The sequence below is a fragment of the Sphingopyxis sp. LC81 genome (assembly GCF_000756375.1).
GTDB lineage: Bacteria > Pseudomonadota > Alphaproteobacteria > Sphingomonadales > Sphingomonadaceae > Sphingopyxis.
This window is the reverse complement of record NZ_JNFD01000001.1, coordinates 223555-279708: the sequence shown is the minus strand read 5'-3', so window position 1 is coordinate 279708 and position 56154 is coordinate 223555. Positions and strand designations below refer to the sequence as shown.

Sequence of the window (56154 nt, the reverse complement as noted above, 5' to 3'; positions counted from 1 at the left end):
GCCGATCGTCAGGATCAGTTCGGGCCAGATGAGCATCAGGTCGGCGGTCATTGGACGCCTCCTGCATGGCTCGATCCGTGGGCCGTTTCACCATGCGCTGCGGCAGGCTTTGGCTTGCCGGCGGCAAGATGCGCGTCACCCGCGGGCTTCGCCGGCGCGAGGCGCGCAACGACGGTGGTCACGTCGCCGCGCATCGGCGCGAGGAAGCTTTCGGGATAGACGCCCATCCACAGCGCCACGGCGGCCAGCGGCACCATGATCGTCCATTCGCGTGCGGTCAGGTCGGGCATCGCCTTCACATCGTCCTTGGTCAGTTCGCCGAACACGACGCGGCGGTAGAGATAGAGCATGTACGCGGCACCGAGGATGATCCCGGTGGTGCACACAAAGGCGACCCAGCTCGACGCTTCATAGATGCCGGCGAGGCTCAGAAATTCGCCAACGAAGCCGCTGGTGCCCGGAAGGCCGATCGACGCCATGGTGAACAGCATGAAGAACAGCGCATAGGCCGGCATGTTCACCGCGAGCCCGCCGTAACGGTCGATCTCGCGCGTGTGGAGCCGGTCGTAGATCACGCCGACGCAGAAAAAGAGCGCGGCCGAGACGACACCATGGCTGAGCATGATGATCAGTGCGCCCTCGATACCCTGCTGATTGAAGGCGAAGAGGCCAGCGGTAACGATCGCCATATGCGCGACGGACGAGTAAGCGATCAGCTTCTTCATGTCGCTCTGCGCCAGCGCGACGAGGCTGGTGTAGACCACCGCGATCATCGACAAGCCAAAGACGATCCACATCAGCTGTGCCGACGCGTCGGGGAACATCGGCATCATAAAGCGGATGAAGCCATAGGCGCCGAGCTTCAGCAGAACGCCCGCGAGGATCATCGAACCCGCGGTCGGCGCCTGCACGTGCGCGTCGGGAAGCCAGGTGTGGACGGGCCACATCGGCATCTTGACCGCAAGGCTGGCGAAGAAGGCGAGCCACAGCCACGTCTGCATCTGAACCGGGAAATCATAGTTCAGCAGCGTCGGGATGTCGGTCGTCCCTGCCTCGGCGATCATCGCGATCATCGCGATCAGCATCAGCACCGATCCGAGCAGCGTGTAGAGGAAGAATTTGAACGCCGCATATTTACGGTTCGCGCCGCCCCAGATGCCGATGATGAAATACATCGGGATCAGGCCGGCTTCGAAGAAGATGTAAAAGAGCAGCAGATCCTGCGCCATGAAGACGCCGATCATCACGACTTCCATGATTAGGAACATCGACATGTAGAGGCCGACGCGGCTCTTGATCGCGTCCCAGCTGGCAAGGATGCAGAGCGGCATCAGGAAGACGCTGAGCATGATCAGCATCAAGGCCATACCGTCGATGCCGAGCGCATATTGGAAACGCCCGAACAGGTCGGCGCGCTCGGTGAACTGCCACTGCGCGCCGCCGATGTCGAACTGCGCCCACAGGATACAGCCGAGGACGAAGGTCGCGAGCGTCGCGCCGAGCGCAACCCAGCGCGAGGTCTTGTCGCCGACGAACAGGCAAAGGATGGCGGCGACCGCGGGGACCGCCAGCATCAACGAAAGGATCGGAAAGCCGCTCACAGGAAATTCACCATGGCCCAGCTGGCGAGGCCGACAAGACCGAGCAGCATCACAAACGCATATCCATAAACATAACCCGATTGCAGCCGGACCGCGAGACGGGTCCCCCCAGCGACGAGCGCGGCGGCGCCATCGGGACCGAAGCGGTCGATGGTGCCTTCATCCCCGCGCTTCCAGAAGAAGCGGCCGATCGCGAAGGCGGGCTTCACGAAGAGGATGTTGTAGAGCTCGTCGAAATACCATTTGTTGTACAGGAACTGGTGGAGCAGCTTGAACTGCGCCACGAAGCGCGCCGGCAGACTGGTGTTGCGAATATAGCTGTTCCACGCGAGGAACAGGCCGATCGCCATCACCGTGAACGGCGTCCACTTCACCCACAAAGGCACTTCGTGCGCGGCGTGCATCAGATGCTCGTCGAACGCGAGGCTACCCTTCCAGAACGCCATACCCTCTTCGGGATAGATGAACTGATGGTGGAACGCGATGCCCGCGAACACCGCGCCGATCGAAAGCACGATCAGCGGGATGAGCATCGAGAGCGGGCTTTCGTGCGGGTGATAGCCCGCGGTGCCGTCGCCGTGCGAGTCATGGTGATGCGCGTGCGCATGATCGTCGCCTGAAGTTTCTTCAGAGGGATCCTCATGCTCGCCATGGACGGCGTGCTGGATATGCTCGCTCTGTTCCCAGCGCGGCTTGCCATAGAAGGTCAGGAAGACGAGGCGCCACGAATAGAAGCTGGTGAGGAAGGCCACGAAAATGCCGACCCAGAAAGCCACGACCCCGCCGCCGCCGCTCGCAAAAGCCGCCTCGAGGATGCCGTCCTTCGAATAGAAGCCGGCAAAGCCCGCGACACCCGCGATACCGACGCCGGTGATCGCCAGCGTACCGAGCATCATCGCCCAATAGGTGATCGGGATCTGTTTCCGGAGCGCGCCATAATAGCGCATGTCCTGTTCATGGTGCATCGCATGGATGACCGAACCGGCGCCAAGGAACAGCAGCGCCTTGAAGAAGGCGTGCGTGAACAGGTGGAACATCGCGGCGCCATAGGCACCGGCGCCCGCGGCGAAGAACATGTAGCCGAGCTGCGAACAGGTCGAATAGGCGATGACGCGCTTGATGTCCCACTGCGTCGTCGCAACGGTCGCGGCGAAGAAGCAGGTCGCGGCGCCGACGAACATCACGACGCCCTGCGCGACGTCCGAGGTTTCGAACATCGGCGACAGACGGCACACCATGAAGACGCCCGCGGTGACCATCGTCGCGGCGTGGATCAGCGCCGACACCGGGGTCGGGCCTTCCATCGCGTCGGGAAGCCAGGTGTGGAGGCCGAGCTGCGCCGACTTGCCCATCGCGCCGATGAACAGCAGCAGGCAGAGGATCGTCATCGTGTCGAGACGCATTCCCAGGAAGCTGATCGTCGAACCCGCCATGCCCGGTGCTGCGGCCAGAATCTCGGGAATCGAGACGGTGCCGAAGACGAGGAAGGTGCCGAAGATACCGAGCATGAAGCCAAGGTCGCCGACGCGGTTGACGACGAACGCCTTGATCGCCGCGGCATTGGCGCTCGGCTTCTTGTACCAGAAACCGATGAGCAGGTACGACGCGAGGCCGACGCCTTCCCAGCCGAAGAACATCTGGACGAGGTTGTTCGCGGTCACGAGCATCAGCATCGCGAAAGTGAACAGCGAGAGATAGGCGAAGAAGCGCGGCTGGTCCGGATCTTCCTCCATATAGCCCCAGCTATAGAGGTGGACGAGCGCCGACACCGTCGTGATCACGACGAGCATCACCGCAGTCAGCGCGTCGACGCGCAGTTCCCAGTTGAACTGGAGCGCACCCGACTGAACCCAGTGCAGGACCGGGGTCACCGTCGCCTCGCCGCTTCCCGTCACGAAAGACAGGAAGATCGGCCAGCTCAAGGCGCAGCTGATGAACAGCGCGCCTGTGGTCAGGATTTTAGACGGCACATTGCCAATCACGCGCTGGCCGAGGCCTGCGATAAGCGCCGCGAGTAGCGGCAGGAAAACGATCGCCTGGATCACCGGTTTACCCCTTCATCCGGTTGGCATCGTCGACGGCAATGGTGCCGCGGCCGCGGAAGTAAATAACAAGAATGGCAAGACCGATGGCGGCTTCGCCCGCAGCGACGGTCAGAACGAACATCGAGAAGACCTGCCCGACGAGATCGCCGAGCGCGGCGCTGAACGCGACAAGGTTGATGTTCACCGCCAGCAAGATCAGCTCGATCGCCATCAGGATGACGATGATATTCTTGCGGTTGATGAAGATGCCGAGCACGCCGAGCGTGAAGAGCACCGCCGAAACGGCGAGATAATGGCCGACCGAAATCACAGTTCCATCCCCTGCCCGACGCCCGGATCGACGAGGCGCGTTGCCTCTTCGGGACGGCGCCGGTTCTGCGCCGAAATATTCTGGGTGCGCACGCCGCCGCGCTTGCGATGCGTCAGCACGATCGCGCCGATCATCGCGACGAGGAGGACGATGCCCGCCGCCTCGAACAGGAAGATATAGCGCGTGTAGAGCAACTCGCCGATCTGCTGGATATTGCTCTTGTCGGCGACCACCGGCGCAGCGCGCGCCGCGAGATCGACCCCGCCCGCGCTCCATGCACCGACCGCGAACACCAGTTCAGCGGCCAGGATGATCGCAACGAGCGCGCCGAGCGGCAGGTAACGCACGAAACCGGCGCGCAATTCGGCGAAATCGATGTCGAGCATCATCACGACGAACAGGAACAGCACCGCGACCGCACCGACATAGACGATGACAAGCAGCATCGCGATGAATTCGGCGCCCGCAAGCAGCATCAGCCCCGCCGCGTTGAAGAAAGCGAGGATCAGCCACATGACGCTGTGGACCGGATTGCGTGCGAAAATGACCATCGCGGCCGACGCAATGACGATCGTCGCGAACAGGTAAAAGGCGAAGAGTTGGATCATGTGCGCGCGCCCTTATCGATAGGGCGCGTCGGCGGCAAGATTCGCCGCGATCGCGCGTTCCCATTTGTCGCCATTGGCGAGCAGCTTGGCCTTGTCATAGAGCAGCTCTTCGCGCGTTTCGGTCGCGAATTCGAAGTTCGGTCCCTCGACCACCGCATCGACCGGGCACGCTTCCTGACAGAAGCCGCAGTAAATGCACTTGGTCATGTCGATGTCGTAGCGCGTCGTGCGGCGCGAGCCGTCTTCGCGCGGCTCGGCCTCGATCGTGATCGCCTGCGCCGGACACACCGCTTCGCACAGCTTGCACGCGATGCAGCGTTCCTCGCCGTTCGGATAACGGCGCAGCGCATGCTCGCCGCGGAAACGCGGGCTCAGCGGGTTCTTCTCGAACGGATAGTTGATCGTCGCCTTCGGCTTGAAGAAATATTTCAGCGTGAGGGCGTGCGCCTTCACAAACTCCCACAGCGTGAAGCTTTTAATGAGGTGGGCAATGGTACTCATGAATACCTCGTCAGCATCAGATAGCCGGAGATCAGGAAGATCCAGAGAAGCGAGATCGGGAGGAAGACCTTCCAGCCGAGCCGCATCAGCTGGTCATAGCGGTAGCGCGGGACGGTCGCCTTGACCCAGCTGAAGACGAAGAAGAAGAACAGGATCTTCGCGAACAGCCAGATGATGCCGGGGACGGCATAGAGCGGCGCCCAATCGATCGGCGGCAGCCAGCCGCCCCAGAACAGCACGGCGTTGAGCGTGCACATCAACAGGACGTTGGCATATTCGCCGAGCCAGAAGAGCGCGAAGCTCATCGACGAATATTCGGTCTGGTAACCCGCGACGAGCTCGCTTTCCGCTTCGGTCAGGTCGAACGGCGCGCGCGCGGTTTCGGCGAGCGAAGAGATGAGGAACATCACCGCGAGCGGGAAGAGCAGCAGGTTGAAGCCGAAGGCGTTGACGATGCCGAGCCCATGGCCCTGCTGCGCTTTCACGATCTCGTTCATGTTGAAGCTGTCGGCGAAAAGCACGACGCCGATCAAGATGAACCCGATCGACACTTCATAGGAAATCATCTGCGCCGAAGCGCGCATCGCCGAGAAGAAGGGATATTTCGAGTTTGACGCCCAGCCCGACAGGATCACTCCGTACACGCCGAGCGACGAAATCGCGAGGATGTAGAGCAATCCGACGTTGATGTCGGCGAGCACCGCGCCCGAATTGAACGGGATCACCGCCCACGCGAGCAGCGCGACGGTGAAGGTGATGATCGGCGCGATCAGGAACAGCCCGCGGTTCGCGCCCGACGGGACGATCGTTTCCTGCAGGAACACTTTCAGGCCGTCGGCAAAGCTCTGCAGCAGCCCGAAGGGACCGACGACGTTCGGACCACGGCGCAGCGCGATCGCCGCCCAGATCTTGCGGTCGGCATAGATGATCATCGCGACCGCGAGCATCAGCGGCAGCGCGATGAGCAGGATGCCCGCGATCGTCGCGACGCCCCACGCCCAATTCGGGTCCATGCCCCAGGAGATGAAGGTCTCGGTCATTTCCGGGTCCCGTCCTGGTTGCGCCAGCCGTTATGCGGACCGGGCTTTTCCGATTTGCGCGGGTTGAACCCGCGCCAGACCGAATAGCCCATTCCGACCAGCAGGATGCTGGCAATCGCATGCACCGGGGTCATTCCGCGGCCTCCGCAAAGTCTGCGCCATGGATCAGCTCTTCCGAGCAGCGCTGCATCGTCGGTGACGCGCGGCAGATGGCGTTGGTGAGGTAGAAATCCTTGATCGGCGAAGGGATCGCGCGCGCCTCGGGCTTCGCGGGCAACTTCGGCACCGTCCAGCCATAGTCGGCGATCCCTTCGACGCCGAGCGCCGGCACCGCGGCGATCATCGCCGCGCGGCACTGCGCAAAGCTGTCGAAACCGAGCGATACGCCGAGCGCATCGGCGAGCGCGCGGAAAATGCTCCAGTCCTCACGCGCGTCGCCCGGCGCGAACACCGCCTTCTCGCTGCGCTGGACGCGGCCCTCGGTGTTGACCGTGGTGAAGTCCTTCTCGGTCCACGCTGCGGCGGGCAGGATAACGTCGGCGGCATGCGCGCCCTTGTCACCATGGTGGCCGACATAGACCTTGAACGTATCCGGCAGTGCCGCAAAATCGACCTCGTCGGCGCCGAGGAAAAAAGCGAGCTTCGGCTTCGCCGCGATCACATCCTTGATTCCGCCGGGCAGGCCGTAACCGAGCATGAGCGAACCCATGCGCGCGGCCGAGAAATGCACCACGTTGAAGCCGTTCCAGCCGTCCTTGACCGCGTTCACCGACTTGGCGAGCGCGAGGCCTGCGCCGTGGACGCCGGGGACCGACAAAGCACCGCCACCGAAGACCAGCATCGGCCGCTCGGCGCCCTTGAGCGCGTCGAGCACCGCCGCGGGCAGCTTCGAAACCAGCGAAGCATCGTCGCCGAGCCACTGCGCCCTGTACGTCAGGTCGGTTTCGGGGCCGATCGCGAAGACCTTCGCGCCCTTCTTCCACACCGCCTTGCGGATGCGCGTGTTGATCAGCGGCGCTTCCCAGCGAAGGTTCGTGCCGACGAGCAGGATCACGTCGGCATTTTCGGCCTCGGCGATACCGGTGTTGAAATTGACCGCCGACAGGCTGGTGACATCATAGTCGAGCCCGGTCTGGCGCCCTTCGAGCAGATTGCCGCCGAGCGCGTTCACGAGCGACTTCGCGGCGAACATCGTCTCGCAATCGGCAAGGTCGCCCGCAATCGCGGCAACCGACGAGCCGGCCTTGACCGCCGCGATGGCCGCAAAGGCTTCGGCCCAGCTCGCAGGCTGAAGCGCGCCGTTCACGCGAACATAGGGCTGATCAAGGCGGCGGCGGGTCAGGCCGTCGACATGGTGGCGCGTCTTGTCGCTCGCCCATTCCTCGTTCACGTCGTCGTTGACGCGCGGCAGCACGCGCAGGACCTGACGGCCGCGCGCGTCGATGCGCACATTGGTGCCGACCGCGTCCATCATGTCGATGCCGAGCGTCTTCGAAAGCTCCCACGGGCGCGCTTCGAACGCATAGGGCTTGCTGGTCAGCGCGCCGACGGGGCAGAGATCGACGATATTGCCCGACAATTCGCTGCCTACGGCGCGTTCGAGGTACGACGTGATCTGCATATTCTCGCCGCGATAGATCGCGCCGACATCTTCGACGCCCGCGACTTCCTCCGCAAAGCGGACGCAGCGCGTACACTGGATGCAGCGGGTCATCACCGTCTTGACGATGGGACCCATATATTTTTCGGTGACCGCGCGCTTGTTCTCGTCATAGCGCGTCGCGCCGCGGCCATAGGCGACCGACTGGTCCTGCAAATCGCATTCGCCGCCCTGATCGCAGATCGGACAGTCGAGCGGGTGGTTGATGAGCAGGAACTCCATCACCCCTTCGCGCGCCTTCTTCACCATCGGGCTATCGGTCTTGATCACCTGCCCCTCGGCGGTCGGCAGCGCGCACGACGCCTGCGGCTTCGGCGGGCCCGGTGACACTTCGACAAGGCACATGCGGCAATTGCCGGCGATCGACAGGCGTTCGTGGTAGCAGAAGCGCGGGATTTCCTTCCCCGCCAGCTCGCACGCCTGCAGAACGGTCGCGCCCTGCGGGACGTCGAGTTCTACGCCATCTACGGTGACCTTAGGCATCGACAGAACTTTCAGATGAATTGCTGGCTTCTTGCAGGCGATAGAGTCCCTCGGCCAGAGCGCCGCGGAGGATTCCCCGTCCGAATCCTACGCTCTGCCCCGGCGGCATACAGGCCTGCAAATTCGGCAGAACCGCCGTAAGCGCTGAATTTTCCTCGGCAGTATAGATGTCGGACATCACCAGATTATGGCTTTCGACGGGAGCGATGCGCGCGACGCAATCGCCAAATTGCCGCAACGACAGAATCGTGTTCGGGACGGTGCCGGAAGCGAATTCTTTCGCGTAATCGCGTACCGGCAAATCCTTGAGTGCCGGGCTCGGCGCATCGCGATAGGTTTGACGATAAAGGGCGCCAAGCAGCTCGTACCGAAAAAGAAACGGCGTAAACGCCAGCTTCGACGCATATTTCGTCTGTCCGACTTTCGGCAAGCAACCGGGTTCGGTGACCTTGTCGCCAAATTTTCCGGCTTCCTCAGATTGCGGATCCATCGCGATGAATTCCAGCGCCAAACGACGCGCACGCGCGCTGTCGACGACGCAATCGGCGAAGGATTTCATCACGATTTCGCGCTGTTTGGCCGCGTTATCGGCGACGAGCGGCACATTGGGCGCATCCGGCTGGTGCAGATGCGATCCCTGCTGGGCGCCGGCAGGCGCCGACAGCTGTAATGCAGCCATCGCGATGCAGGTAAAACCCGCCAATCGGGACGAGGCCATCTTCACTCAGCCGCCTCCAGCGCGCCGCCATTCTCGCGGATGCGGCGTTCGATTTCGGGGCGGAAATGCTTGATCAGGCCCTGGATCGGCCACGCGGCGGCATCGCCGAGCGCGCAGATCGTGTGGCCTTCGACCTGCTTGGTCACGTCGAACAAAGTGTCGATCTCGCTGATGTCGGCGTCGCCAGTGCGCAGCCGCTCCATCACGCGCCACATCCAGCCGGTGCCCTCGCGGCACGGCGTACACTGGCCGCAGCTTTCATGCTTGTAGAAATAGCTGATGCGGCTGATCGCCTGAACGACGTCGGTCGACTTGTCCATCACGATCGCGGCCGCGGTGCCGAGGCCCGATCCGACGGCCTTCAGCCCGTCGAAGTCCATCGGCGCGTCCATGATTTCGGCCGCGGGGACGAGCGGAACCGACGAACCGCCCGGGATCACCGCGAGCAGGTTATCCCAGCCGCCCCGGATGCCGCCGCAATGCTTGTCGATCAGTTCGCGGAAGGTGATGCCCATCTCTTCCTCGACGACGCACGGGCGCTCGACATGGCCCGAGATCTGGAAGAGCTTGGTGCCCTTGTTATTCTCGCGCCCGAAGGAGGCGAACCACGGCGCGCCGCGGCGCAGGATCGTCGGGACGACCGCGATACTCTCGACATTGTTCACCGTCGTCGGGCAGCCATAGAGGCCCGCACCCGCCGGAAACGGCGGTTTCAGGCGCGGCTGGCCCTTCTTGCCTTCGAGGCTTTCGATCATCGCGGTTTCTTCGCCGCAGATGTATGCGCCGGCGCCGCGGTGGACGAAGACGTCGAAATCATAACCCGACTTGGCGGCATTCTTGCCGAGCAGGCCGGCGTCATACGCCTCCTGCACCGCGGCGAAGAGCGTCTCGGCCTCGCGGATGAACTCGCCGCGGATATAGATGTACGCCGCACGCGCGCGCATCGCGAAGCCCGCGATCAGCGCGCCCTCGATCAGCTTGTGCGGATCGTGGCGGATGATCTCGCGGTCCTTGCACGAGCCCGGTTCGGATTCGTCGGCGTTGATGACGAGGAAGCTCGGGCGGTCGGCGCGCGGTTCCTTCGGCATGAACGACCATTTAAGCCCCGTCGGGAAGCCCGCGCCGCCGCGGCCGCGCAGGCCCGACGCCTTGATCTCTTCGATGATCGCGTCCTGGCCGCGCTTCATCAGATCCTTGGTATTGTCCCAATCGCCGCGCGCCTGCGCCGATTTGAGGTTCCACGGCTGGAAGCCGTAGAGATTGGTGAAAATGCGATCCTTATCGGCCAGCATGGCTTACCATTCCTTCCGATAGTCGTGGTTGGCCTTGACCATTTCCTTCAGCGTCGTCGGGCCGCCGTCGGGCTCGCTCGTGTGGCGGTTCGCAAGCTGCGTCCCCGCCTTCGGCTGCTCGCCCGCAGCGAGCGCATCGAGGATGCGGACGGTGCTGTCATAATCGAGGTCTTCGTAATTATCGTCGTTGATCTGGACCATCGGCGCGTTGGTGCAAGTGCCCATGCACTCGACCTCGGTCAGCGTGAACAGACCGTCGGGCGTCGTCTTGCCTTTGACCATGCCGCGATTCTTGCACGCGGCCATCACATCGTCCGACCCGCGCAGCAGGCACGGCGTCGTGCCGCAGACCTGCACATGATAGCGGCCGACCGGCACGAGATTATACATCGTGTAGAAGGTCGCGACCTCATAGGCGCGGATGAAGGGCATATCGAGCGCGGCGGCGACATATTCGATCACCGGCACGGGCAGCCAGCCCTGCGTCTGGGTCTCGGCGCCGACCTGTCGCTGCGCGAGGTCGAGCAAGGGCATCACCGCCGAGCGCTGGCGGCCTGCGGGGTAGCGCGCAATGACCGCCTTCGCCTTCGCGGCATTTTCCGCCGTCCACGCAAAGGCGCCCCAGCGCGCGCGGGTTTCGATTTCGTCAGGAATATTGGGTGCGTCGGCCATTAGCGGTCACACTCTCCGAAAACGACGTCAATGGCGCCGATAATTGCGGTGGTATCGGCGAGCATGTGGCCTTTCGACATCATGTCCATCGCCTGAAGATGGCTGAACGCCGTCGGGCGGATCTTGCAACGATACGGCTTGTTGGTGCCGTCGCTGACCAGATAGACGCCGAATTCGCCCTTGGGGCTTTCGGTCGCGACATAGACTTCGCCCGCGGGGACGTGGAAACCCTCGGTATAGAGCTTGAAGTGGTGGATCAGCGATTCCATCGACTGCTTCATCTCGCCGCGCTTCGGCGGAACGACCTTGCGATCGAGGCTGGCGATCGGGCCGGTGGGCATGTCGCGGAGACACTGAAGGATGATGCGCGCCGACTGATAGACTTCCTGCACGCGGACCATGAAGCGGTCGTAGCAGTCGCCGCGGGTGCCGACGGGAATGTCAAAGTCCATCGAAGCATAGGCGTCATAGGGCTGCGACTTGCGCAAATCCCACGCGATGCCGCTGCCGCGGATCATCGGGCCCGAGAAGCCCCACGCGAGCGCATCTTCCTTCGACACCGTCGCGATGTCGACGTTGCGCTGCTTGAAGATGCGGTTGTCGATGACGAGGCTCATCGCGTCGCCGAACAGTTTCGGCAGGCGTTTTTCGCACCATTCGCCGATGTCGTAGAGCAGCCGCTCGGGGACATCCTGATGGACACCGCCCGGACGGAAGTACGCCGAGTGCATGCGTGCGCCCGAGGCGCGCTCGAAGAAATTGAGGCAATCCTCGCGCAGTTCGAACACCCAGAGGTTCGGGGTCATCGCGCCGACGTCCATGACGTGCGAGCCGATGTTGAGCATGTGATTGCAGATGCGCGTCAGCTCGGCGAACAGGGTGCGGAGATATTGCGCGCGCGCCGGCACTTCGAGGTCGAGCAGCTTCTCGATCGCGAGGACATAGCTGTGCTCCATGCCGAGCGGCGAGCAATAGTCGAGCCGGTCGAAATAGGGCAAAGCCTGCAGATAGGTCTTATACTCGATCAGCTTTTCGGTGCCGCGGTGGAGCAGCCCTACGTGCGGATCGACGCGCTCGATGATCTCGCCGTCGAGTTCCATAACCATGCGCAGCACGCCGTGCGCCGCGGGATGCTGTGGACCGAAGTTGATCGTGTAGTTCGTCACGACCTGATCGCCAACGGTATCGGCCGTATCGACCGGATAGCCTTCGAACATGTCGCTGCCGTGATGCTTGACCTGAGGAGAGTCGGTCATGCGTCGCCTCCTTTAGGCTTGCGCGGCGCGCGCGGCTTGGCTGGCGCCTTTTCGGCCTTTTTGGTTGCGGGCGTCTTGCCCTTCACCGCAGTGGTCGCCTTGGCGCCATCGCGGCTCGTCTTTGCAGCCTTGATGTTGGCCTTCGCCCCTGCCCCGGTCTGCTCGGGCTTTTCGGTGGTTTTCGGGGTCGGCGGCGGCGGCGCCTTTGCCGTGTCGTCGGCCTTCTTGACTTCGGCCGCGGTCATCGGCGTCGGCGCCCCCTTGCCTGGCGCTTCGCCCGTTCCGCCGGCTTTTTCATCGCCGGGCAGCACATAGTCGGCGCCTTCCCAAGGGCTGAGGAAGTCGAAATTGCGGAAATCCTGCGCGAGCTTCACCGGCTCATACACGACGCGCTTATCCTCTTCGGAATAGCGCAACTCGGTATAGCCGGTCAGCGGGAAATCCTTGCGCTGCGGGTGTCCCTGGAAACCATAGTCGGTCAGGATGCGGCGAAGGTCCGGATTGCCCGCGAACAGCACGCCGTACATGTCGAACACTTCGCGCTCGAGCCAGCCGGCGACCGGCCAGACAGGTACGATGCTCGGCACCGGCGTCGCTTCGTCAGTGCAGACGCGGACGCGCAGGCGATGGTTCTTGGTCACGCTGAGCAGGTGATAGACGACCTCGAACCGCTCGGCGCGGTCGGGATAGTCGACCCCGGCGATTTCCATCAGCTGCTGATATTCCATCTTGTCGCGCAGCGCGATCATCACGCCCGCGATCGCTTCGCGATCGACGGTGATGCTGTCTTCATCGGCGGCATGGACATGCACGAGCAAGTCCTTGCCGAGCAGCGCCTTCAGCTCCGCGTCGATATGGGCGCGGCGGGCGACGAGGGGTGCGGCATGGGTCATCAGCGTTCGATCGTCCCGGTGCGGCGAATCTTCCGCTGGAGTTGCATCACGCCATAGAGCAACGCCTCGGCCGTCGGCGGGCAGCCGGGGACATATATGTCCACGGGCACGATGCGGTCGCAGCCGCGCACGACCGAATAGCTGTAATGATAATAGCCGCCACCATTGGCGCAGCTGCCCATCGAGATGACATATTTCGGGTTCGACATCTGATCGTACACGCGGCGGAGCGCCGGGGCCATCTTGTTGCAGAGCGTACCCGCAACGATCATCACGTCCGACTGGCGCGGCGATGCACGCGGCGCGGCGCCGAAACGCTCCATGTCATAGCGCGGCATGTTGACGTGGATCATCTCGACCGCGCAGCATGCGAGGCCAAAGGTCATCCACCAAAGCGAGCCGGTGCGCGCCCAATTGAACAGATCCTCGGTCGAGGTAACGAGAAAGCCCTTGTCGCCTACCTCGCTGTTGAGGTCGTCGAAAAAGCTCTGGTCCGGGTTCGTACCGGGAGCGACCGGCATCTGGCCGGGCATGATGATGCTGGAAGTGCTCATTCCCAATCCAACGCGCCTTTTTTCCACGCGTACACAAGGCCGAGCGTGAGTTCGGCGAGGAAAATCATCATCGTGGCCCAACCGGCCCAGCCGATTTCCTCAAGGCTCACTGCCCAGGGAAAGAGGAAGGCGGCTTCGAGGTCGAAGATGATGAAAAGAATGGCGACGAGGTAGAAACGCACGTCGAACTGGCTGCGCGCGTCTTCAAAAGCGGGGAAACCGCATTCATATTCGGTCAGCTTCGCCGGATCGGGCTTGTGCGCCCCAGTCAGCCGCGCGACGCCCATCGGCAGGAAGACGAAGGCGGAGGACAGGCCGACGGCGACGACCAGAAAGATCAGGATCGGCAAATATTGCGTCAGATCGACCATGGGAGCTCGCAGTTCTGTTGTTCATATTTTGGGGTGTCTGCCACCCGTTTATCGGGGGCGCTTTAGGCCACGAAGCCGCGTGTCGCAAGCACTGCGGGCAGGAATTTCGTATCGCGTGTGACCAAAAGCACAAAGGCCGCTGGTGACAGGCCCTATCGCTGTGATACCCAACGCGAAAAGGGTCGGAGTACCGCGCTTTCAGGGCGCAACTTGGATAAAGGGAGCTTCCATGGGACCAACTACCACGCGCGCCGCACTCGCCTTGAGCGTTGCCGCACTTTTTGCGGCGACTCCGGCCCAGGCCGAGCTGATCAACGCGTCGAATCCCGCAACGATCAAGGCGATCCTCGAGTCGCAGGGCTGGCCCGCGACGCTGATCAGCAAGCCCGGCGACGATCCCTATCTCGAAAGCAATCGCAACGGCCTGAAATTCCTCGTTCTCTTCATGAACTGCGAAGAGAGCAAGAAGTGCAAGACACTGCAATATTATATGGGGTTCAGCGACGCGAAGGGCGTCTCGCTCGACAAGCTCAACAAGTGGAACAAGGACAAGCGTTTCGCCCGCGCCTATAAGGATGACGAGGGCGATCCGGTGCTCGAAATGGACGTCGACCTCGATTTCGCGGGCATCCCGCGCGAGAATGTCGGCGAGACGTTCAACACCTGGGCGTCGCTGATGGACAGCTTTCGCGAGTATGTTTTCGAGAAGTGATGTTGCGGCCCTCCCCTTCGCGGGGAGGGCGCAAGATTATCAGGCGTTGCGAAGCGCGCCCGCGACGAGCTTCTGCAGCTTCGAATGCACCGCGGCGCTGCCGGCGATAAATTCGCTGCGCTCGATCGCGCGGTCGCCGCCGCGGAAATCGCTGACGAAGCCGCCGGCTTCGCGCACGAGCAGCATGCCCGCGGCAACGTCCCAGACCTTGAGGTCGCTTTCCCAGAAACCGTCGTAACGGCCCGCAGCGACCCATGCGAGGTCGAGGCTGGCGGCGCCAAAGCGGCGGATGCCGGCGACTTCGGGGGCGACCGCACCGAAAATGCGGCTCCACTGGGCCATATTGCCGTGGCCCATGTACGGGATGCCGGTCGAGATCAGGCACTCGTTGAGGTGGCGGCGCGATGCGACGCGCAGGCGGCGGTCGTGCAGCCACGCGCCGCGCCCGCGTTCGGCCCAATAGCTTTCGTCGGTGACGGGCTGGTAGACGAGCGCCGCGGTGACGTCGCCCCAGCCGCCGCCGGGCTTCGGTTCCTGTACCGCGATCGAGATCGCGAAATGCGGGATCGCGTGGAGGAAGTTCGAGGTGCCGTCGAGCGGATCGATGATGAAGCGCGGCTTGCCGGGCTCGCCTTCGATAATTCCGCCTTCTTCGAGCACAAAGCCCCAGCCCGGACGATCGCGGCCGAGTTCGTCATACAGCGTACGCTCGGCCGCCTGATCGGCTTTCGACACGAAGTCGGCGGGGCCCTTCTGCGAGACCTGCAGATGCTCGATCTCGCCAAAGTCGCGGCGCAGCTTCGTGCCGGCCTTGCGCGCGGCGCGTTCCATGACGGTGATGATGCCCGATACGGCCACTATACGGATCCCTTACGTTCTACGACCAAAATGCGGGCCTCGCCCACCGGATGCGCGACATGTTCGTCGCCGACATCGGCTACAAACATGTCGCCGGCGGCGAGGCGCACAACATGCTCCTCGCCCGCCTCTCGATAATGCATGTCGACCGTCCCGGCGATGACGCAAAACAGTTCGGCGCCGTCGTTGACATGCCATTTATAAGGCTGGTCCGTCCAATGCAGGCGGACACTGGCGCCTTCGACCTCGACGAGATCGCGCGCCCCCCACGCGCGGTCGGCCCGAAAGCTCCGCGCGTCGGTGACGATCTTAGCCATCAGTCGGCGCGGCGGACATATTCGCGATCGTACACATGCACGACGATCTTGGTGCCGCTGGTGATGTGCGGCGGCACCATCACGCGCACGCCATTGTCGAGGATCGCGGGCTTGTACGACGACGACGCCGTCTGGCCCTTCACCACCGCGTCGGCCTCGACGATCGTCGCTTCGATCGTTTCGGGGAGTTCGACCGAGATCGGGCGTTCTTCCCAAAGCTCGAGCACGACGTCCATGCCGTCCTGCAGGAATTCATGCGCGTCGCCGACGACATCCTTCGAGATATTGATCTGCTCGAAGCTGTCCTTGTCCATGAACACCAGGTCGTCGCCCTCGGCATAGAGGAACTGGAAATCCTTGGTGTCGAGGCGGACCTTTTCGACCGTATCGGCGCTGCGGAAGCGGTTGTTGAGCTTGCGGCCGTCGATCAGGTTCTTGGCTTCGACCTGCATATAGGCGCCGCCCTTGCCCGGCTGGGTGTGCTGGATCTTGGTGACCTTCCAGATCCCCTTTTCAAATTCGATAATATTGCCGGGACGGATTTCAACGCCGGTGATTTTCATCGCGCACACTCACTAGACAAGGATGGAAAGAGCAAAGCGGCGCCCGCCGGGCACAGCTATCAGGTGCGCGCCTTTAGCCGCGCGCGCGCCGAAGGGCAAGCCGCTGTGTCAGGGCGTCGCGACGACCATCGCGCGCGTGCGCCGATAGCTGAGCCAGACAAGCCCGACGAACAAGATCAGGCCAACCCATGGCGCGAAGGGCGCATAGCCCTCGCCGACGACCGCGAGGGGCGCATCGCTGCCGCTGCCCGCGACGATCCCCGCATAGAGCACGCCGAACAGGCTTTCGCCGACGATCATCCCCGTCGCGGTCAGCACCCCCATGCGGTGCGCAAAGCTCGCGTTCGGGCGTTTCGCCGCCCAGCGGTCGTAGAACCAGCCGCCGACCGCACCGATCACGACGGGCAAGATCACCGCCATCGGCAAGTAGATACCGATACCGATCGCGAGCGGGGGCAGGCGCAGCTTGCCCGCGCGGCCGAGCAGCGCATCGACGATGATGAAGCCGACACCCGCGAGCGCGCCATAGCCCAGCATCGTCCAGTTGAGATTGCCGCCGAGCACCCCCTGCGCCAGCGACGAGATCAGCCCCGCCTGCGGCGCCGCAAGCGCGTTCGGCCCTGCCCCCGGCGCGCCGACGAAACCGAGCGTTTCGTTGAGAACGTTGAGCACCGGCGGGACGACGAGCGAGCCGAAGATCACGCCGATGATCAGCGCGACCTGCTGTTTCCACGGCGTCGCACCGACGAGCTGGCCGGTCTTGAGATCCTGGAGATTGTCGTTCGAGATCGTCGCGATGCCAAAGACGAGCCCGGTGACGATCAATGCATAGGCGACCATCGCATTCACTTCGGCCTCACCCCCGCCGCGGCCGAGCAGGCCGAGAAGCAGCAACGACGAGGCGATGATCGCAAGGATGCCGATCCCCGAAACCGGCGAGTTCGACGCGCCGATCAGGCCGGCCATATAGCCGGTGACCGAGGCGATCATCAGCCCGACGATGATAATGAACAGGATCGCGCCCGCAATCAGCGCGAAGGAGGCGCCCGCAAGCGGCCCGCCGGCAAGCTCGGACCATAGCAGCCAGCCGATCGGCAACATCAATGCGAGCGAGCCGCCGAACACCCAGTTGATCGACATATCCTGTTCTTCGACCGCGAGCACCTGCCCGCCCTGCCGCGCGCGGCTCGCCGCCATCGCCGAGCGGATACCGCCGAGCACCGGCCCGGCAATCTTGACGAGTGTCCAGATCGCGGCAACCGCGATCACCCCGGCGCCGAAAAAGCGCACGTCGGCGCGGAAAACGGTGTTTGCCAGCGTCTCGGGATCGCCCGCGCCGCCTTGCGTCAGGATCGGCAGCAGCACCCACCAGCCGGTGACCAGCCCGACGAGTTGCGCCATGCCGACCGACAGGCCGACCAGATGGCCGACGCCGAACAGCGCAAAGGCAAGCCCACCCGCGACGCCGGTTGCGCCGCTGCCGACCGCAAACCAGCGCGCGACTTCGGCGCCCGCGAGCTTCATCTGGGTGAGCAGCGTGAATCCCGCGGCGACGATGCTGTTCCACATCAAGGCCGAAAGTCCGGCGCGATTCTCCTCGGCGCCCTCGGCGCTCGCGGCGCCGACCTGCAGCACTTCGGCGGCGGCGCGGCCTTCGGGATAGGGAAGATCCGAATCGACGACGAGCGCGCGGCGCAGCGGCACGGAAAAGAGCACGCCCAATATGCCGCCGAGCATCGTGATCGCGGTGGTTTCGAGCAGCGGGAAGCCCTGCCAATAACCGACCATGACCAGCCCCGGCAGCACGAAGATGATCGCCGCCAGCGTGCCCGCGGCGCTCGCGATCGTCTGGACGATATTATTCTCGAGGATCGTCGACCCGGCCATATAGCGCAGCAGCGCCATCGAAATCACCGCCGCGGGAATCGAGGTCGCAAAGGTCAGCCCGACCTTCAGCCCCAGATACACGTTCGCCGCCGTGAACGCCAAAGTCAGCAGGCCGCCGAGCAGGATCGCACGGATCGTGAGTTCGCGCCCGCGCGAGGTCGGCGTGGTCATTTCGGTCATCAAAAATCTCCCCGTCCGCTGTCTTGCGGGGCACCGCACGCAGCGCAAGCAAAAAGCCACGAACCGAAGTCAGTTGGACCGAAACGCCAAAAGCGACTGACCGATATTCTTTTGACGCATCGATCCAATATGCCGCGCCCCGCCCCTGCCATATCGGCGGCCATGATGAGTATCGATCTTTCGGGCCTTACCCCGCCGCCCCCACGCGGCATCGCAGCAACTTCGTCGCGCGGGGCTCCTTGCGCCGGCCTTTTTGGCTGGCGCAAGGACGCGGCGCCGTCGCCCGCGCCCAAGGACAGCCCGAAGACTCCGGGGCGCGATTACCCGGCGGGCTGATCTTCGAGGAGCGCGCCGAACGCACGCACCGCCGCTCCCGGGCCTTCGGGATACGCCCAGACACCACCCGATACTGCGAGGAAATCCGCGCCCGCGTCGATCAGCACCGGCGCATTGTCGACGGTGATCCCGCCGATCGCGACGCACGGCAGTTCGAACATGCCCTGCCACCATTCGAGAATCTCGGGCTCGGCATGATGCTCGACCGCCTTGGTCGTCGTCGGGAAAAACGCGCCGAAGGCGACATAATCGGCCCCCGCCTCGCCCGCTTCCATCGCCATATGGCGGCTCGCATGGCAGGTGACACCGATCTGCGCCTGCGGACCGAGGAACTGGCGCGCCTCGCGCGGGTCGCCGTCATCCTGCCCGAGATGCACGCCATCGGCGCCAAGGCGCTTCGCGAGCGCGACATCGTCATTGACGATAAACGCCACGTCGTGCGCCGCGCAGATCGCCTGCAACGGTTCGGCGAGCCGCGCCGCCTCGTGCTGGTCGATGTCCTTGACGCGAAACTGGAACGCGGCAACGGGTCCTGCGCCCAGCGCTTCGGTTAAACGGTCAGGAAAATCGCCGCCGACATCGAGCGGCGAAATGAGGTAAAGTTGGCAGGTTGGTGCTTTCATGGCGCGTTCATAGCGGCGAGGTAACAGACGGGCAAATGCAGAACTTACACCGCCTCGCGATCCTCGCCCTTCCCGCCGCGCTTGCCCTTTCGGCCTGCGCCACGACACGCGGCGCGCCGATGCCCGACGGCAGCGACGTGGCGCTCGGCCAGAAAGCCTATGTCGACGGCCCGATCGTCCAGCCCGTCGAGGTGCTGGAGGACAGCCGCTGCCCGATGAACGCACGCTGCGTCTGGGCCGGCCGCGTGCGGGTGAAGATGGTCTGGATCCGCGGCAACGGCGAAAAGCAGCCGTTCGTAGCCACGCTGGGCGAACCGACCCATATTGCCGACGGTCAGTTCACGCTCGAATCGGTCCGCCCCGAAAAGCGCACCGATGCGGCGATCAAACCCGCGGATTATCGCTTCTCGCTCCGCTTCGCGGGCGGCCTCTAAAGCACCCGCGCCAGCACGAACCCGTCCCATTTTTTCGCGCCGACGGTCTGGATCGCGGTCGCATCGAGGCGGGAGTCGGCGGCGAGCATATCAAACAGCGCGCGGGTGCCGATGATCCGCTCGTCGTCGCTGTCCGCCTCCAGCACCCCGCCTTCGCGGACGACATTATCGACGATGATCGTGGTGCCGGGGCGCCCGAGCCGGATCGCTTCGGCGACATAGAGCGCGTTGCTCTGCTTGTCGGCATCGATGAAGACAAAATCGAACGGTTCTTCGCCGGTCATCGCCGCAAGGCTTTCGATCGCCGGACCGATACGAATATCGACCCTGCCGGCCAATCCTGCACGTTCCAGATTCGCATGCGCCACGCGCGCATGATGCGCTTCGAGCTCGAGCGTTACGAGCGATCCGCCATCGGGCAGCGCGCGGGCGAGCCAGATCGTCGAGTAGCCGCCGAGCGTCCCGACTTCGAGGACGCGCTTCGCCCCCGCCATCTGCGCGAGCAGGAAGAGCATCTTGCCCTGCACCGCCGACACATCGATCGGCGGCAGGCCTTGTTCAGCATTGTTGGTGAGGGTGGTGGCAAGCGCGTCATCGGCGCCGAGCAATTTTTCGGCGATATAGTCGTCGACGGCTTGCCACCGCTCTCCCATCACCTAGGCCACGGAGGCCGCGTGAATTTCCTTGATCGCGCCGCCGAGCGACGCGTTGAACTCGTCGTCGCTCATCTGATAGCGCAGATCCTCGAGCAAAGCGCGGCTGAAGCTCGCGATGATGCCAGGATTTTTCGCCAGTTCGACGCACGCCTCGGGGCGCGCAAAGCCGCCCGACAGCGCGACGACGCGCAGCACCTTCGGATGATCGACGAGCGGCTGGAACAGGCCGGCCTCTGTCGGCAGCGACAGCTTCAGCATCACCGGGGCGCCGGTCCACGCTTCGAGCGCCGCGAGCGTTTCCTCGAGCAGCAGGCGGTCCGCCGCATCGCGCTCGGCGCTCTTGATGTTCACTTCGGGCTCGATGATCGGGACGAGGCCGTGCCCCGCGATGCGCGCGGCTTCGGCGAACTGCTGCTCGACGATCGCCTTGATGCCCGCCGGATTGGCGAGATTGACGACGCTGCGCATCTTGGTGCCGAACACGCCCTTCGTGACCGCACGCTCGCAAAGCGCATCGAGACCCGGGTTGGCCTTCATCAGCTGGACGCCATCGGCTTCGTCTTCGAGACCCTTGTCGACCTTCAGGAACGGCACCACGCCGCGCTCCCAAAGCAGTGCCGGAACCGGCTTGCCGCCCGCTTCGCCGTCCATCGTGCGCTCGAACAGGATCGCGCCGATCACCTTTTCGCCGTTGAAGCAGGGCGCGGTGACGATGCGGCTGCGCATGTCGTGGATCAGACCGAACATTTCCTCGTCGTTCGAGAAGGCGTCGGCTTCGATGCCATAGCCCTTCAACGCCTTGGGCGTCGAACCGCCGCTCTGGTCGAGTGCGGCGATGAAGCCCTGCCCCGATTTGATCTGGTCGAGCATGGCGGCATTGGCGGTGGTCATAGGATCTCCGGTTGTTTGCATACGTATGTGGCGCTGCGCATAGCGACCCCTTGGGCGCGATGCAATGCGACGGGGAAGTCTATGCCTTCAGCGCGTCGACGCCCGGCAACGGCTTGCCTTCCATCCATTCGAGGAAGGCGCCGCCGGCGGTCGAAACAAAGGTGAAATCCTTGGCCACGCCGGCGTGGTTGAGCGCGGCGACAGTATCGCCGCCGCCCGCGACCGAGATCAGCGAGCCTTCGCGGGTCAGCGCGGCAGCCGTCTTGGCGAGCGCGACGGTCGCGGTGTCGAACGGCGGCGTCTCGAACGCGCCGAGCGGGCCGTTCCAGACGAGCGTGCGGCAATTCTTGAGCACATCCGCGAGCGCTTCGACCGCGGCCGGGCCGACGTCGAGGATCATCTCGTCGGCGGCAACCTCGTGAACGTTGACCGTACGCGTCGGCGGGTTCGGGGCGAACTCCTTCGAGACCACAACGTCATAGGGCAGATGGATCGTGCAGCCCGCGGCATCGGCCGCGTCGAAGATCGCATTGGCGGTATCGACCAGGTCATGCTCGCACAGCGACTTGCCGACATCGACCCCGCGCGCGGCGAGGAAGGTGTTCGCCATGCCGCCGCCGATGATCAGATGATCGACCTTGCTGACGAGGTTGCGCAGGACGTCGATCTTGGACGATACTTTGGCGCCGCCGACAACCGCGGCGACCGGATGCTCTGGATTGCCGAGCGCGGCATCGAGCGCCTTGAGCTCGGCCTCCATCGCGCGGCCCGCGTAGGCCGGGAGGCGGCGCGCAATGCCCTCGGTCGAGCCATGCGCGCGGTGCGCCGCCGAAAAGGCGTCGTTGACGTAGATATCGCCGATCTCGGCGAGCGCATCGGCAAAGGCCGGATCGTTCTTTTCCTCGCCGGGGTAGAAGCGCGTGTTTTCGAGCACCGCGACATCGCCCGCCGCGAGCACCGCGATTCCGGCTTTCGCGCCCTCGCCCACGGCTTCGGGGATGAACATCACCGAATGACCAAGGACATCTTCGACGCCGCCCATCACGAGGCTGAGCGACTGGGTGGGGTTCTTCGCGCCCTTCGGTCGCCCGAAGTGCGCGAGAAGCAGGACGATCGCGCCCTTGTCCGACAATTCGCGGATCGTCGGCATCGCCGCCTGGATCCGGGTCGCGTCGCTGACCGCGCCTTCGAACAACGGGACGTTGAGGTCGACGCGCACGAGCACGCGCTTGCCGGTGACGTCACCGATGTCGTCGAGGGTCTTGAAAGCGGTCATCGACGTTTCCTTTTGGATCAGAGCAGCTTGGCGATCACGCCCGCGGTGTCGACCATGCGGTTCGAGAAGCCCCATTCATTGTCGTACCAGCTGACGACGCGAACGAGCTTGCCCTCGAGCACGGCGGTTTCGAGGCTGTCGACCGTCGAGCTCGCCGGGCAGTGGTTGTAATCGATCGAAACCAGCGGTTCGTCCGAAAACGCCAGCACACCCTTCATCGCGCCTTCCGAGGCGTCCTTCAGGATCTTGTTCACTTCCTCGACGCTCGTGTCGCGCTTCGGGGTGAAGGTCAGGTCGACCAGGCTGACGTTCGGCGTCGGAACGCGGATCGCCGAACCGTCGAGCTTGCCCTTGAGTTCGGGCAGCACTTCACCGACCGCGCGGGCGGCGCCCGTCGTCGTCGGGATGATCGACATACCGGCGGCGCGCGCACGGCGCATGTCGCTGTGGATCTGGTCGAGGATCTTCTGATCGTTGGTGTAGGCGTGAACGGTGGTCATCAGGCCGCGTTCGATGCCGATGCTGTCGTTGAGCACCTTGGCGACCGGCGCGAGGCAGTTGGTGGTGCAGCTTGCGTTCGACACGACGACATGCTCGCCGGTCAGCTTGTCATGGTTGACGCCGTAAACGACGGTCAGGTCGACGCCCTTCGCGGGGGCCGAGATCAGGACGCGCTTGGCGCCGGCGGTCAGATGCTTCGAGGCGCTGTCGCGGTCGGCGAAGAAGCCCGTGCATTCGAGCGCGATGTCGACGCCGAGTTCGGCGTGCGGCAGGTTCGCGGGATCGCGTTCGGCGGTGACGCGGATGCGCTTGCCGTTGACGACCATGGCGTCACCGTCGGCGGTCACGTCGCCCGGAAAGGCGCCATGGACGCTGTCGCGCTTGAACAGCAGCGCATTCGCCTTGGCGTCGGCAAGGTCGTTGATCGCAACGAGCTCGAGCCCGCAGTCGGGACGTTCGAGGATGGCGCGCGCCACGAGGCGACCAATGCGTCCGAAACCGTTGATTGCGACTTTCACTGCCATGTCGAAATAACCTTTCTGCGTGTGGGAGGACCGGGCTTTCTTAGTTGCCGAGCCGTGCCAGGATCTGGGGGGTGATAGCATCGGCGGTCAGGCCGAAATGCTTGAATAGGTCTTCAATCGGCGCCGAGGCGCCGAAGCTGTCGATGCCGAAGCGCAGGCCGTGGCGGCCGGTGTAGCGTTCCCAGCCGAAAGTCGTGCCCGCCTCGAGCGACACGATCAGCGCGTCGTCGGGCAGGATATCGGCCTGATAGGCGGTGGTCTGTTCGTCGAACAATTCGGTCGAGACCATCGAGACGACGTCGGCGCCGTGGCCGGCGGCCTCGAGCTTGTCGGCAACTTCGATTGCCAGCGATACTTCTGAGCCGGTTGCGACGAGCACGACCTTGCGCGCCGCAGCGGCACCCCGAAGGCGGTAACCGCCTTTCAGGCAAAGATTTTCGGTGACGTCGTGGCGGAGCGCCGGGAGATTCTGGCGGGTCAGTGCGAGCAGCGAAGGCCGGCTTTCCTGCGCCAGCGCCAGCGCCCAGCATTCGGCGGTCTCGACCGCATCGGCGGGGCGCAGCACGAGCAGGTTCGGCATCGCGCGAAGCGACTGGAGATGCTCGATCGGCTGGTGCGTCGGGCCGTCTTCGCCGAGCCCGATGCTGTCGTGCGTCATCACATAGACAACGCGCTGCTGCTGAAGCGCCGACAGGCGGATCGCAGCGCGGCAATAGTCGGCGAAGACAAGGAAGGTGCCGCCATAGGGCACGACACCGCCATGCAACGCCATGCCGTTCATCGCGGCGGCCATGCCGAATTCGCGGATGCCATAATAGATATAGCGGCCCGAATAATCTTCTTTAGTCAGCGGCTTGGTCGACGACGTTTTGGTGTTGTTCGAACCGGTGAGGTCGGCGCTGCCGCCGACAAGCGCCGCGATATCGGCGGTCAGCGCACCGAGCGTGTTCTCCGACGCTTTGCGCGTCGCGACCTTCGGCGGTTCGGCGACGAGACCGTCGAGATAGGCCTTGAAGGCATTGCCTGGGACGATCTTGCCGTTCAGACGATCGCCAAATTCCTTTTTCTTTTCGTTGCTTGCAAGACGATCATTCCATTCAGCATGAAGCACCTTGCCCTTCTCGCCAAACGCCGCCCACGCCGATGCGATATCGGCGGGAATGACGAACGGTTCGGCGGTCCAGCCCAGTTCCTTGCGCGCGCCGGCGATCTCGTCGGCGCCGAGCGGCGCGCCATGCGTCGCCGAGGTGCCCTGCTTGTTGGGGGCGCCGAAACCGATGATCGTGCGGCACGCGATCAGCGACGGGCGCGGATCGGCGAGCGCGGCGTCGATCGCGCGGCGGATGTCGGCGGGGTCATGGCCGTCGCAGCTTTCGACATGCCAGCCCGTCGCCGCATAGCGCGCCGGGATGTCCTCGCTGGTCGACAGGTCGGTCGACCCGTCGATAGTGATCTTGTTGTCATCCCACAATACGGTGAGGCGGCCGAGGCCGAGGTGTCCGGCGAGCCCGATCGCTTCGTGGTTGATGCCTTCCATCAGGCAGCCGTCGCCCGCGATCACCCAGGTGCGGTGGTCGACGAGGTCGTCGCCATAGAGCGCATTGAGATGGCGTTCGGCGATCGCCATGCCGACCGAGGTCGCGAGCCCCTGCCCCAGCGGGCCGGTCGTCGTTTCGACGCCGGCAAGCTCGAAATTCTCGGGATGTCCGGCGCACGGGCTGTGCAGCTGGCGGAAATTGCGGATATCGTCCAGCGTCGGGCGCGCATAGCCCGCGAGATGCAGCGTCGCATAAGCGAGCATCGACCCGTGCCCTGCCGATAGAACGAATCGGTCGCGGTCGGCCCATTTGGGATCGGTGGGATCGAACTTCAGATAGTCCGAATAAAGGACGGTGGCGACGTCGGCCATGCCCATCGGCATCCCCGGATGACCGCTATTTGCGGCCTGTACGGCATCCATCGCAAGCGCGCGGATTGCGTTGGCGAGCTGGCGTTCGGGCAGTGTCATTGGTCCCCCGGGGAATGGCTGGGTTGGCGCCGGACCCAAAAAGACTCTGGGGGCCGGACTGGATGCGGACAGCCCTTTGCGGCGGCGGGGGCAGGAGTCAACCGCCCGTAACGGAAAATCGGCGCATTTTCGACCGACAGGGCAATTGCACCCCCTCCCCGCCGCTGCTAACCCTTCGTCATGGAACTCGATCTCGACGAATCCAGCCTGGCCATCGGCCGTATCGAACGCGCGCTCAGTCGCATCGAAAAGTCGCTCGCCGACCGCGCGAACCGGCCCGAATCGGCCGCTGCCGCCGTACCCGCCGACCAATCGGCGCTGAAGGCCGAGGTTGCCGCGGTCATCGGCGAACTCGACCGGCTGATCGCGGAGGCCGACCGTGGCTGACGTCAAACTCACGATCGCGGGACGCCCCTACGACCTCCATTGTGAGGACGGGCAGGAATCGCAGCTGGTCGAGCTCGCCGCCGTCGTCGACGAAAAGGCGCGCGCGATGCCGGGCGGGACCGAGGTTCGCCAGCTCCTTTTCGCGGCGCTGATGCTGGCCGACGATGCACAGGATGCGAAGGGCAAGATCGAAAAGTCCGAACCGCAGTCCGATTCGCTTCGCGCCGCGGTGGCGCTCGCCGAAAGCCGCGAAGCGGCTGCGCGTGAGGAACTGCGCGCGGCGGTTGCGCGCGAGCAGGCGGCGTTCAAGGAGCTGGAAGCGGCGCGCCAGAATGCACCTGCAGCCTCACCCACGGCAAATCCGTCGAACAACCGCGCCTTGCTCCAAATCGCCGACCGGATCGAGGCGCTCGCTGCGAAAGTCGAGCAACTCCCCTAAGCGCGCGCGCCGCGCGCTCAAGCCAAACCTCTTGAGCAAGCGGGCCCGCGCCCCTACATAGAGGGCGGCGGGTACTGCCCGGCACGAGCTTTTGCGAAAATCCCTGAGGCGATACATCATCCTAGGGGGCTGTCCCTGCCCGGACCCTGGTCCGACGTACATGGTCCCCACCTGACGTTACTGGCGTCAGAGGACTTTCCAGCAAACGACCTCGGCGGTCCCGCCAACCATCCAGCAAGTCCCAGAGGAGGCGATGACCGACTTGTCCGCCAATCTGGTCCAGCAAAAACAGAAATTGCGCGAAAAGCTGCGCTTTCGTCGCAAGCATTTCGCGGCGAATCTCGACGGGATGGCGCAGCTTGCGGCCTTTCGCGCGCTGCCCGCGCCGCTGTCCGATCTTCTCGCCGATCATGCCGTCGTTGGCGCCTATGCCGCGTCGGGCGACGAGCCCGATATCATGCCGATGTTCGCCGGCCTTGCGGAAGCGGGTGCGCTCGCCCTGCCCCACCATGGCGGGCGGATCGCCGAAATGGACTTTCGCCATTGGCGACCCAATGAGCCGCTGGTGAAGGGCCCCTGGGGCACGCGCCAGCCCGCGGACAACGCACCTTTGGCAACCCCCAACCTCATCTTCTGCCCGCTCGTTGGATTCGATCGCCAGGGCGGCAGGATCGGTCAGGGTGGCGGGCATTATGATCGCTATTTCGCCGCGCACCCCGATGTGCTGCGGATCGGAATCGGCTGGTCCGTGCAAGAAATAGACGCCGCCCCCCGCGAATCGACCGACATCGCGCTCGACGCGATCCTGACCGAACAAGAATTCATCCTTTGTGGAGACCGTTTGTGAGCCAAATACCACCCGGGCCCCAGCCGAGCTGGCGCAAGCCTGCGGGCATGTTCCTGATCCTCGCACTGATCGCGGGGTGGACGGCGATCGTCGTCAGCCTGTCACCTTGGGTCGGTACATGGCCTGTGCTGGTACAGGCAGTTTTCTATCTCGCCGCGGGGATCATCTGGATCCTGCCGCTGAAGCCGCTGCTGCGCTGGATGGAATTGGGGAAATGGCGCGGCTGAAGCGCCGCGCCATTTTTCCCGATTTCCAGTGATGGAATGGTCCCAAGACGCGGTGGCCATTCCGTCCGAAAATGGAAGGAATGGCGCGAGTGACGGGGCTCGAACCCGCGACCTCCGGCGTGACAGGCCGGCACTCTAACCAACTGAGCTACACCCGCGTGTGCTTGGGAGCCGCGCCAATATGGCGCTCGCCCCGACCTGTCAACCGTCGCTTTCATCCTGTGTGCGATTTAATCGATCGCGCACGTCGTCGGTGGTCGTCAGCGTGCCATGTTCGAACAGGAAACCCGCCAGATCGGGGGTGCCGGTCGATGCGAGCACCGTCTGCAGGATGAGCAGCAGCGGCACGGCGAGCAACGCGCCCGGCGTGCCCCACACCCATCCCCAGAAGCTCAGGGACACGAGAATCAGCAGCGGGTTGATCGTCAGCCGCTTGCCGAGCACCAGCGGGGTGATCAGATTCGCCTCGACCAGATGAACGCCGATGAAGATCAGCGCGGGCAATAGCGCCAGCCCGACGGCGTCGAAGGTCATCAACCCGCCAAGCCCGAGCAGCACCGCGGCGACGATCGGCCCCAGATAAGGCACGAAATTGCAGATGCTGACGATCCCGCCCCACATGAAGGGCGACGGCATGCCGAGCGCCCAGAGCAGCAGCGAGACGGTCAGGCCGAGAATCGCGTTGATCATCGTGATCGTCGCCAGATAGTCGGCGGTCGCGTCCACGACATTCTGGATCACCCGCGCGGTCTGCATCGCGCCATCGAAGCTGCCGCGCCGGCGAATCGTGCCTTTGCGCAGCCGCGTCCAGCCCGACAGAAAGAAGAAGATCACGAGCACGGCAAAGAAGAGCTGGATCGCGGCCGAGGGCGCCGACGAGATGAAATAGTCGACGACCGACGTCGGCGCCGTCGCCGCCACCGCCTGCGCCGTCGCCTCGGTCCCACTGGCGACCGACATCAGCGTGCGATCGACGAAGCGTTGCAGCGTCGAATAGAAATCGATCAGCGGTGCCAGATTGCTCTGAATGCGCGGGATAGATTCAGGAATGCGCGCAAACCAGCTGGTGGCGGGTACGACGATGATCGCGAGCGCTGCGTTGATAATCGCCAAAAAGACAGCAAGCGCGAAGAAAGCCGCGAGCGCCGACGGCAGGCCGCGCCGTTCGAGCCATTCGAGCAGTGGGACAAGCGCGATCGCAATGACGATCGCGGCGGTCAGCGGCAGGAAGAATTCAGCGCCCGCCTGCAATGCGAAAGGCAGCCCGAGACAGAAGCTGGCGCCAAAAAGGAGCGCGAGCGCGGCGAGGAGCCGGTCGCGGCGGAAATCGTCGATCTCGATCTGGTGCAGCGGATTGATGCGCGGCGGACGCCCATCCTTGCTGCCCCGGTCCTCCGCCACCCCTGCTCTCCTCATTAATTGCCCCATCTTACGCGCGCTTGGCGCGTCGCGCCAGTCGCCCCATTTTGCGACGAACCAGCCCCCTTCCCTGTCCCCATTTGGAGCAAAACGCGTCTTTCTACCTGCTTTTTAACCAGAAATTACCCTTTATCGGCGACTGAGGGCTCCAAGGACCAACCTATTCGGAGTCAAAGTGATGATGATAGCGCCTGTGGGGGGCGCGAAGCATCGGCTTCTTCCCTCTTGTTCACTCATTGCCTTGCTGGCCGCGCTCGCGTTGCCGGTGCAGGCCGAGGCCGCCGGCACACGCGCCGGCTCCACCATCAGCAATACCGCGAGCGCGAGCTTCGATACGGGGGGCGGCACGACGACGATCGATTCGAACCGCGTCGATCTGCTCGTCGACGAACTGCTCGACGTCACGGTCGATTCGAGCAATCCCGCCGACGTTCCGACGACGCCGGGCGCGACGGGTCAGCTGCTGACCTTCTCGGTCACCAACAACGGCAACGGCCTCGAAGCGTTCGGATTGACAACGATCGCGAACGCCGGCGGCGACAATTACGACCCCGCGGTCACGCAAATCTATCTCGATAACGGCGACGGCCTTTTCGACGCCAGCACCGACACGCTCTATACGCCGGGCGCGAACGATCCGTCGCTGAACCCCGACCAGAGCATCACGGTCTTCGTTCTCGCAACGACGCCGGGAACGGTTGTCGATGGCAATCGCGGCATCGTCAGCCTCGTCGCGGCAGCGAAGACGGGCACCGGCGATCCCGGTGACAGCTTTGCTGGCCAGGGCGAAGGCGGCGGCGACGCTGTCGTCGGATCGACTGGCGCCGATGGCACGGATTCGGGCGCGTATGTCGTCTCAGCGGCCACCGTAACGCTCGTCAAATCGGCAGTCGTGACCAATTCGCTCGGCACGGCCGATCCGGTCCCCGGCGCGATCATCACCTATACGATCGTCGCGACCGTCGCGGGCAGCGGCTCGGTCAGCGGGCTTGCGATCACCGACAATATTCCCGCGGACACCAGCTATGTGCCCGGCTCGATCACGCTCGGCGGCAGCGGGCTGTCCGACGCGGCCGACGCCGATGCGGGCGATTACAACGGCACGCGGATCAACGTCGCGCTCGGCACCGTCGCCGGCGGCCAGACCCGCACCGTCACCTTCCGTACCACGATCGATTGATGGAGATGCGTATGCGCACCGTCCTTTTCCTTTTGCTCGCCGCACTGATGCCGGCCCAGGCGCTCGCCGCGAACCAGGTCGCGCTCGACAATGCCGTGTTCGTCGAACGCGTATCGACCGACGCCGAGGGCAAGCAGAAAATCCTGCTCGAAGAACCGAAGGTCGTCGTTCCGGGCGACCGGCTCGTCTTCGTGCTGAACTATCGCAACGCCGGCGCGCAGCCCGCCGACAAGTTCGTGATCACCAACCCGATGCCGTCGGCGGTCCGCTTTGCCGACTCCGGCGACACGCGGCCGTTCGTCTCGGTCGACGGCGGCAAGCAGTGGGGACTGCTTGCCGACCTTTCGGTTCCGATGACCGACGGCTCGCGCCGCGCGGCGCAGCCCGCCGATGTCACGCATGTCCGCTGGGCTTTCCAGAAGCCGATCCCGGTCGGTGGCACGGGCAAGCTCATGTTTCGGGGAGTTGTCAAATAGCGAAGGAATAAAACCGCTTAACGGTTGCCAGCGGTGGGGAAACGGCAACCAACATGAAGCCCAGGAGCTCAGCTATGACCAGCAAGCTGACTTATATGGGTGCCATCGGTCTGGCGGCGCTTTCGAGCGTCGCCGCCACGCCGGCCTTTGCCGCCGGAACGACCGCGGGCACCACGATCACCAATACCGCCACCGTCGATTTTCAGGTCGGGGGCGTCAGCCAGACTCAGCAGAGCGCGTCGAACAATTTCACTGTCGACCGCAAGATCAACCTGCTCGTCGAAGAAGTCGGCACGGTCACGACCAATGTCGTGCCGGGCCAAACGAATGCCGTCACGACGTTCCAGCTGACCAACAGCTCGAACGAGGTGCTCGACTTCGCGCTTGTCGCGTCGCAGATCGTCGGCGGCACCGCCTCGCACGGCGGCACCGACACGTTCAACGCCAATAACGTCCGGATTTACCGCGACAATACGTCGACGGGTACGATCGGCAGCTGGGATGTCGGCGATGCGCTCGTCACCGCTTATGTCGACGAGATCGTCACCGACACGGCGATTCGCCTGTTCGTCGTCTCCGACATTCCGGCGGGACTCACGAACAATGCGGTCGCCGGGGTGACGTTGCGAGCGACCGCACGCGAGGGTGGGCTTGCCGGCACGCAGGGTGCGGCGATCACCGAAACCACCGGCGCAAACACCGCGGGCAAGGATACGGTCTTTGCCGACATCGCCGGCGTGACGGGCGACGCGGCGCGCGACGCATCGCATAGCGACAACGACGACTATACCGTGGTCACCGCAACGCTGGGTGTCACCAAGACCAGCCGCGTCATTTCGGATCCGTTCAACAACACGACGAATCCGAAGCTGATCCCGGGTGCGGTCGTCGAATATTGCATCGCGGTCGCCAACACCGGCAGCGCCGACGCGACGTCGGTCCTCATCAACGATCCGGTCCCCGGCCAGTTGACGTTCAGCGCAGGCACAATCCTGCTGAACGGCACCGTCACCGCGGGAACCTGCAACGCCGACGGCGCTGCGGGCGGCAGCTATGCCGCGCCGAACGTTTCGGGGACCATCGCGACCGTCGCGGCGGGTGCCACACGCACGCTCGTCTTCCGCGCGACGGTCAACTGATCGGGTAACGGACGGGGCAGCGGAGGCACTGGCGAAGCCGGACTCCGCCGCCCCCTTCGGGGCTTATGGCACTCGGAACAAAATATTTCGGCCTTGTGACCGCGCTGGTCGCGGCAGCACTGCTGCCCGCGACCCCAGCAGCGCGTGCACAGGTCATTACCAACACCGCTTCGGCGCAGTGGACGCATGACGGGCAGCCCGGACAGGCGCTGTCAAACCGCGTCGACGTGACGGTCACGCCACGCCCTGCACCACCGCCGACGATTGCGACATATCGCCTGACGAGCGGTGGCGGCACCAAATCGGTGCCGCTGGCTCCGACCCAGTGCAGTCGTGCGAACGCGCGCAACGCGGCGGCGCGCGGCGCCAGCAGCACCATCCCGCTTGGCGGCGTCTACGAAGGCATATCGACCGCACCCGCGGCGCTGCAAAGCACCGATAATTTCCGCGCCGGCGAAGTGCTGGTCGTCGGTGTCACGCTCGCGTCGGCCAATGCCGATCCGCAGCAGCGCGACACCCTGCCAGTCACCCTCGAGCTCGAGAATGGCGACAGCGAGCAGATCGTCCTGACCGAGACCGCCAACAACAGCGGCGAATTCGTCGGTTTCATCAACACGGTCGGCGCTCCGCCCGCGGTGGTTCAGGGCGATTGCCGCCTGTCGGTCAACCCGGGCGCGCCGCTCGCGCTCCGCGTTACCGACCAGGCGAATGCCAATCTCATCGCGCTGGCGACGATCAACTTCCTCGTCGATCCCTTCGGCATCGTTTTCGACAGCGGCGACGGCGCCCCCGTCGCGGGAAGCCGTGTGACGCTCGTCGACGCCGTGACCGGCCAGCCCGCGCAAGTGTTCGGCGACGATGGCGTCTCGGCCTATCCGTCGAGCGTGGTCACCGGTCAGAGCGTCACCGACGCGGGCGGCACGACGTATAATTTCCCGCCGGGCGACTATCGCTTTCCCTTTGTCGCGCCGGGCACCTACCGCCTGATCGTCGCGCCGCCGGCGCCCTACACCGCTCCATCGCGGTCGAGCGCCGCCGACCTCGCCGGTCTGCGGCGTCCCGACGACGGCCAGCCGTTCACGATCACCGGTGCGAGCTATGGCAATGTCTTCACGCTGAACAGTCCGGCGCCGGTGCGCGTCGACATTCCGGTCGACCAGCCCGGGCTGCCGCTGATCCTGCGCAAGACGACCTCGACCCAGGTCGCGGTGCCCGGCGACGTGATCCAGTATCGCATCGAGGTTGCGAACCGTGACACGCGGCGCACCACCGGCGCGGTGACGGTGCGCGACATCCTCCCGGGGGGGATGCGCCTGCGCGCCGATACCGTTCGCGTCGATGGCGTCCGCGTCGCAGCAGATGTCGCCGCCAACGGCCGCGAGTTCGCGGTCCCCCTGCCCGGCATCGCAGCAGCGCGTTCGGCGTTGCTCACCTATCTGGCCGAAGTCATCGTGTCGGCGCAGCCGGGCAATGCGCTCAACCGCGCCACCGCAACCGACAACCGCGGATCGACGAGCAACATCGCCGAAGCGACGATATCGATCAAACGCGACCAGCTCGGCGACCGGATGACGATCATCGGCCGCATCACCGACGGCGGCTGCCGTGTCGATCCGGGCAAGGCGGACGGGATCATGGGCGTGCGCGTGATGCTTCAGGACGGCAGCTATACCGTCACCGACGCGGACGGCCGCTATCATTTCGAGGGTGTACGGCCCGGCCTGCATGTCGTGCAGATCGACCCGTCGACCTTGCCGCTCGATCGCGAGGCGATCGACTGCGCGCGTTCGACACAGAGCGCCGGCAGCGCAATCTCGCGCTTTGTCGAGGGCCGGGGTGGTGCCCTGAAGCGTGCCGACTTCCGCGCCATTGCGAGCGCCCCCCGCGCCGCGCCCAACAAAATGGCTGTCGAAGCGCCCAAGGTGCTGAGCGATCCCGAAGCCGCCGGCGCCGGTCGCGACTGGCTCACGGGCCAGGCACCAGGCATCGGCTGGCTTTTCCCCGACGCAGACCACAATCCGCGCGCGAAGGCGATCCGCGCCGCGATCAAGCACGCCCCGGGGCAGACGGTCTCGCTCCGCGTCAACGGCAAGCCCGCCGACGCGCTGACCTTCGAGGGCGTGAGCAAGTCAGCCGACGGCAGCGTCGCGGTCAGCCTGTGGCGCGGGCTCGAGATCCGCGAAGGCGAAAACCGCCTCGTTGCCGAGGTGAAGGATGCGAACGGGGCCACGATCGAAACGCTCGAACGGAGCGTCCACTATTCGATCACCCCGATGCGCGCGGCGCTGATCCGCGAAAAGTCGGTGCTGGTCGCCGACGGTGTAACGCGCCCGGTAATCGCGGTGCGCCTGACCGATCGCGACGGCAAGCCGATCCGCGCTGGCCTGACGGGCGATTTCAGCGTCCCCGCGCCCTATTATCCCGCGGTCGAAGCCGATGCGCAGCAGGCGCGCCAGCTCGCCGGCCTTGAGCGCGCGCAACCGGTGTGGAAGATCGATGGCGACGACGGCATCGCCACTATCGAACTCGAACCGACCACGGCGTCGGGAACGCTTGCGATGGAGTTCACCTTCCGCGACGACAAGGTGACGCGCAAGCAGACGATCGAAACCTGGCTCGATCCGGGCGATCGCCCGTGGACCGTCGTCGGCTTTGCCGCGGGTACGCTCGGTTACAATACGCTCGATGACCGGATGGAGCCGGTGGCCGAGACCCTCGACGATCTCAACGCCGATGCTCGTCTCGCGCTGTACGCAAAAGGCCGCGTCCGCGGAAAGTGGCTGATGACGCTGGCGTATGACAGCGACAAGGACAAGGATGACGCCCGGTTCGGCGGCGTGATCGACCCACGCGCCTATTACACCATCTACGCCGACCGTAACGAGACGCGCTACGACGCCGCCTCGGTGCGCAAGCTCTACCTGCGCCTCGAACGCCCGCAATTCTATGCGATGTTCGGCGACATCGAGACGGGGATTTCGGAACCGCAGCTCGCCCGCTACCAGCGCGCGCTCAATGGCGGCAAGGCCGAGTATCGCGGGCGCAATATCGCCGCGACAGCGTTCGTCGCCGACACGCCCTATCGCTTCCGCCGCGACGAGATTCAGGGCAACGGCCTGACGGGGCCGTACCAGCTCGGCGCCAAGGACATATTGCCGAACAGCGAGCGGATCGTCATCGAAACGCGCGACCGGCTGCACAGCGAACGCATCGTCGACAGCGTCAGCCTGTCGCGCCACGTCGATTACGATATCGACTACCTGTCGGGTACGATCCGCTTCCGCGAGCCGGTGCTCAGCCGCTCGTCGAACCTCGACCCGCAGTTCATCGTTGCCGAATATGAGGTCGATGGCGTCGGCCAGCGCGTGCTCAACGCCGGCGGCCGCGTCAGCTATCAGTCGAATGACGAGAAACTGCGCGTTGGTGCGACCTTAATCCATGACGAGGACGGCAACGCCAAGACCAACCTCGGTGGCATTGACGCGCGTTATCGCCCGACGATCGAAACCGAGGTCCGCGCCGAACTCGCGGTCAGCGACGCCAAAGCCGTAAATGGCAGCACGACCGCCGACGGCGTTGCAAAAGCGTGGCTGATCGAGGCCGAGCATCACAGCAGCAACGCCGATTTCCTCGCTTACGTCCGTGAGCGCGAGACCGGTTTCGGCACCGGGCAGCTCAACAGCGGCGAAAATGGCACGCGTAAATTCGGCTTCGACGCGCGCGTAAAAGCCAGCCGAACGTTGTCGGTCACCGGCAGCGCATGGCAGGAGGATTATCTCGAAACGAGCGCGCGTCGTCGCGCCGCCCGCGCGCTCGTCGAATATGACAATGGCACCAGCGTCGCGCGCGCCGGGTTGACGCACGCCGACGACCGTTTGACCGACGGCACGCGCAATCGGTCGAACATCGTCCAGCTCGGCGCGACGCAGCGATTGATGGGCAAACGCCTCGAACTCGACGCACAGACCGAATTTGCCCTCGGCGGCAAGGACGCGAGCATCGATTTCCCGACGCGTCACCGCCTCGGCGCACGCTTCGCGATCAACCGCGACGTCAACCTCGTTGGCAGCTACGAGATCGCCGACGGCGACACGATCAAGGCGCGCACCGCGCGGCTAGGCTTCGATCTGACGCCCTGGTTGGGTGCACGCCTGCTCGCGACCGCGAACCAGCAAGAGATCGGCGAATATGGTCCGCGCAGCTTCGCGGCCTATGGTCTATCGCAGTCGCTGAAGCTCGGCGAGCGCTGGTCGGTCGATGTGTCGCTTGACGGCAATCGCACGATCGGCGGCATTCGCGCCGGCGATGTGCTCAACACCGAGCATCCGGTGGCGTCGGGCGGTTTCCTTGGCACGGGCGGCACGCTTACCGAGGATTTTCTCGCGATCAGCACCGGCGCGACCTATCGCGCCGATCGCTGGACGCTGACGGGCCGCGCCGAATATCGCGACGGCGAGATTGCCAACCGTTACGGCCTGACGCTCGGCGGTCTGCGCCAGCTCGGCGAAGGCCGCGCACTCGGCGCGCTCTTTACCTACGCCAAGGCGAGCGGCAGCGGCACAACGCCGACGACCGAAGTGATCAACTTCGAAATGAGCTGGGCGCATCGCCCCGCCGATTCGCGGATTTCGTGGCTCAACAAGAGCGAGTTTCGTTCGGACAAGGTTCGGGGCGCGGTCGCGGGTCAGGCTGGACCGATCGGTGGTCCGTCGCTGACGATCGACGGTGACGCGACGAGCCGCCGCCTGCTCAACAGCCTGTCGGTCAACTGGCTCCCCCTCGGCGAGCGCGGTGAAGACGGCATGTGGTACGAGCGCGCCGAAATCGACGTCTTCTGGGGCACGCGCTATAATTTCGACCGCTTCGGCGCCGACGATGTGAAGGGCTGGTCGAACCTCATCGGCGCCGATTTCCGCTTCAACCTTGGCGAACATGTCGATGTTGGCGCATCGGGCACCGCGCGCGTCGGCACCGACTCCGACACCGTCAGCTGGGCGGGCGGCCCGACGGTGACGCTGGCGCCGATGAAGAATGCGAACATCACCTTCGGCTATAATTTCGCGGGCTTCCACGACCGCGATTTCGAGGACGCGCGCTTCTCGCGCTCGGGCGCCTATGTCACCTTCAAGCTGAAGTTCGATCAGACGAGTTTTGCGGGGCTGGGGCTGTAACCCTGCCGCGCACCTAGCGAAGCAATCCGGGGCGAACGTCCACCGTCCCGGATTGCTTCGTTACCTTAGTCAGCGAACAGCAAAACCGGCGTTTCGATCAGCTTCTTGAGCGCCTGCACATAGCTCGCCGCATCCCAACCATCGACGACGCGGTGGTCGCAGCTGATCGACAGGTTCATCAGCTTCGCGCGGCGAATCTCGTCGCCGTCGAAGACGGGGCGTTCGACGATCTTGTTCGGGCCGATGATCGCGACTTCGGGGCGGTTGATCACCGGGGTCGTTGCGATGCCGCCGAGCGGGCCCAAGGAGGTGACGGTCAGCGTGCCGCCGGTCAGTTCCTCGACCTTTGCCTTGCCGGTGCGCGCGGCTTCGGCGAGGCGGGTGATCTCGCTCGCGAGCTGCCACACATTCTTGTCCTGCGCATCGCGGATCACCGGGACCATCAGCCCCGCGTCGGTCTGCGTTGCCATGCCCAGATGCACCGCGCCGTAACGCGTCACAACGCCGCCCTCGTCATCGTAGCGTGCGTTGATCATCGGGAACTGCGGGATGGTGCGGCAGATCGCAACGATCAGGAAGGGCAGCATCGTCAGCTTCGGGCGGCCGCCACGGTTGGCGTTGAGATCGGCGCGCATCTCTTCGAGCGCGGTGACGTCCATTTCCTCGACATAGGTGAAGTGCGGGATCGCGCGCTTCGATGCCGCCATATTCTCGGCGATCTTGCGGCGCATGCCGATGACCTTGATCGGCTCGTCAGCGCGGGCGCGGCTGGCGCCGGGGGCGTGATAGCCCTGCCCGCCGCTATAGCGCAGGAACGCGTCGAGATCAGCGTGACGGATGCGGTCGCCCTCGGCCTGGACCTGACCGAGGTCGACGCCGAGATCCTTGGCGCGGGCGCGGACGGCGGGCGATGCCAGCACGGCGCCGCTATGGTCTGCAGTCACGACCGGCACGGGTGCAGGAGCCGGAGCCGGCGCGGGAGTTGCGGCGGGTGCAGGTGCAGCAACCTCGGCGACCGAAACCTCCTCCGCACCCGGCGTCTCCGCCTCGATCTGCTGTTCGACCGGCGTGTCAGCAGGCGGCGCCTCGACGTCGCCCCCACCTTCTTCGTCGCCATCGGTCTCGATCACCGCCAGCGTCGATCCGATCGGGATCAGGTCGCCGACCTCGCCCGCCAATTCGACGACGATCCCCGAAACAGGCGATTCCATTTCTACGGTCGCCTTGTCGGTCATCATGTCGGCAAGCTGCGCGTCTTCCTCAACGCGCTCGCCGATCTTGACGTGCCAGGCGACGATTTCGGCCTCGGCAATGCCTTCGCCGATGTCGGGCAGACGGAATGAGTAACGGGCCATGGCGTCAGTCCTTCAAAATCTTGGTCAGCGCGGTCGCGATGCGCACCGGGCCGGGGAAATAGGCCCATTCGAGGCTATGCGGATAAGGTGTGTCGAAGCCGGTGACGCGTTCGACCGGCGCCTCGAGGTGATAGAAGCAGCGTTCCTGCACGAGCGCGGCGAGTTCGGCGCCGAAGCCCGAGGTGCGCGTCGCTTCGTGGATGATCAGGCAGCGACCGGTTTTCTTCACCGAGGTTTCGATCGCGTCGATATCGAGCGGCAGCAAGGTGCGCAGATCGATGATTTCGGCGTCGATGCCCATTTCCTCGACGATCGTCTTGGTCACATGCACCATCGTGCCATAGACGAGGATGGTGAGCGCCTCGCCAGCGCGGACCGTCGCGGCCTTGCCGAGTTCGATACGGTAATGACCTTCGGGCACCGCGCTTGCGTCATGCTTCGACCAGGGCTCGACCGGGCGGTCGTAATAGCCGCTGAACGGGCCGTTGTAGATGCGCTTGGGCTCGAGGAAGACGACGGGGTCGTTGTCCTCGATCGCCGCGATCAGCAGGCCCTTGGCGTCATAGGGGTTCGACGGGATCACCGTCTTCACGCCGCAGATGTGGGTCATGATGCTTTCGGGCGACTGGCTGTGCGTCTGGCCGCCGAAGATTCCGCCCCCGAAAGGAGTACGCACCGTCATCGGGCAGATGAAATCGCCCGCCGAGCGATAACGCAGGCGCGCGGCTTCGCTGACGAGCTGGTCGAGCCCCGGATAGATATAGTCGGCGAACTGGATCTCGGGGACCGGGCGCAGGCCATAAGCGCCCATGCCGACCGCGACGCCGATGATGCCGCATTCGTTGATCGGCGTGTCGAACACGCGGGTCTTGCCGTGCTTTTTCTGCAGCCCCGCGGTCGCGCGGAAGACACCGCCGAAAAAGCCGACGTCCTCGCCCATCACGACCATGTTCGGGTCGCGTTCGAGCATGACGTCCATGGCGCTGTTGATCGCCTCGATCATGTTCATGGTTTTGGTTTCAGCCATTATTCGGGCTTCCAATTGGGGCCGAACTTGGCCTCTTGCTCGGCGAGCATCTGTGCGCATTGTTCCTTGAGGTGCCAGGGCAGCTCCTCGAACACATCGTCGAACATCGTCTCGAACGGCTGGTGCATGCCGTGACCGAGGATGCCGAGCTTTTCCGACTGTTTCTGGGTCGTCTTGACCAGATCGTCGAGTTCCCTCGCCTGCGCCTCGTGGCGTTCGGCATCCCATTCGCCGAGCGTTTCGAGATGCTGGCGCAGCCGCGCGATCGGGTCGCCGAGCGGCCATGCGGTCGCCTCGTCGGCAGCGCGATAAGCGCTCGGGTCGTCCGAGGTGCTGTGGCCTTCGCTGCGATAGGTGAAATGCTCGATCAAAGTCGGGCCGTTGTTGGTGCGTGCGCGATCTGCGGCCCACCGTGTCGCGGCATAAACCGCTAGCGGATCATTGCCGTCGATACGCAGCCCCGCGATGCCATAACCCACCGCGCGTGCCGCGAAGGTCGTGCGTTCGCTGCCGGCAAAGCCCGAGAAGCTGGAGATTGCCCACTGGTTGTTCACAACGTTGAAGATGACCGGCGCGTTGTAGACGGTCGCAAAGGTCAGCGCCGAGTGGAAGTCACCCTCGGCCGACGAGCCTTCGCCGCACCACACGGTCGCGATACGGCTGTCGCCCTTCGACGCCGAAGCCATCGCCCAGCCCACCGCCTGCGGATATTGCGTCGCGAGATTGCCCGACACGCTGAAGAACCCATGTTCGGGCGCCGAATACATGATCGGCAGCTGGCGGCCCATCAGGTGATCGCCGCGGTTCGAGTAGATCTGGTTCATCATCTGGATCAGCGGATAGTCGCGCGCGATCAGGATGCCCTGCTGGCGATAGCTGGGGAAGCACATGTCCTCGCGGCCAATCGCCATCGTCGAGGCGACCGAGGTCGCTTCTTCGCCGGTGCACTTCATATAGAAGCTGGTCTTGCCCTGCCGCTGCGCGCGGAACATGCGGTCGTCGAAGGCGCGGGTGAGCATCATGTAGCGCAGCATCGTGCGCAGCCGCTCGGGCGACAGCTTCGGATCCCACTGCCCCTTCGCCTGCCCGTCGAAATCGAGGACGCGGACGAGGCCGTAGCTCAGCTCGCGCATCGCATCGGGCTTGGTCGCTTCGCTCGGGCGCGGGGTCGCTTCGACCGCGGGAACTTCGATATCGCCAAAGTCCGGGGTATCGCCGGGGCGATAGCGCGGTTCGGGGATATGAAGCGACAGCGGCGGCAAATTGCTCGCCGGGCGCTGAGGCGTCTCAGGCATATCTTCTTCCCTTTGAAGGCGCGAATCGAGCGCCTAGTTATATTTCAACATGACGACATATTATTACGGTCGCCATACGAATGCAACGGCGGCCATCAGACCGCGACAGGCGCGGAAATATGCGCTTGCGGCGCATAATCCTCGACCGCGAAATCCTCGAACCGATAGTCGAAAATGCTCGAAGGCCGGCGAAGGATGCGCAGCTTCGGCGCGCCATCCGGAACGCGCGATAACTGCTGTTCGACCAACTCTGCGTGGTTCAGGTAGAGATGCACGTCGCCGCCCGTCCACACCAGTTCGTGTGCATGAAGGTCGCATTGTTGTGCAATTAGGCGCGTCAGCAGCGCCGCCTCGAACACGTTGAACGCGAAGCCCAGGCCAAGATCGCACGAGCGCTGGAACAACAGGCACGACAGGCCGCCATCGCTGCGGACATGAAACTGATAGGTCATGTGGCATGGTGGCAACGCCATGCGATCGAGGTCGGCGACGTTCCAGCCGGTAAAGATGTGCCGCCGCGACCCGGGATTATTCTTCAGCGAATCGATCAGCGCCGCGATCTGGTTGTGCCCCTGCTCGGCACGGCGGAAGAGCCCTTCGCCCGCCGGCTCATAGCGTGGCCAGTTCACCCATTGATGACCATAGACCGGGCCAAGATCACCCCACTCTGCTGCGAAACGCTCATCCGCGACGATTCGCGCTTCGAAATCCTCGGCACTGATCGCCTCGCCGGTCGCGCGGCGATATTTGTCGAGCGGCCAGTCGGTCCAGATCTTTACGCCCTGCGAAACGAGTGATCGGATATTGGTGTCGCCGGTCAGGAACCACAGCAGTTCGCGCAGCGCGGTTTTCCAATAGACGCGCTTGGTCGTGAGCAAGGGGATCGCATCGTCCGTGAGCGAGAATCGCATCGTCTCGCCAAACAGCGAGCGCGTGCCGACGCCGGTGCGATCGACGCGTTCGTCGCCTTCGACCCAGATGCGCCGCATCAGGTCCAGATATTGCAGTTCATAATGGATGGAATCAGGCAAGACTCGGCTCCCAGCTTTGTCTCTCGGTGCTAGGCTTCGCGCCGCGAGGGGACAAGGGAGCAACATGGGGAGCGACAGGACTGGCGGCCCAAAGCCTCCAATGCGGGGCAGTCGGGCGTTGGGAATCGCGCTGTCTGAGCGCATGGGGACGGCGATGACCCTGTTCGAACCCCTTGGCAAAGCGCCGGACCCGTCGGCGCTGGCCGGCTTTGTGCCGTGCCCGCTTGAGGATGATGTCGCGCGCCTGTTGCTGCGCCCGATGTTCGATGACGAGCGCGAAACCCTGCTCCTCGCCGCATTCGACGCCTTCGAACGCCTTGTTCGGCTCGAACGCGTCGACGGGGATAGCTCGGGCCGCTGCGTCATCCCGCCACGCGCTTGGCGCACGCTGCTGGACGGCAGCGTTGCGACGGTCGTCATGGCGCACAACCATCCGTCCGACACGCCCTGGCCTAGCGAGGCCGACATCGGCGCAACGCACGATGCCGCGCTTTTCTTGCGGACCATGGGCATCGATCTGGCCGATCATCTGATTTTCGTTGCGGGTGGTCATTTCAGTTTTCGAACTGCCGAAATGCTCTAGTTCGGGCAATCATCTTCAATGTGCCGATTGGCGCTTGAAGTTCACAGATTGCGCGTCTAGAGGACCGCCCTGCCTTCGCACCGGCCCGCCGGTGCAAAGATCGGTCGGGGAGTAGCTCAGCCTGGTAGAGCACTGTCTTCGGGAGGCAGGGGCCGGAGGTTCGAATCCTCTCTCCCCGACCAATTTCTTGCATATTGCAGATTCTGCACCGTCTCTTCTTGTAAGTCGGCGCACAACATCCTAACTTAACTCTACGCCGCCATGGTTTTCCCCCTTTCCATCGCGGCGAGTGTCCCGTCATCACTGACGCGGACGCGTCCTCCCTGGACCCTGGCCACCTCGTACTTCGGTACGAGGTGGTTTTTTATTCAGCGGCTTGCGCGAATATTTCGGCGTCGGGCCGGCCATATCCCGCTTCAGCGACAAGGTTCGAAAACCAGCCCGCCAGCCGCGCAATACGAGCCGTGTCGGGCAAACGCTCCGGCGTGAGGTACAGGCTGCGGTCGATTTCGATCTGCACCGCATGGACGGCCTCCGCCGGCCGGCCGTGCGTCCGAATGATATGGCCGCCGGCATAGGGCTGGTTGCGCGCAACGAGTTCGTTCAATCGCTCGGCCGACGCCACCGCCAGATCGATCAGCCAGTCGCCCGCGGTTTCGCCAAAACGATCGCCGACGATGATTCGCGCGCCGTGCCCCGGCTGGCCCGCCGGAATCGGCGGCATCGAATGGAGATCGATCAATATCGCATGGCCATATTCATTGCGCGCCGCGGTGAGCGCGTCGGCGAGGGCGACGTGGTACGGCCGATGGAAGGATTCGAGACGCCACTCGAGCGCGGCGCCGTCGATCGGCCGCTTCCATAGCGGACCGCAATCGGCGAGTCGCGTCGGCACCACCCCAAGCCCTGCGCGTTCCTTGCGCCCCGGCGCCGAAAATTGCGCCCGCAGCGGCATGGCAACCTCGCTCGGCGCCATCTGCCCCTCACCGCGATTGAGGTCAGCGACGGCGCGCGCCCATAGCGCGTGGACGACCGTCGCGCCCGCCTCGGCGGCGCCGGCCGCGATCAGGTCGCACCAGCTATCCTCGAGTCGCTCAAGGTGCGGCCGGTCGACCCGCGCCGCGCTCAATATCTCGGGCGGATAGATGCGCCCTGCGTGCGGCACCGACACGACGACGGGGCCGCTCGCCGCGGGCCGGTTGACAGCGATGGCGACGGGCGGGATGGTGCGGGACGGCATAAGCGATGGGTGGCAAAAAAAACGGGACGAATCCAGCGCCGCGCGTCAATTTGTTAAATCTCTGACGCTATGCAGGGCATGACAGAGGGGGCAGCCGACCGGAACCGGCTGCACCGAAGGACCAGGGAACAGATTTCAACATGATTCGCATTTTGCTGGCCGAAGATGACGACGTGATGCGCGAGTATCTCGCACGCGCGCTGACCAGTGCCGGCTATCACGTCACCGCGGTCGACCGCGGCACCGCCGCGGTCCCTTATATCGATTCGGGAACTTTCGACCTTTTGCTGTCGGATATCGTGATGCCCGAGATGGACGGGATCGAACTCGCCCAGCATACCGCGAAGGCCGCGCCGCAGACGCAGGTCATGTTCATCACCGGCTTTGCCGCGGTTTCGCTGCGTGCCGAGGAAAATGTGCCGCAGGCGAAGCTGCTGTCGAAACCCTTCCACCTCAAGGATCTGGTGCGCGAGGTCGACAATATGTTCGGCCGCAGCGACCGCTCCAGCCAACAATAACGACGACGCCGCACGCGAAGGGCTTGCCAAGTCGCGCGGAGGCATTTAGGGGGCGCGTCACCCCAAGGGATGGGCGTGTAGCTCAGTGGTAGAGCACTGTGTTGACATCGCAGGGGTCGCAAGTTCAATCCTTGCCACGCCCACCATTAAAAACGCCGCCACCCCATCGGGTTGGCGGCGTTTTTGCTTTCAGTTCGACTCACGCCATCCCGCGCGCAAGATCGCCGCGCGATGCATCGCCGATCTGACTGCCGCCGTCGCAGTCGAGGATCGTGCCGGTAATATAGCCGGCAGCCGGCGAGCAAAGGAACACCGCCGATTCGGCGACCTCCTTGATCTCGCCCCAGCGCTTCATCGCGATGCGGTCGAAATGCGATTGGCGCGTTTCGGCGTCGGGGGCGAGGCGCGCCATGCCTTCGGTCCCGGCGATCGGCCCGGGCGAGATGCCGTTGACGCGCACCTCGGGACCCCATTCGAGCGCGAGCACGCGAATCAACTGGTTGATCCCCGCCTTGGCAGCACAAGCGTGCGCCTGCAGCGACGAAGCATTGACCGCCTGCCCCGCGGTGATCGCGATCAGCGACGCGCCGGGCCGGTTGAGCAGATCGTGGCAGCCGCGAAAAACGTTGAAGGTGCCGTTGAGGTCGATGTCGACGACGGTGCGAAACGCGTTCGCCGACATGCCGAGCGCCGGGGCGAGGAAATTGCCTGCCGCGCCCGAAATGACGATGTCCATCGGTCCGAGTTTTTCCACCACCGTCTCCATCACCCCACGAATCGCCGCATAGTCGCGCACGTCGCCCGACAGACCGATGGCGTCATGGCCAATTTCGACGGCGGCGCGCTGCGCCTTGTCAGGGTCGCGCCCGGCCACCGCAACCTTGGCGCCCAGTTCAGCGAAGCGCTTAGCGATGCCCAAGTTGATGCCGCTCGTCCCGCCGGCGACAAACGCCGTCTTACCGGCCAGAAGATTATCGCGGAATGTCGTCATGCCTCTCTCCCTTGCTCGACACTGAAAGCGATCCGGGGTTGACGGATCGAAACCAGTCGCCTTTTGAAACTGGAACAGACAGCAAGGATGATCCGATGGCAAGTGCCGGCCCGACCTCGAACAGCTTCATCTCGCAGCGTCTGAAGCTGCATTATGTCGACTGGGGCAATCGCGGCGCGCCGCCGCTGCTGCTTGTCCATGGCGGGCGCGACCATTGCCGCAACTGGGACTGGGTCGCGGAGAAGCTGCGCGATCGCTATCACATCATTGCACCCGATCTGCGCGGTCATGGCGACAGTGCATGGTCGCCCGACGGCAATTACGCCATGGACACTTTCGTCTATGACCTCGCGCAGTTGATCCACCAGCTCGACCTCGGCCCGCTCTCGATCGTCGCGCATTCGATGGGAGGCAATATCGCGCTGCGCTATACCGGCCTCTATCCCGAAAATGTCCGCAAGCTCGTCGCGATCGAGGGGCTCGGCCCCTCGCCCAAGGTGATCGCCGAACGCGCGAAGACGGGTTACGCCGAACGTTTCCGAAAATGGATCGACGACAAGCGCCAGGCGGCGGGGCGCACCCCGCGCCGCTATGCGACGCTCGAGGACGCGCTCGCGCGAATGATGGGCGAGAACAGCTATCTGACCGAGGCGCAGGCGCGCCACCTGACGATCCACGGCATCAGCCGCAACGAGGATGGGACGTGGAGCTGGAAGTTCGACAATTACCTCAATGTCTGGCCCGCATTCGACATGCCGCAGGACGACATCGCCGCGCTGTGGGGCGCGATCACCTGCCCCACCCTCTTGCTCTATGGCGCGAATAGCTGGGCCTCGAATCCCGAGAATGACGGGCGACTTGTCCATTTCAACACCGCCAAGGTGATCGAATTCGAAAATGCCGGCCACTGGCTGCACCACGACCAGTTCGACCGGTTCATATCCACGCTAAACGAATTCCTCTAAACGGGTCACCGGTTGCGCGCCGCGGCGCGCGATGAGAGGCGGCGCGATGGCCTATACGGGGCAAGTTTCGGGGCGACAGAAGCTTATATCGGGCGGCGGCGCGCTGCTTGCGGTCGGTGCGGTCGGGCTTGGCCTCGCGAGCGGCCTCGATCTCGATGTCGTCCGCAAGGCCAGCGACGCGATCGCGGCGATCGCCCTCCCCGCGCCGCCGCCACCGCGCGAGGAGGCCCAGCCAGCGAAGGCGCCGAGTGAAAAGGCCAGCGGCAAGGCGTCGGCTGCGAACAAGCATGCCAAAGCCGCCGCGGTCGCCGCACCGCCGCCCAAGCTGCCCCCCATCGCGCCGCCGATTGCCGCCGCGCCGCGCCCGGGCGCCGGGAACGACGCGTCGGCGGGGGCGACGCCGAATCCCGGCACCGGATCGGGCGCAGGCGGGCGCGGCGACGGCACCGGCGCGGGCGGTGCCGGCAGCGGAACCGGCGGCGGGACCAAGGCCGTCTGGCGCAGCGGCACGATCCGTGACCGCGACTATCCGCGCGAAGCCAGCCGCGCGAAAGCGGGCGGCGAGGTCGAGGTGCGCTTCACCATCGAGGCCAGCGGCCGCGTCCGCGGATGCCGCGTGACGCGGTCGAGCGGCGACGCCTCGCTCGACGGGACGACGTGCGACCTGATCGAAGAGCGTTTCCGCTTCAAGCCCGCGACCAATGCAGCCGGCGAACCCGTCGCGAGCCAATATGGCTGGCGACAGAGCTGGTGGCTCGAACGCCGACACTAAACATTCTCCCAAATTGATATCAATTGCGACAATGTCGCGAATGATTCGCATTAGAGTTGACTTTGCAAGCGACACTCAATAGCGGCGCCCCGAACCAATCACAAAACAGGGGGTTTACCGTGAAACCATCGACGTCCGCCTCGTTCCTCGCACTCTCCTGCGTGGGCAGCCTTATCAGCGCTTCGGCATTTGCAGCCGAAACCGGCGAGGCACAGGACGCGCCCGGCGGCCGCGGCGAGATCGTCGTCAACGGGGCGCTGGCCAATGAGGTGGAATCGCCCAAGTCGACCGCTCCGCTCGTCGACACGCCCCAGACAGTCACGGTCGTGTCGCAGGAGCAAATCCGCCAGCAGAACCTGCTGACGCTGCGCGATGCGCTCACGACCATCCCCGGTATCACTTTCGGCGCGGGCGAAGGCGGCGGCGGTTATGGCGACTCGATCAATCTGCGCGGCTATTCGGCGAACAACGACCTGACCGTCGACGGGGTGCGCGACAGCGCGCAGTACAGCCGCACCGACCCCTTCAACCTGCAGCAGATCGAAGTCTACAACGGCGCGAACTCGGTCTTCAACGGATCGGGCAGCGTCGGCGGCACGATCAACCTCGTCAGCAAGATTCCGTTCGCGCGGAGCGCGACGACGGTGCAGGCGGCGGTCGGCACTGACAATTATTATCGCGCTGCGGTCGACAGCAACTGGCGCGTCAGCGACCTGATCGCGGTCCGCCTGAATGCGATGTATCACGAAAATGACGTCCCCGGCCGCGACGTCGAATCCTATCAGCGCTGGGGCGTCGCACCGTCGATCACGCTCGGCATCGACAGCGATACCAGCCTGACGCTGGCCTATCTCCACCAGAAGGACGACAATACGCCGATCTATGGCGTTCCCTATTTCCTCAGCACGCTCAACAACGGCCCGCTGCCCGGTGTCGATGACAGCGACTATTTCGGGATCAGGAATCTCGACAAGCAGGAAACAACTGTCGATCGCCTGACCGCTACCTTCCGCCACGCGTTCAGCGACAATGTATCGATCCGTAACCTGACCCGCTGGCAACGCGTCGGCCAGTACAGCCAAACGAGCGCCCCGCAGGGCACCTTCTGCCTTGCGAACAATCGCCAGCCGATCGGATCGACCCCGGACGCAACCACGGGCAACGCCTGCACGGCCTCGCTGACCAACGTCGTCGATTCGAGCGGCGTCTTCCGCACGAGCGCCAACCCGCTCAGCATCACGGTGGCGCCGGGCTTCTATCAGCCGAACGGACCGCGCGGACTGGTCCGCGATCAGGTCAACAGCCTGATCCACAACCAGACCGACCTGACCGTCACCAGCGGCGCAAAGGGCGGCACGCACAACACGCTCGTCGTCGGCGTGTCGGCCGCCTGGGAAGATTACAGCATCACAACCGCCAGCCTCGCGCGCAATTCGCTGGGTCAGGCCGTCGTCCTGCCGCAGATCAACCTTGCGGACCCCGACACTGTCTATACCGGCCCGATCAATTTCACCGTGACCGGGCGTTCGCAGGGCAAGAGCCGCAACCTTGCCGTCTATGCGTTCGACACGCTCGAGCTCGGTTCGATGTTCGAGATCAACGCCGGCGTCCGCTATGAAAAGAACCGCGCCGAATTCCGCAACATTCCGCTTGGCGTTTATCCGCCGGGCACCACGCCGCTGACGGCGCTGCAATTGCTCCCGCAGACCAGCGACGAGGATCTTTTCTCGTACCGCATCGGCGCGGTGTTCCATCCGGTCGAGAATGTCAGCCTCTACGCCGCCTATGGCAACGCCAAGACACCGTCGTCGGCGACGGTGCGCCTTGGCTGCGGCGCGATCCCGGCGAACGGCGCCGCCGATCCGTGCGCCGTCGCCCCCGAAAAGGCGCGCAGCTACGAAATCGGTGCCAAGGCCGATCTTTTCGACAAGAAGCTGCTGCTCACCGCCGCGCTGTTCCGCAACGAGCGCACCAATTTCCGCATTCCGTCGAACGATCCCTCGCTGCCCAACTCGCTGCAAGTGCTCGACGGCAAGTCGCGCGTCGACGGCGTCGCACTTGGCATCACCGGCAATGTCACGCCCGAATGGGCCGTCTTCGCCAACTACACCTATCTCGACAGCGAAGTGCGGCAGAGCGTCTCGGACTTCTGTCTCGCCAAGCCGGGCCCCGTTGCGCCCGTCCCGCCGGCGACAGCGATCACCAACCCCTGCGCCAACAGCGTGCAGATTCCCGACCCGCAGCGCGGCGACCGGCTGATCCAGACCCCGAAGCATTCGGGCAGCCTGTTCACGACCTATGCCTTCCCGTTCGGACTGCAGATCGGTTACGGCCTGACCTATCAGGGCAAGTTCGCGACCAATCAGCGTAACCTGCTGCAGCGGACCCAGTTCATGGTCGACGATTACCTGATCCACCGCGCCTTCGTGTCGTACGACTTCAAGAACGGTCTGGTGGCACAGCTCAACGTCAGCAACTTCACGAACGAGGATTATTACATCGGCGTGCGCAACAACGTCGGCGGGGCCACCACGGCAGCGAACGGCACCGTGTCCGGCGGCGCGGTGTCGGGCGGCTGGGCAACCCCCGGTGAATCGCGCTCGGCGGTGTTCAGCCTCTTCTATAACTTCTGATCCCGGTGGGGCGGGCGCGGCGATTGCCGTTCCCGCCCCTTTCAGCCTAGAAGCGGTCCATGATCCGCATCATCCCCGATGTTCTCGACGCCGATGGCGTCGCAAAGCTCCGATCGATTCTCGACGCCGCCGACTGGATCGACGGCAACGAGACATCGGGTCCGCAGGCCGCGCTCGCCAAACGCAACCAGCAGCTCCCCGAATTCGGCGAGGCTGCCGGAGAAGCGGGGCGCCTCGTGCTCGACGCGCTGGGCCGCAGCCCGCTGTTCATCACCGCGGCGCTGCCGCTCAAAATCTATCCGCCCTATTTCAACCGTTATGCCGGCGGCGAGAATTTCGGCGATCATATCGACAATGCGATCCGCATCCGCCGCGGCAGCGATTTCCGGATGCGCAGCGACCTGTCGGCGACGCTCTTTCTTGCCGATCCCGACAGCTATGAGGGCGGCGGACTGGTCGTCGAAGGCTTTGCGGAGGCCCCGGGGATCAGATTGCCCGCCGGGCACCTGATCCTCTACCCCTCGACCACCGTCCACCGCGTCGAGCCGGTGACCGCAGGCGCGCGCGTCGCGAGCTTTATGTGGATTCAGTCGATGGTGCGCGATCAGGGACAGCGCAACCTGTTGTTCGATCTCGATATGGGGGTTCAGGGTGCCGCGGCGGCACTGGGCCAGGGCGACGCGACGGTGGTTCGGCTGACCGGCGTGTATCACAATCTTCTACGGCGCTGGGCCGACAGTTAGGGTCAGACCCTAATCCAGCATAGCGCGCCAGGCGCGCGACAGATGTTCGCGGTCGCCCGCAACGATGCACGCCGCAAGGTCCTGCTCATCGGCGAGCGCGACCGCGGCCTCAGGGCCCAGAACCGTCAATGCTGTCGCCCAGCCGTCGGCGCTGATGCAATCGCGATGGAGCACGGTGACCGACGATATGCCGTTGACGATCGGGCGTCCGGTCGCGGGATCGAAGCTGTGCGAATAATGCTGGCCGCCCGCGCTGAAGCCGCGGCGATAATTGCCCGAGGTCGCCACCGACAGGTCGTGCAGCGCGATCCGCCACGGCGGAATGGACGAGGTCGGCGGCATCTCGACGTCGACCCACCAGGGCTGCCCGTCGGGGCGGATCCCCTCGCCGCGCAGCTCGCCGCCGACTTCGAGCAAGAAATGACGGACGCCGATGTCGAGCAGCCATGCGGCGGCGAGATCGACGCCATAGCCCTTGGCGATACCCGACAGGTCAAGCGCCGCCGCCTCGCCGCGCCGGATGCGCCGCGCCCCCGGGTCGAAATCGATCGTGCGGTCCGCGCCGGGCTGGACCGCCTGCGGCACCCGCCCGGTACGTCGGGCACTGCCGAAACCCCAGGCGTCGGTGATGCGGCCGAGACCTGGGTCGAAGGCGCCGCCGCTGGCGCGCGCGATGTCGAGCGCGACCTCCACGACATGGGCGAATTCGGCCGGAATTTCGCGCCATGCCCTGGGCATCGCGCGGTTGAAGCGCGAGAGGTCGGATTCGGGCTCCCACTGGCTCATCTGTTCGACGACGAGGTCGAGTGCGGCCTGAACGCCGTGCTGCGTCGCGGCGGGCGGCGAGACCGCTTGCAGCGACCAGCCTGTCCCCATCGTTTCGCCGGCGAAGCTTTCGATGGCCGCCCCCGCCCCGCGCCCGGCGAAAGCCGCGGGCGTCAGGGCGCGGGGGATGAGGATGCGGTCGGTCAGGGCGCGAGCACTTCCAGCGTCGTGACATAGCTCGCGCGGCGCTGCGGGGTGGCGGGTTCGGGTGCGCCTTCCGCACGCTCGGCCTGCGGCGTCGTGACGTTCAGCCAGTAGAGGCCGGGCTCGGTCCAGTTGACCGCAACCTTGCCGTCGGCGCCGGTCTTGAGGTCCATCTGACCAAGCTGGTCGCGATAGCGGATGCCGCCGGGGATCACCGTGACGGGCAGACCCGCGGCGGGCTTGCCGTCGAGCAGGAACTGAAAGGTCGCCGCCTCGCCCGCGATCAGGTCGTTCGGGTGCGTCACGGGAACCAGCTCGATGCCCTTGCCCGTCGGCTTGAACAAGGTGGTCGTCGGTTCGCCCACCGTCACGAAAATCTCGTTGCGGTTGTTCGATTCGGCGGTCTTCACATTGATCGCGCCGGCAGGGATACGCTCGGCGAGGTTCGTCGTGGTGGTGCCGCGCGGCAGCCGCTCGGTCTTGCCGTTCAGATCATAGCTGCCCATCACGCCGTCCGAGACCGACGCGATGCGCCAGGTGCCCTTTTTGGTCAGATGAACGTCGAAGGTGCTGCGATAGCGGCCGGTCGCCTTATTCTCGATCGCCGCTTCGGTGCCGTCGGGCGCCCACGCCTTCAGCGCGTCGAGGCGCATCGGCTGATGCTCGAAATAGAAGAGATCGTTCGACACCGCGGCGTCAACGGTGACCCACACATCATCGCCCGACAGCACGGTCGACGACGGCAGCATCCACTGGCGGTGCGCAGCGGCCGGAACGGCGACCAGTGCCGCCAACGCGGCGGTCGCGGCGAAACCCCAAATTCGCTTCTTCATTTCCCTGTCCTTTCAGGCTTTAACGGAAGGCGACCGAGACGGCGCCCAGTTCAGTCGTTCCTGCAGCGCGCCCGCCCGCCCCGGCCTTTGCGGGCCAGGTGAAGGGAATGCGCAGAAGTTCGCGGCCGCCGACCTCGCGCGCCGCCTCGATCACCAGCGTGTACTGGCCGGGCGCGGCGGCACCGAGCTGCGTGCGCGAGAAGGAGACCTTGTGCGCACCGGGGGCACGCGTCGCGCCGGTGATGCCGTTCGCGGGGAAGGTCATCGAGCGGCCGGCGGCGCGCCACCACTGACGCACATCGCGCAGCCACTTGGTGCCCTCGTTCGCCTTCATGTCATAATCGTACCAGACCGCGACGGTCTTCGCCGACGCACCCGCCTTCTCGACCCAGATCGCGACATAGGGCTTGTGATATTCGGCGACCTTCAGCCGCGGAATGTTGATCGTCACATCCATCGTGCCCGGATCGGCGGCAAAGGCGGGCGCGCCGAGCACGGCGCCGAGGCCGATCGTGCCACCGAGGATGCGCGCTGGGGTGGAAAGCTGCATGGACTGGTCTCCCTAGTGAATGAAGATGACGGCGATGGCGGCGGGGATCGCGAGCCCCATGCCGACGAGCGGCCAGGTGCTCTTGCGCTTCGCCGAATGCAGCCAGAGCAGAACCAAACCGGTGATCGCAAAGATGAGGCAGGCGAAGGCGAAGATGTCGATGAACAGGCTCCACTCGCCGCCCGAATTGCGGCCTTTGTGGAGATCGTTGAGGTAGGAGATCCAGCCGCGGCTGGTGATCTCGCTCGACGCCGCGCCGGTCGCGAGATCGATCGCGACCCACGCATCGCCGCCGGGGCGCGGCGCGGGCAGATAGACTTCATCGGCCGACCATTCGGCCTCGCTCGCTGCCTTTACCGGAAAGTTCTGCTCGACCCATTCGGCGACGGCGGGGGGCAGCGGCGCCTTTTCGGCGTCGGGGACCGCCGCCTTCAGGCGCGCAAGCAACGTCGGCGGCATCTGCGCCGATTTCTGAATGACGACCGGCGCCCCTTCGATGTCGGCGGCGTGATTAAGCGTGAACCCGGTGATCGCAAACAGCAGCAGGCCGATCAGACTGACGGCCGAGCTCATCCAGTGCCACATGTGCAGCTGTTTCAGCCAAAAGGCTTTCCGGCTTTTCTTCGTCGCCGGTCGCGGGGTTGTCGGTGCATGCATCCGGAAGTTCCAGCAAAAGGATGCACGGCCATTATCGAGAACGATTCGCAATTACAATATGATTCCGGATCGCCGGCCGGATGAAGAATCATGCTGTTGATTTCCGGCCGATGGGCCGGGCCTAATTTTCGCGCCCGGCCATCCACAGCGTCTGCGTAAGCGGCTCGATGAGGTAGGAGAGCGCCGTCCGCTTGCGCAGCGGGATCATGATGTCGACGGGCAGACCGGCACGCAGCCCGCCATCCTCGCGAACGCGCCGGAGTTTCGCGAGTTCGCTGGGCGGCACGACCAGTTCGATCTTGAAATAGCGCATGCCCGAACGCTCGTCCTCGAAGCTGTCGGCCGAAATCTTGGAGATCTGACCGACAAGGATCGGCAGGTTGCGTTCCTGCAACGCGGTAAAACGGATCTGCGTCTCCATCCCCGGCGCCAGATCGTCGGCATCGGTCGGCGAAGCCTTGCCATCGATGACGAGGGCGCGGTCTTGCGGAACGATCTCCATCAATGTGTCGCCCGCCGAAACGACGCCGCCGACCGTGAAGACCTTGAGCCCCACGACCCGGCCGCTGGCGGGAGCACGCACCGTCGACCGGGCCAGCTGTTCGCGCACCGCGATCAGCTTGGGCTGAAGTTCGTCGAGGCGAACCTGCCCCGCCTGCTTCTGTGTCGCCACCTCTTCGAGCATCTGCTTGTCGATGCCGACCATCTGCATCTGCGCCTCGCCGATCGCTTCGGAGGAGCGGGCGATGTCGGCGCGATACGCGCCGTAGGAGCCGTCGAGTTCGGCCGCCGACCGCTCCATGCCGCGGACCCGGTTGATCGATACGAAGCCTTTCGGCAGCAGGGCGCGCAGCCCGTCCAGCTCTTCGCCGATCAGTTGTTGCTGCACCTTGTTGGAATTCATCTGATAGCTGTAGCCGTTGATCTGTTCCGAATGCTGGCGCATCCGCTGGCGCAACACGTTGCGCTGTGTGTGCACGGAATTGCGCCGCGCTTCGAACAGCTGGCGCTGGCCGCGCAAGGCTTCGGCCGCCAGCTCCCGGTTTTCGGGCGCCAGCGAGGCAAATTCCGCCGGCTCAGCGACGCTTCGCAGGCCGCCGAGTTCGGCAACCAGACGCGCGCGCTGCGCCAGCAGGGCGATGACTTCGCCGGTCAATCCACGTTCGGCCGCAACGAGCTCCGACGCTGAGATCGTGAGGAGCGGCTCGCCTTTTTTGACCGTTTGCCCCTCGACGACATGAAGCTCGGTCACGATCCCGCCTTCGCGGTGCTGCACCGCCTGACGACTGCCCGACACCGCGATCACGCCCGGCGCATAGGCGCCCGCATCGAGCGGGGTCAGCGCCGCCCATCCGAGCATCCCGACAAAGAAGAACGCCACGATGAGGCCGCCGATGCGCAGTTCGCGATGCGGGCGATCGGCGGAATCATGGCCCGAAGGGCGATCGCCGCCCATCGGCGGCTTCCAGGTCATATCGGTCATGGCCGCGCTCCTTCATGGATTGGAACGACATTCTGCTTTGCTGCGGAATTCTGCAGCGCCTGAAGGATTTCGTCGCGTGGCCCCACCCCGACGATCGCGCCGTCGGCGAGGATCGCCAGCCGGTCGGCGCTGGCCAGAACGGCCGCGCGATGGGCGACGATCATGATCGCCGCGCCGTGCAACTTTGCCGCACCGATCGCCCGCGACAGCGCTTCCTCGCCATCGCTGTCGAGCGCCGAATTGGGCTCATCGAGAACCAGGATGCGCGGGCTGCCATAGAGCGCGCGCGCCAGCGCCACGCGTTGCGCCTGCCCCGCCGACAGCCTGTGGCCATTACCTTCGACCGAGGTGTCGTAACCGCCTGGCAGATGCAGGATCATCTCGTGGACGCCGGCCATGCGCGCAGCAATCACGACCTGCTCATCAACCTCCGCCTGCGGAACGCCGCGCGCGACAGCGAAGCGCGAGACGTTTTCGCTGATCGTTCCGGGAAGCAGGCCGCAATCCTGTGGGAGATAGCCAATATGCTGCGCAAGCTGTTCGGGATCCCAATCAGCCATACTGGCGCCATCGACCCTGATTTCGCCGAGGTCGGGCGGCAGTGCACCCGCGACGACGCGCGCAAGGGTCGTCTTGCCCGCCCCGGACGGGCCGACAATACCCAGCACCTCACCGGGAGCGAGCTTCAAAAATATATTCTTGAGCAGGATCGCGCTGCCATCGGCGTTGCGGACGACAACGCCCTGGAGTTCGACCTGCCCCTCTGGATCGGGCAAGGTGGTGCGCGCGACCGGACCGGCCGCCTGATCGAACAGCCTGCCGAGGGTCTGAATCGCCTGGCGTGACTGGACGATATTGGGCCAGAGGCCGACGAGCTGCTCGATCGGCTGCAGGGCGCGGCTGAGCAGCACCGAGGCGGCGATGATCGCGCCGACCGAAATCTGCCCGTTGATGGCGAGCCAGGCACCGACACCCAGCGCGAAGGATTGCATGAACATCCGCACGAATTTGACGAGTGAATTGTAGCGGCTGCCCGAAAATTGGAGATCGGCGACGGCATTCAGCCCGACGCTGCGCTGCTGGATATGGCGCGAGACCAGCGCGCGCCGCATCCCGAGCGCGCGTACGATCTCGGCCCTGCGCAGCATCGCCTCGTGCGATTCATATGCCGCCGCATTGGCGTGATGCGCCTCTTCGGCCTTTGCCTTGCTGCGCCTTTCATTGGCGATCGCCAGGGTGACCAGCACGCCTCCTGCACCCAGCACCAGCACTCCCAAAATCGGGTGAATGAGGAAGGCGACCAAGAGATACAGGGGCGTCCACGGGACGTCGAACAAGGCGGTTGCCGCCGGTCCCGCAAGCGATTGACGCAAGAGGTCGAATTCGCGCATCGCCTGATGGGTCGAAGGGTCGCCGGGCCGCGCGCGCGATCGCGCCAGCAGCCGGTCCAGTAT

The 56154-nt window shown here is 64.6% G+C and carries 55 protein-coding genes and 3 tRNA genes (2 of these 58 cut by a window edge); 18 read left to right on the top strand and 40 right to left on the bottom strand.

What is annotated here, in order from left to right; genetic code table 11:
* The 16 genes in view from nuoN to FG91_RS01330 are tightly spaced (at most 35 nt apart) and all read right to left on the bottom strand, a layout consistent with a single transcriptional unit that may run on beyond the window.
* A protein-coding gene (gene nuoN / locus FG91_RS01400) for an NADH-quinone oxidoreductase subunit NuoN (protein ID WP_037510844.1) crosses the window boundary here: on the bottom strand, positions 1 to 51 show its 5' portion. Its footprint begins 1383 nt before the window's first position; the window shows 51 of its 1434 coding nt (coding positions 1-51); it begins with the start codon at positions 49 to 51; its stop codon lies beyond the left edge, outside the window.
* Positions 48 to 1601 (bottom strand): NADH-quinone oxidoreductase subunit M, encoded by a 1554-nt coding sequence (locus FG91_RS01395; protein ID WP_037510841.1) that lies wholly within the window; start codon positions 1599 to 1601, stop codon positions 48 to 50. The genes nuoN and FG91_RS01395 overlap by 4 nt, the downstream gene beginning before the upstream one ends.
* Positions 1598 to 3646 (bottom strand): NADH-quinone oxidoreductase subunit L, encoded by a 2049-nt coding sequence (nuoL, locus tag FG91_RS01390; protein WP_037510838.1) that lies wholly within the window; start codon positions 3644 to 3646, stop codon positions 1598 to 1600. The genes FG91_RS01395 and nuoL overlap by 4 nt, the downstream gene beginning before the upstream one ends.
* A 4-nt stretch (positions 3647 to 3650) precedes the next feature.
* On the bottom strand, positions 3651 to 3956 hold the full coding sequence (nuoK, locus tag FG91_RS01385; protein WP_003051614.1) for an NADH-quinone oxidoreductase subunit NuoK: 306 nt from the start codon (positions 3954 to 3956) through the stop codon (positions 3651 to 3653).
* Complete coding sequence (locus tag FG91_RS01380) at positions 3953 to 4564, bottom strand: NADH-quinone oxidoreductase subunit J (RefSeq protein ID WP_037510833.1); 612 nt, start codon at positions 4562 to 4564, stop codon at positions 3953 to 3955. Before FG91_RS01380 ends, nuoK begins: the two co-directional genes overlap by 4 nt.
* Positions 4565 to 4576: 12 nt before the next feature.
* Positions 4577 to 5065, bottom strand: a complete 489-nt coding sequence (nuoI, locus tag FG91_RS01375; protein WP_037510831.1) for an NADH-quinone oxidoreductase subunit NuoI — start codon at positions 5063 to 5065, stop codon at positions 4577 to 4579.
* Entirely contained in the window at positions 5062 to 6105 is a 1044-nt protein-coding gene (gene nuoH / locus FG91_RS01370) for an NADH-quinone oxidoreductase subunit NuoH (RefSeq protein WP_037510829.1), read from the bottom strand. Before nuoH ends, nuoI begins: the two co-directional genes overlap by 4 nt.
* A complete protein-coding gene (locus FG91_RS21945) occupies positions 6102 to 6239 on the bottom strand; it encodes a hypothetical protein (RefSeq protein ID WP_156419661.1) in 138 nt (45 codons plus the stop codon). The genes nuoH and FG91_RS21945 overlap by 4 nt, the downstream gene beginning before the upstream one ends.
* On the bottom strand, positions 6236 to 8248 hold the full coding sequence (gene nuoG / locus FG91_RS01365; protein WP_037510828.1) for an NADH-quinone oxidoreductase subunit NuoG: 2013 nt from the start codon (positions 8246 to 8248) through the stop codon (positions 6236 to 6238). Before nuoG ends, FG91_RS21945 begins: the two co-directional genes overlap by 4 nt.
* Positions 8241 to 8972 carry a hypothetical protein gene (locus FG91_RS01360; RefSeq protein ID WP_152567953.1) on the bottom strand — a complete coding sequence of 244 codons (732 nt, stop codon included), beginning with the start codon at positions 8970 to 8972 and terminating at the stop codon, positions 8241 to 8243. The genes nuoG and FG91_RS01360 overlap by 8 nt, the downstream gene beginning before the upstream one ends.
* Positions 8969 to 10258: an NADH-quinone oxidoreductase subunit NuoF gene (gene nuoF / locus FG91_RS01355; protein ID WP_037510824.1), complete on the bottom strand. Its 1290-nt coding sequence runs from the start codon at positions 10256 to 10258 to the stop codon at positions 8969 to 8971. Before nuoF ends, FG91_RS01360 begins: the two co-directional genes overlap by 4 nt.
* A gap of 3 nt (positions 10259 to 10261) precedes the next feature.
* A complete protein-coding gene (locus tag FG91_RS01350; protein ID WP_037510821.1) occupies positions 10262 to 10930 on the bottom strand; it encodes a complex I 24 kDa subunit family protein in 669 nt (222 codons plus the stop codon).
* Complete coding sequence (locus tag FG91_RS01345) at positions 10930 to 12147, bottom strand: NADH-quinone oxidoreductase subunit D (RefSeq protein WP_200878382.1); 1218 nt, start codon at positions 12145 to 12147, stop codon at positions 10930 to 10932. Before FG91_RS01345 ends, FG91_RS01350 begins: the two co-directional genes overlap by 1 nt.
* A gap of 35 nt (positions 12148 to 12182) precedes the next feature.
* Positions 12183 to 13079 (bottom strand): NADH-quinone oxidoreductase subunit C, encoded by an 897-nt coding sequence (locus FG91_RS01340; protein ID WP_037510815.1) that lies wholly within the window; start codon positions 13077 to 13079, stop codon positions 12183 to 12185.
* The gene (locus FG91_RS01335; protein WP_037510811.1) at positions 13079 to 13633 is read right to left on the bottom strand and encodes a NuoB/complex I 20 kDa subunit family protein; all 555 of its coding nucleotides are present in this window, start codon (positions 13631 to 13633) and stop codon (positions 13079 to 13081) included. Before FG91_RS01335 ends, FG91_RS01340 begins: the two co-directional genes overlap by 1 nt.
* Entirely contained in the window at positions 13630 to 14004 is a 375-nt protein-coding gene (locus FG91_RS01330) for an NADH-quinone oxidoreductase subunit A (protein ID WP_037510808.1), read from the bottom strand. Before FG91_RS01330 ends, FG91_RS01335 begins: the two co-directional genes overlap by 4 nt.
* 229 nt (positions 14005 to 14233) lie before the next feature.
* Between FG91_RS01330 and FG91_RS01325 the strand changes: the two genes are divergently transcribed.
* Complete coding sequence (locus FG91_RS01325) at positions 14234 to 14716, top strand: YbjN domain-containing protein (protein ID WP_037510805.1); 483 nt, start codon at positions 14234 to 14236, stop codon at positions 14714 to 14716.
* A gap of 39 nt (positions 14717 to 14755) precedes the next feature.
* On the opposite strand, the gene FG91_RS01320 is transcribed toward FG91_RS01325, so the two are convergent.
* The 5 genes from FG91_RS01320 to thiE form a co-directional block, all read right to left on the bottom strand.
* Complete coding sequence (locus FG91_RS01320; RefSeq protein ID WP_037510802.1) at positions 14756 to 15577, bottom strand: inositol monophosphatase family protein; 822 nt, start codon at positions 15575 to 15577, stop codon at positions 14756 to 14758.
* Positions 15574 to 15891, bottom strand: a complete 318-nt coding sequence (locus FG91_RS01315) for a cupin (RefSeq protein ID WP_037510800.1) — start codon at positions 15889 to 15891, stop codon at positions 15574 to 15576. The genes FG91_RS01320 and FG91_RS01315 overlap by 4 nt, the downstream gene beginning before the upstream one ends.
* Positions 15891 to 16454: an elongation factor P gene (efp, locus tag FG91_RS01310; RefSeq protein ID WP_037510798.1), complete on the bottom strand. Its 564-nt coding sequence runs from the start codon at positions 16452 to 16454 to the stop codon at positions 15891 to 15893. Before efp ends, FG91_RS01315 begins: the two co-directional genes overlap by 1 nt.
* 108 nt (positions 16455 to 16562) lie before the next feature.
* Positions 16563 to 18521, bottom strand: a complete 1959-nt coding sequence (locus FG91_RS01305) for an OPT family oligopeptide transporter (protein WP_443027724.1) — start codon at positions 18519 to 18521, stop codon at positions 16563 to 16565.
* Positions 18522 to 18841: 320 nt separating this feature from the next.
* A complete protein-coding gene (gene thiE, locus FG91_RS01300; protein ID WP_037510795.1) occupies positions 18842 to 19480 on the bottom strand; it encodes a thiamine phosphate synthase in 639 nt (212 codons plus the stop codon).
* A 35-nt stretch (positions 19481 to 19515) separates the two neighbouring features.
* On the opposite strand from thiE, the gene FG91_RS01295 reads away from it, so the two are divergent.
* On the top strand, positions 19516 to 19914 hold the full coding sequence (locus FG91_RS01295; RefSeq protein WP_235211897.1) for a hypothetical protein: 399 nt from the start codon (positions 19516 to 19518) through the stop codon (positions 19912 to 19914).
* Here FG91_RS01295 and FG91_RS01290 read toward each other — a convergent pair.
* The 5 genes from FG91_RS01290 to tkt all read right to left on the bottom strand — a co-directional run bounded on the left by FG91_RS01290 (position 19911) and on the right by tkt (position 25770).
* Positions 19911 to 20567 carry an O-methyltransferase gene (locus FG91_RS01290; protein WP_037510792.1) on the bottom strand — a complete coding sequence of 219 codons (657 nt, stop codon included), beginning with the start codon at positions 20565 to 20567 and terminating at the stop codon, positions 19911 to 19913. The two genes, FG91_RS01295 and FG91_RS01290, sit on opposite strands and share 4 nt — an antisense overlap.
* A 3-nt stretch (positions 20568 to 20570) precedes the next feature.
* Positions 20571 to 21440 carry a fructose bisphosphate aldolase gene (locus FG91_RS01285; RefSeq protein WP_200878381.1) on the bottom strand — a complete coding sequence of 290 codons (870 nt, stop codon included), beginning with the start codon at positions 21438 to 21440 and terminating at the stop codon, positions 20571 to 20573.
* 100 nt (positions 21441 to 21540) lie between these two features.
* Positions 21541 to 22737: a phosphoglycerate kinase gene (locus FG91_RS01280; protein WP_037510789.1), complete on the bottom strand. Its 1197-nt coding sequence runs from the start codon at positions 22735 to 22737 to the stop codon at positions 21541 to 21543.
* Positions 22738 to 22754: 17 nt separating this feature from the next.
* Positions 22755 to 23762, bottom strand: a complete 1008-nt coding sequence (gene gap, locus FG91_RS01275) for a type I glyceraldehyde-3-phosphate dehydrogenase (RefSeq protein ID WP_037510787.1) — start codon at positions 23760 to 23762, stop codon at positions 22755 to 22757.
* Between the two features lie 40 nt (positions 23763 to 23802).
* On the bottom strand, positions 23803 to 25770 hold the full coding sequence (gene tkt / locus FG91_RS01270) for a transketolase (protein WP_037510785.1): 1968 nt from the start codon (positions 25768 to 25770) through the stop codon (positions 23803 to 23805).
* Positions 25771 to 25950: 180 nt separating this feature from the next.
* Here tkt and FG91_RS01265 point away from each other — a divergent pair, with 180 nt between their 5' ends.
* The 4 genes from FG91_RS01265 (at position 25951) to FG91_RS01250 (ending at position 27670) form a co-directional block, all read left to right on the top strand.
* Positions 25951 to 26157 (top strand): hypothetical protein, encoded by a 207-nt coding sequence (locus tag FG91_RS01265; protein WP_037510783.1) that lies wholly within the window; start codon positions 25951 to 25953, stop codon positions 26155 to 26157.
* Positions 26150 to 26596 (top strand): cell division protein ZapA, encoded by a 447-nt coding sequence (locus FG91_RS01260; protein WP_037510781.1) that lies wholly within the window; start codon positions 26150 to 26152, stop codon positions 26594 to 26596. The genes FG91_RS01265 and FG91_RS01260 overlap by 8 nt, the downstream gene beginning before the upstream one ends.
* Before the next feature lie 253 nt (positions 26597 to 26849).
* Positions 26850 to 27443: a 5-formyltetrahydrofolate cyclo-ligase gene (locus FG91_RS01255; RefSeq protein WP_037510778.1), complete on the top strand. Its 594-nt coding sequence runs from the start codon at positions 26850 to 26852 to the stop codon at positions 27441 to 27443.
* A gap of 5 nt (positions 27444 to 27448) precedes the next feature.
* The gene (locus tag FG91_RS01250) at positions 27449 to 27670 is read left to right on the top strand and encodes a DUF2842 domain-containing protein (protein ID WP_443027726.1); all 222 of its coding nucleotides are present in this window, start codon (positions 27449 to 27451) and stop codon (positions 27668 to 27670) included.
* A gap of 81 nt (positions 27671 to 27751) precedes the next feature.
* Here the strand turns inward: FG91_RS01250 and FG91_RS01245 are convergent.
* Both FG91_RS01245 and FG91_RS01240 read right to left on the bottom strand, forming a co-directional pair.
* A tRNA-Asp gene (locus FG91_RS01245) sits at positions 27752 to 27828 on the bottom strand.
* 43 nt (positions 27829 to 27871) lie between these two features.
* Positions 27872 to 29086: an AI-2E family transporter gene (locus tag FG91_RS01240; RefSeq protein ID WP_443027723.1), complete on the bottom strand. Its 1215-nt coding sequence runs from the start codon at positions 29084 to 29086 to the stop codon at positions 27872 to 27874.
* Positions 29087 to 29267: 181 nt separating this feature from the next.
* Between FG91_RS01240 and FG91_RS01235 the strand changes: the two genes are divergently transcribed.
* The 4 genes from FG91_RS01235 (at position 29268) to FG91_RS01220 (ending at position 37055) form a co-directional block, all read left to right on the top strand.
* The gene (locus tag FG91_RS01235; RefSeq protein ID WP_037510773.1) at positions 29268 to 30269 is read left to right on the top strand and encodes a DUF11 domain-containing protein; all 1002 of its coding nucleotides are present in this window, start codon (positions 29268 to 29270) and stop codon (positions 30267 to 30269) included.
* Positions 30270 to 30280: 11 nt separating this feature from the next.
* Positions 30281 to 30745 carry a hypothetical protein gene (locus FG91_RS01230; RefSeq protein ID WP_235211896.1) on the top strand — a complete coding sequence of 155 codons (465 nt, stop codon included), beginning with the start codon at positions 30281 to 30283 and terminating at the stop codon, positions 30743 to 30745.
* A gap of 74 nt (positions 30746 to 30819) precedes the next feature.
* Entirely contained in the window at positions 30820 to 31884 is a 1065-nt protein-coding gene (locus FG91_RS01225) for a DUF11 domain-containing protein (RefSeq protein ID WP_052187191.1), read from the top strand.
* A 65-nt stretch (positions 31885 to 31949) separates the two neighbouring features.
* Positions 31950 to 37055: a DUF11 domain-containing protein gene (locus tag FG91_RS01220; protein WP_037510767.1), complete on the top strand. Its 5106-nt coding sequence runs from the start codon at positions 31950 to 31952 to the stop codon at positions 37053 to 37055.
* A 65-nt stretch (positions 37056 to 37120) separates the two neighbouring features.
* Here the strand turns inward: FG91_RS01220 and FG91_RS01215 are convergent, their stop codons facing one another.
* The 4 genes from FG91_RS01215 to thyA all read right to left on the bottom strand — a co-directional run bounded on the left by FG91_RS01215 (position 37121) and on the right by thyA (position 41763).
* On the bottom strand, positions 37121 to 38410 hold the full coding sequence (locus FG91_RS01215) for a dihydrolipoamide acetyltransferase family protein (protein ID WP_037510764.1): 1290 nt from the start codon (positions 38408 to 38410) through the stop codon (positions 37121 to 37123).
* Positions 38411 to 38414: 4 nt separating this feature from the next.
* Positions 38415 to 39419: an alpha-ketoacid dehydrogenase subunit beta gene (locus tag FG91_RS01210; protein ID WP_037511093.1), complete on the bottom strand. Its 1005-nt coding sequence runs from the start codon at positions 39417 to 39419 to the stop codon at positions 38415 to 38417.
* 17 nt (positions 39420 to 39436) lie between these two features.
* Complete coding sequence (locus tag FG91_RS01205; RefSeq protein ID WP_037510761.1) at positions 39437 to 40732, bottom strand: 3-methyl-2-oxobutanoate dehydrogenase (2-methylpropanoyl-transferring) subunit alpha; 1296 nt, start codon at positions 40730 to 40732, stop codon at positions 39437 to 39439.
* Between the two features lie 95 nt (positions 40733 to 40827).
* Positions 40828 to 41763: a thymidylate synthase gene (gene thyA, locus FG91_RS01200; protein ID WP_037510758.1), complete on the bottom strand. Its 936-nt coding sequence runs from the start codon at positions 41761 to 41763 to the stop codon at positions 40828 to 40830.
* Positions 41764 to 41917: 154 nt separating this feature from the next.
* Here thyA and FG91_RS01195 point away from each other — a divergent pair, with 154 nt between their 5' ends.
* Together FG91_RS01195 and FG91_RS01190 are read left to right on the top strand one after the other, a co-directional pair.
* Positions 41918 to 42346 carry a JAB domain-containing protein gene (locus tag FG91_RS01195; protein WP_037511090.1) on the top strand — a complete coding sequence of 143 codons (429 nt, stop codon included), beginning with the start codon at positions 41918 to 41920 and terminating at the stop codon, positions 42344 to 42346.
* Positions 42347 to 42451: 105 nt separating this feature from the next.
* Positions 42452 to 42528: transfer RNA gene (locus FG91_RS01190), tRNA-Pro, on the top strand.
* A gap of 182 nt (positions 42529 to 42710) precedes the next feature.
* Here the strand turns inward: FG91_RS01190 and FG91_RS01185 are convergent.
* A complete protein-coding gene (locus FG91_RS01185) occupies positions 42711 to 43586 on the bottom strand; it encodes an N-formylglutamate amidohydrolase (RefSeq protein WP_081940352.1) in 876 nt (291 codons plus the stop codon).
* Positions 43587 to 43726: 140 nt separating this feature from the next.
* On the opposite strand from FG91_RS01185, the gene cpdR reads away from it, so the two are divergent.
* Both cpdR and FG91_RS01175 read left to right on the top strand, forming a co-directional pair.
* Positions 43727 to 44104: a cell cycle two-component system response regulator CpdR gene (gene cpdR / locus FG91_RS01180; RefSeq protein WP_037510756.1), complete on the top strand. Its 378-nt coding sequence runs from the start codon at positions 43727 to 43729 to the stop codon at positions 44102 to 44104.
* 71 nt (positions 44105 to 44175) lie between these two features.
* Positions 44176 to 44250: transfer RNA gene (locus tag FG91_RS01175), tRNA-Val, on the top strand.
* 53 nt (positions 44251 to 44303) lie between these two features.
* Here the strand turns inward: FG91_RS01175 and FG91_RS01170 are convergent.
* Positions 44304 to 45095, bottom strand: a complete 792-nt coding sequence (locus FG91_RS01170) for an SDR family oxidoreductase (protein ID WP_037510753.1) — start codon at positions 45093 to 45095, stop codon at positions 44304 to 44306.
* Between the two features lie 95 nt (positions 45096 to 45190).
* Between FG91_RS01170 and FG91_RS01165 the strand changes: the two genes are divergently transcribed.
* The 4 genes from FG91_RS01165 to FG91_RS01150 all read left to right on the top strand — a co-directional run bounded on the left by FG91_RS01165 (position 45191) and on the right by FG91_RS01150 (position 50208).
* On the top strand, positions 45191 to 46060 hold the full coding sequence (locus FG91_RS01165; RefSeq protein ID WP_037510750.1) for an alpha/beta fold hydrolase: 870 nt from the start codon (positions 45191 to 45193) through the stop codon (positions 46058 to 46060).
* 46 nt (positions 46061 to 46106) lie between these two features.
* A complete protein-coding gene (locus FG91_RS01160) occupies positions 46107 to 46832 on the top strand; it encodes an energy transducer TonB (protein ID WP_037510748.1) in 726 nt (241 codons plus the stop codon).
* A 119-nt stretch (positions 46833 to 46951) separates the two neighbouring features.
* On the top strand, positions 46952 to 49465 hold the full coding sequence (locus FG91_RS01155) for a TonB-dependent receptor (protein ID WP_037510746.1): 2514 nt from the start codon (positions 46952 to 46954) through the stop codon (positions 49463 to 49465).
* A gap of 59 nt (positions 49466 to 49524) precedes the next feature.
* Entirely contained in the window at positions 49525 to 50208 is a 684-nt protein-coding gene (locus FG91_RS01150) for a Fe2+-dependent dioxygenase (protein ID WP_037510743.1), read from the top strand.
* 9 nt (positions 50209 to 50217) lie between these two features.
* Here the strand turns inward: FG91_RS01150 and FG91_RS01145 are convergent, their stop codons facing one another.
* The 6 genes from FG91_RS01145 to FG91_RS01120 form a co-directional block, all read right to left on the bottom strand.
* A complete protein-coding gene (locus tag FG91_RS01145; RefSeq protein WP_081940351.1) occupies positions 50218 to 51084 on the bottom strand; it encodes an FAD:protein FMN transferase in 867 nt (288 codons plus the stop codon).
* Positions 51085 to 51176: 92 nt separating this feature from the next.
* Positions 51177 to 52010 carry a DUF4198 domain-containing protein gene (locus FG91_RS01140; protein ID WP_037510738.1) on the bottom strand — a complete coding sequence of 278 codons (834 nt, stop codon included), beginning with the start codon at positions 52008 to 52010 and terminating at the stop codon, positions 51177 to 51179.
* Positions 52011 to 52029: 19 nt separating this feature from the next.
* Positions 52030 to 52560 (bottom strand): DUF2271 domain-containing protein, encoded by a 531-nt coding sequence (locus FG91_RS01135; RefSeq protein WP_037510735.1) that lies wholly within the window; start codon positions 52558 to 52560, stop codon positions 52030 to 52032.
* A 12-nt stretch (positions 52561 to 52572) separates the two neighbouring features.
* Positions 52573 to 53217, bottom strand: a complete 645-nt coding sequence (locus FG91_RS01130) for a PepSY-associated TM helix domain-containing protein (protein ID WP_037510733.1) — start codon at positions 53215 to 53217, stop codon at positions 52573 to 52575.
* Positions 53218 to 53338: 121 nt separating this feature from the next.
* Positions 53339 to 54700, bottom strand: coding sequence for an HlyD family type I secretion periplasmic adaptor subunit (locus FG91_RS01125; protein WP_052187189.1), 1362 nt, complete (start codon positions 54698 to 54700; stop codon positions 53339 to 53341).
* Positions 54697 to 56154, bottom strand: partial view of a type I secretion system permease/ATPase gene (locus tag FG91_RS01120; RefSeq protein ID WP_052187188.1) — the 3' portion only. It continues 297 nt past the right edge of the window; 1458 of the gene's 1755 nt are visible here — the last part of the coding sequence; its start codon lies off the right edge, out of view — the gene reads right to left on this strand; the stop codon is at positions 54697 to 54699. The genes FG91_RS01125 and FG91_RS01120 overlap by 4 nt, the downstream gene beginning before the upstream one ends.

What these genes read in the sequence shown, in the direction of transcription:
- tkt (WP_037510785.1), bottom strand. Translation starts at nt 25,770, where the DNA reads ATGACACTGCCCGAACGCCAGCTCGCCAACGCAATCCGCGCGCTTGCG.
- FG91_RS01150 (WP_037510743.1), top strand. Translation starts at nt 49,525, where the DNA reads ATGATCCGCATCATCCCCGATGTTCTCGACGCCGATGGCGTCGCAAAG.
- FG91_RS01285 (WP_200878381.1), bottom strand. Translation starts at nt 21,440, where the DNA reads ATGCTCGACCAGATCAAATCGGGGCAGGGCTTCATCGCCGCACTCGAC.
- FG91_RS01265 (WP_037510783.1), top strand. Translation starts at nt 25,951, where the DNA reads ATGGAACTCGATCTCGACGAATCCAGCCTGGCCATCGGCCGTATCGAA.
- FG91_RS01380 (WP_037510833.1), bottom strand. Translation starts at nt 4,564, where the DNA reads ATGATCCAACTCTTCGCCTTTTACCTGTTCGCGACGATCGTCATTGCG.
- FG91_RS01340 (WP_037510815.1), bottom strand. Translation starts at nt 13,079, where the DNA reads ATGACCCATGCCGCACCCCTCGTCGCCCGCCGCGCCCATATCGACGCG.
- nuoF (WP_037510824.1), bottom strand. Translation starts at nt 10,258, where the DNA reads ATGCTGGCCGATAAGGATCGCATTTTCACCAATCTCTACGGCTTCCAG.
- FG91_RS01135 (WP_037510735.1), bottom strand. Translation starts at nt 52,560, where the DNA reads ATGCAGCTTTCCACCCCAGCGCGCATCCTCGGTGGCACGATCGGCCTC.
- FG91_RS01290 (WP_037510792.1), bottom strand. Translation starts at nt 20,567, where the DNA reads ATGGGAGAGCGGTGGCAAGCCGTCGACGACTATATCGCCGAAAAATTG.
- nuoI (WP_037510831.1), bottom strand. Translation starts at nt 5,065, where the DNA reads ATGAGTACCATTGCCCACCTCATTAAAAGCTTCACGCTGTGGGAGTTT.
- FG91_RS01305 (WP_443027724.1), bottom strand. Translation starts at nt 18,521, where the DNA reads ATGACCGAAATGACCACGCCGACCTCGCGCGGGCGCGAACTCACGATC.
- FG91_RS01140 (WP_037510738.1), bottom strand. Translation starts at nt 52,010, where the DNA reads ATGAAGAAGCGAATTTGGGGTTTCGCCGCGACCGCCGCGTTGGCGGCA.
- FG91_RS01225 (WP_052187191.1), top strand. Translation starts at nt 30,820, where the DNA reads ATGACCAGCAAGCTGACTTATATGGGTGCCATCGGTCTGGCGGCGCTT.
- FG91_RS01205 (WP_037510761.1), bottom strand. Translation starts at nt 40,732, where the DNA reads ATGCCTGAGACGCCTCAGCGCCCGGCGAGCAATTTGCCGCCGCTGTCG.
- FG91_RS01280 (WP_037510789.1), bottom strand. Translation starts at nt 22,737, where the DNA reads ATGACCGCTTTCAAGACCCTCGACGACATCGGTGACGTCACCGGCAAG.
- FG91_RS01185 (WP_081940352.1), bottom strand. Translation starts at nt 43,586, where the DNA reads ATGCCGTCCCGCACCATCCCGCCCGTCGCCATCGCTGTCAACCGGCCC.
- FG91_RS01215 (WP_037510764.1), bottom strand. Translation starts at nt 38,410, where the DNA reads ATGGCCCGTTACTCATTCCGTCTGCCCGACATCGGCGAAGGCATTGCC.
- FG91_RS01335 (WP_037510811.1), bottom strand. Translation starts at nt 13,633, where the DNA reads ATGAGCACTTCCAGCATCATCATGCCCGGCCAGATGCCGGTCGCTCCC.
- FG91_RS01345 (WP_200878382.1), bottom strand. Translation starts at nt 12,147, where the DNA reads ATGTTCGAAGGCTATCCGGTCGATACGGCCGATACCGTTGGCGATCAG.
- FG91_RS01350 (WP_037510821.1), bottom strand. Translation starts at nt 10,930, where the DNA reads ATGGCCGACGCACCCAATATTCCTGACGAAATCGAAACCCGCGCGCGC.
- nuoH (WP_037510829.1), bottom strand. Translation starts at nt 6,105, where the DNA reads ATGACCGAGACCTTCATCTCCTGGGGCATGGACCCGAATTGGGCGTGG.
- thiE (WP_037510795.1), bottom strand. Translation starts at nt 19,480, where the DNA reads ATGAAAGCACCAACCTGCCAACTTTACCTCATTTCGCCGCTCGATGTC.
- FG91_RS01210 (WP_037511093.1), bottom strand. Translation starts at nt 39,419, where the DNA reads ATGAACATGATCGAGGCGATCAACAGCGCCATGGACGTCATGCTCGAA.
- FG91_RS01195 (WP_037511090.1), top strand. Translation starts at nt 41,918, where the DNA reads ATGACCCTGTTCGAACCCCTTGGCAAAGCGCCGGACCCGTCGGCGCTG.
- nuoG (WP_037510828.1), bottom strand. Translation starts at nt 8,248, where the DNA reads ATGCCTAAGGTCACCGTAGATGGCGTAGAACTCGACGTCCCGCAGGGC.
- FG91_RS01295 (WP_235211897.1), top strand. Translation starts at nt 19,516, where the DNA reads ATGCAGAACTTACACCGCCTCGCGATCCTCGCCCTTCCCGCCGCGCTT.
- FG91_RS01315 (WP_037510800.1), bottom strand. Translation starts at nt 15,891, where the DNA reads ATGGCTAAGATCGTCACCGACGCGCGGAGCTTTCGGGCCGACCGCGCG.
- FG91_RS01125 (WP_052187189.1), bottom strand. Translation starts at nt 54,700, where the DNA reads ATGACCGATATGACCTGGAAGCCGCCGATGGGCGGCGATCGCCCTTCG.
- efp (WP_037510798.1), bottom strand. Translation starts at nt 16,454, where the DNA reads ATGAAAATCACCGGCGTTGAAATCCGTCCCGGCAATATTATCGAATTT.
- FG91_RS01325 (WP_037510805.1), top strand. Translation starts at nt 14,234, where the DNA reads ATGGGACCAACTACCACGCGCGCCGCACTCGCCTTGAGCGTTGCCGCA.
- FG91_RS01145 (WP_081940351.1), bottom strand. Translation starts at nt 51,084, where the DNA reads ATGGGGACAGGCTGGTCGCTGCAAGCGGTCTCGCCGCCCGCCGCGACG.
- FG91_RS01160 (WP_037510748.1), top strand. Translation starts at nt 46,107, where the DNA reads ATGGCCTATACGGGGCAAGTTTCGGGGCGACAGAAGCTTATATCGGGC.
- cpdR (WP_037510756.1), top strand. Translation starts at nt 43,727, where the DNA reads ATGATTCGCATTTTGCTGGCCGAAGATGACGACGTGATGCGCGAGTAT.
- FG91_RS01235 (WP_037510773.1), top strand. Translation starts at nt 29,268, where the DNA reads ATGATGATAGCGCCTGTGGGGGGCGCGAAGCATCGGCTTCTTCCCTCT.
- FG91_RS01330 (WP_037510808.1), bottom strand. Translation starts at nt 14,004, where the DNA reads ATGGTCGATCTGACGCAATATTTGCCGATCCTGATCTTTCTGGTCGTC.
- FG91_RS01165 (WP_037510750.1), top strand. Translation starts at nt 45,191, where the DNA reads ATGGCAAGTGCCGGCCCGACCTCGAACAGCTTCATCTCGCAGCGTCTG.
- FG91_RS21945 (WP_156419661.1), bottom strand. Translation starts at nt 6,239, where the DNA reads ATGACCCCGGTGCATGCGATTGCCAGCATCCTGCTGGTCGGAATGGGC.
- FG91_RS01220 (WP_037510767.1), top strand. Translation starts at nt 31,950, where the DNA reads ATGGCACTCGGAACAAAATATTTCGGCCTTGTGACCGCGCTGGTCGCG.
- gap (WP_037510787.1), bottom strand. Translation starts at nt 23,762, where the DNA reads ATGGCAGTGAAAGTCGCAATCAACGGTTTCGGACGCATTGGTCGCCTC.
- FG91_RS01170 (WP_037510753.1), bottom strand. Translation starts at nt 45,095, where the DNA reads ATGACGACATTCCGCGATAATCTTCTGGCCGGTAAGACGGCGTTTGTC.
- FG91_RS01240 (WP_443027723.1), bottom strand. Translation starts at nt 29,086, where the DNA reads ATGAGGAGAGCAGGGGTGGCGGAGGACCGGGGCAGCAAGGATGGGCGT.
- FG91_RS01255 (WP_037510778.1), top strand. Translation starts at nt 26,850, where the DNA reads ATGACCGACTTGTCCGCCAATCTGGTCCAGCAAAAACAGAAATTGCGC.
- FG91_RS01230 (WP_235211896.1), top strand. Translation starts at nt 30,281, where the DNA reads ATGCGCACCGTCCTTTTCCTTTTGCTCGCCGCACTGATGCCGGCCCAG.
- FG91_RS01130 (WP_037510733.1), bottom strand. Translation starts at nt 53,217, where the DNA reads ATGCATGCACCGACAACCCCGCGACCGGCGACGAAGAAAAGCCGGAAA.